The sequence below is a fragment of the Mycobacterium sp. IDUB_39 genome (assembly GCF_055419205.1).
This window is the reverse complement of record NZ_JBVAXF010000004.1, coordinates 172,409-230,079: the sequence shown is the minus strand read 5'-3', so window position 1 is coordinate 230,079 and position 57,671 is coordinate 172,409. Positions and strand designations below refer to the sequence as shown.

Below are 57,671 nucleotides of genomic sequence, written 5' to 3'. Positions count from 1 at the left end.
GCGTCGGGCAACGGGCGCGTTGTGGTGGTGAACACAAAGTCCGGCCGGTCGTCCACCAGGCTGGCCATCACCGATTCCACCCAGTCGCGGCATCCCGGGTACGGGTCATTGGACACGCTCACCCGTGGAAGCTCATCGGTGTTCAGCGGACATCCCATTTTCAGATATGTCACGACCTTGAATCCGTGCCGCTGACCGAGCTTGTTGAGTGCGGTGAGCCAGTGCTCGGAGTGCGAACCTCCGACAAGTGCGATTGTTCGCGCCGCTCGAGAGTTCCCGTACGCGCACTTGATGACAGCCGAATTGCCGAAGTCGCTGATACATCCGTCGACTATGGTCGCCGGCAAGTCATCTGAGGCCTCCAGCACAGTCGGCCGCATCGGCAGCTTCGGCACTCGCAGGCCCTCGACCAGGGCGCGTCCACCGGGATAGTCGACAGCCGAAAGGTTCAGCAGCTCCGCACCATTGGCGCGGATAGTGTTCGTGTACTGACGCCAGCCCACCGAGCCGGCGGCGACCGCGACCGTGAGAAGCATGATCACCCATGTCAGTGCCATCGCCGGTGCGTGCGAGCGCCCGACTGCCTGCGGTGCCGCGCGCAGCGGCCGCTCGACACACCTGTGCGTCAGATACGCCAGGGCCGTCGACACGACGACGATCAGTGTCCCGTCGGTGAGGCCCGCGCTGTCGTTCTCGGCGTGGGTGAGCCAGAAGATCAACACCGGCCAGTGCCAGAGATAGAGCGCGTAGGCCATCGTGCCGAGCGCGACCAGAGATGTCGCGGACAGCACGCGACTCGGCCACGGGAACCCATCGATCCGGTTCAGGTTCGCTGCGCTGCAGATGATCAGGACGGTCGCAACGACGGGGATCGAGGCCAGCGGGCCCGGATACTGCTCTGCACCGTCGACGTAGAAACCGACCGACACGATCGCCGCGAGACCTATCGTCGCCGCACCGGCTCGCAGCCACCCCGGCCAGCGCACGTGCGCGACGATCGCGGCCAGGGCGAACCCGGTCAATGGCTCCCAGGCGCGCGCGAGGCTGTCGTAGTACGCCATCGCCGGATCGGCCTGGTGGGTGATGACGGCGTAGGAGAAGGATGCGATCGTCGCCACGATCACCACAGCGACAAGGGTGGCGCGCCTGCGATGGTGCGGTACCGCGACGGTGATCAGCCACACGACGAGAAGACTCGCGAGGAAGAACTGACCGAGCACCGATACCGCCCACAGGTGCTGTAGCGGGCTGACGACCTCTCCGGCGCGTGCGTACCCGCCTGCCGAGTGGGCCAGCTGCCAGTTCTGGATGAAACCGAACGTCGACAGGCTCTGGTCCGCGAAGGTCTCCCACCGCGTGCGTGGCTGGAGCCACAACGTCATCGCGCCGCTCGCCGCCACCACCACGACGAGCGCGGGCAACATGCGACGCGCGAACCTCGCGAGCTCGCTCCGAAGGAGGGCCGTCGGGCTGCCTTGCGTTGCGATGTGCAGGAGTCGGCCACCCCAGAGGAACCCTAGGAGAACCAGGAGCACATCGACGCCGCCGGACACGGGGCCAGACCACACACCGAACACGACGACCAGCACGATCGCCAGCCCACCGAGGCCGTTGAGGTCCTCACGCACTCTCGGGGCCGAGAGCTGCGTCGCGGCGGATATCGATTGTTCGGTCTGCACGCTCACTGTCCAGGATTGTGGGTCATATCGGGATGACTAGTCGGCGCGGTCCTGCCCGCTGGGCCTATGCTCCCAAAAGTGTTCCAGGGCCATAGAGAACGGCCCCCGGAGAAATCTCCGAGGGCCGTTCTACCTAGTAGCGGGGACAGGATTCGAACCTGCGACCTCTGGGTTATGAGCCCAGCGAGCTACCGAGCTGCTCCACCCCGCGTCGGGTAAATACAAGGTTACAGAAGACGCAGGGCCACACCAAATCGGGTGCTCAGGCCAGTATTCCGGCCGGATCGTAGAGCCTGGCGAGCGCGGCCAACCAGTGCAGTGTGTCCGGGCCGTAGCAGCGGGCCGCCCGGTCCGGATCGCTCGACGGCGCGAAGTTCGGCATCTGCCCACCGGTGGACCACTGCGCGACGTCGGCCACCAGGGCCGCGGCGTGCGCGGGCACGCTGTCGGCCACCGGCGGAGCCAGCACGCCGATCACGGACAGCGAGTAGGCCGCGTCGCGGTGGCAGAACGCACTGCGGTGGTCCGGTTCGCGGGCGAACGCCCCGCCCAGCAGGCGCAGTTCCACAAACGTCTGCGGCGACCCCGACGCCGGGCCGGCCGCGGACAGGATGGCGTCCACCGCGTCGGCCGTCAGCTCGCGCAGCAGGGCCTGGTCCTCGTTGCTCGGCATCGGGTCCACCGGGTCGGCGTGCACCATGCCGATCGCCGCGTACGGCAGGACGCCGACGGTGTCCATCACCGGGGTGGCCAGCTCGCGCATCGGCTGCAGCAGTCGCTGGGCCTCCGCCGGGTCACCGAGTGCGGTGTAGCGCAGCGCAACGGTGTACTTGCCCGCCAACGGTTCTGGAATCCCAGGGAGCGGCGGTAGCTGTTGCAGAGCGATCGACGTGTTCACCGTCTCGGGTAGGTCGATACACCACTGCCGCCACCCGTGCAGCACGGCAGCCGTGTCCGCTGCGTCGAAATACAGTGCGCCACCGTAGAACTCGGTGATCGGTAGCAACGCGAACTCGATGGACGTCACGATGCCCAGCATCGCTTTGGCGCCGCGCACACCCCAGAACAGGTCGGCGTGCTCATGGGGCGTAACCCACAGCACCTCCCCCGCGCCGGTGACCAGTTCGAACGCCCGCACGTGATCAGATGACAGCCCGACGGTGCGCACCAGCGGCCCGATCCCGCCGCCGGTGAGGTAGCCGACCACACCGACCCCCGGTGCCGATCCGCACGGCGGCGCCAACCCCTGCGGGACCGCCGCGTCGATCACCTGCTGCCAGATGACCCCGGCCCCGACGCGTGCCGTGCGCTCGACAACATCCACGACGCAGCCCGACAGCCCCGAGGTCAGCACCAGGATGGTGTCGGCACCGATCGCCACGGCGCCGTGCCCGGTGGCCTGCACTGCCACGCGGAAGCCCCGCGCCGCCGCGAACCGCATGACGGCGGCCACGTCGGTCGCCGAACTGGCCAGCACCACCGCAGCCGGGTGCACGGGCACAGCGAGATTCCAGGGCGTGGCCCGCTCGTACACCCGCTCACCGGGTAACGCGACGGGTGCGGCGACCCACTCCCGCAGCCCGTCCAGGGAGCCGTACAGGGCCTCCTTCACACTGGGTTCGGAGTCGATCTGTGCTGCGGTGGCCTGTTCTGTGGTGGCCTGTTCTGTGTTTGTCACGGTCGTCGAGAGCCCTCTCACCAAGTCGGTTGACATTGGCGGCAAGCATCACCGAGCGCACTTGGTGAAAACTTGGCGTCGGCAGGCTCGCCCGGCATCGTCCGGCCAAGGAATGCCCAAGTCGGCGTCAGACCAGGTTGTCGGCGGCCTCAGCCATCCCGACCATGCCGAGGCGACGTGCCTCGGCGGCGACCTCCGCAGCCGCCGCACGCCGCTGCGCGTCATCCTCGATCAGTTCTGCCGACAGCAGCGCACACCGCACCAGCGTCGGCGCCCCACCTGTGCGCTTCGCGATACCTACCGCGCGCTCGAGGTCATCCCGGGCGCCCTCGCGATCCCCGGCCATCGCACGCAGCCGCGCGGTGGCCAACGCGACCGGCCCTGCGGTGCCGACCTGACCGATCACCGCGATGCGGTCACCAAACGGCTCCAGTTCCTCGAGTAGCGGTGCGCAGAACCCGGCCAGTCCCCGGTCCGCGGCGAGATGGGCCAGCAGTACCGCGTGGCCCAACGTCGTCCACGCGTGCGGGCGGCCGCGGTCGGCGACCCAGGCCTCCAGCATCGCCACCGCCGCGTCGTCGGCGCGGGGGCCGTCCCGGTTCACCGTCATCAACGCCGTCTTGACCAGTCCCACGATGCCCTGGCCGCCGCTCTCGGCGGGTGCGCCGACAGTCGGCCAGGCCGGGTCAACCGGCCCACCCTTGTCCCGGAGCAGCGACACCGCCGCCAACAGACCGCTCCCGGCCTCGTAGAGCTCGGTCTGCTCGTGCACGTGCGCGGCTATGCCGTGATGACGCTCGGCCTCGGCGAAGTCGCCGCGCCACCCGGCCAACACCGCCTCCATCCACCGCAGCTGGGCGCGCAGCACGGGCAGCTGCAGATCCTCGCTGCCCTCGATGCCCGCCGCCAGCCGCCGTGCCGCCGCGTCGACGTCCCCGAGGCTCATCTCCGCCATGGTGCTGACCGAGTTGGCGATCACACCATCCTCACGGAACCTGCTGTGACGCAGCGCATTCAGACGGTCAGCCCAGACCAGCGTCTGTTGGCTGAGAGTGGCCACCCCGGAGTAGGTGATGAGGCGACCCATCAGGACGTCGGCCAGCACCTCGGCATCACCCGCCGACCCCGCCAACTCCTCGGCCCGCTGCAGGTATCCCGCGGCCACCGCCGGGTCGGGGTGATAGCAGTGCCCGACGGCCAACGTCGCGAGCACCCGCGCGCCCGCACCGGCGTCGAGATCGGCGACCACGGCCGCACGCTCCAGCAGCACCAGCAGATTGCCCGGGTCGTGCCCGGGCGCCAACCACGGCCAGCCCCCACTGGCGCGCAACAACGCACTAGCCACCCGGCCCACCGTCACGGCCCGCTCGGCGCGCAACGCCTCAACCAGGTAGCGCTCGACAGCGGCCAGCACCAACCGACCCCGGCCAGCACGCGCGTAGGCATCGAGCATCGCCACCGTCATGGCGTCGCGCTCACCGTCGTCCCGCGCCGAGACAGGCAGCCTGTCATAGGCGTCCAGCGCCGCCTGCCACCACTTCCCGGCGATGTCCGAACTCCAGCGTTGGGTTGCCTCCTCGGCCGCCCGACGGCATGCGTCGACCACCACAACCGGCTCGACCAAAGGTTGCGCGGACACCAGGTGCTGGGCGCGCCGTGTGACGGCTCCGTCCTCGGCACTGTCCGCCAGTACCTCGGCGACCTTGGCGTGCAGGCGTTGTCGGCGCAGCGCGGGCATGCTGTCCACCAACTGCTGGCGCAGCAGACCGTGCGCGAACGCGTAACCGTCACCGGCGTGCGAGGACACCACGATGCGCTCGTCGGCGGCCTCGTCGAGGTAGTCGGCGAGGGTGTCGATGTCCAAGCGCGTGGACGCCGCCAGTACCGGCACATCGACCGCGTCGCCGATCACCGCCGCGGTTCGCAGCACCTGCAACACCGCCGGGTCCAGGCTGGCCAGCCGCCGATCCAGTACCGACTTCACGGCCATGGGAATCTCACTGCCCGCCCGCTCGTCACGCGGCAGGCGGGCGTACTCGCAGACGAAGAACGGGTTGCCTGCCGTGCGTTCGGCCAGCATCGCCGACTCGGCATCAGTGACGACCTCGTCGGCGATCTGGGCGGCCAGCGCCGCGACCTCGCGCGAGGACAGCGCCGGCACCTCCACATGGCGGTTGCGCGCGCCGCGGGCCACCGTCCCCAACAGCCGCCCCAGTTCGGGGGTCGGCTCGCCGTCTCGCATCGTCAGAATCATCGCGATGGGGTGATCGCGCAGCGCGCCAGCGACATAGGCCAGACAGCTCACCGAGGCCGAGTCCGCCCACTGCACGTCGTCGACCACGATGGCGCGCAACCCCGGTGATGACTCCACCAGCCGCTGAATCCGCTCGTACACCTGGAATCTCGCCGTGTCCGGGTCGGCGTGCGCGGCGATCTCCAGCACCTCGTCAACGTCGGCTCCCAGCGCACGCACCAGTTGGCGCATCGGCCACCACGGCGGGGTGGCGCGCTCATCGGGGCAGCTGACCCACACCGTCTGTCCACCGCCGGCCGCCGCGAGCGCCACCGCCTCCTCAGCCAGTCGGGTCTTACCGATACCGGGCGGACCGGACAACACCAGCCAGCGCGTGTCCCCGCCCGCCGCATCGGCGAGAACCTCTGCCACCGTGGCCAGTTCACGATGTCGGCCGATAAGCGTCAACTGCGGCTGGGCACTCGCCGCCACCTGTGTCGAGGGCACGGCGGGGGTTGGGGTGGCGTTGAGCTCGACAGCACCCGTCCACTCCGGTGACCGCGGCCAGGCGGCGAGCTCGGGTGCCTGACGCAGCACGGCGGTCTGCAGATCGCGCAGCTCCACCCCGGGCTCCAGGCCCAGTTCGTCGTCGAGCACGCGGGCGTGACGCGTGTAGGCCCCGAGGGCATCCGAGGTGCGGCCCGACCGGTACAGGGCCAGCACGTGCAGCCAGCATGCGCGGTCCGACAATGGATGGGCCGCACTGAGTTCCGCTGCCGCCGCCAGTGCGGCAGGCGCCCGCCCGAGCGCCAGCAGCGCCGTGATCCGGCTGTCCAGACAGTCTGTGTGCAACTCGTCGATGCGGGCCGCCTCACGGCCCACCCATTCCTCGTCCCGCAGATCCGCCAGAAACGGGCCGCGCCAGAGCGCGATCGCGGTGTCGGCCTGCGATAGCGCGTCGTCCCAGCGCGCCTCGTCGATCGCCGCAGCAGCCCGGGCACAGCGGGTGGTGAACTCCGCGACGTCGACGTCCTCGGGCGCGACGTCGAGGTAGTACCCCGGCGACTGCCGCACGATCGGCGACGCCACGTCGGAGGCTTCGGCACCACCGCGCAGCGCCCTGCGCAGGTTGGAGACATACGCCTGCAGGCTCGCTGTCGCGCTGCCCGGGACGTCCTCGCCCCACACCGCATCGATCAGACGATCGACCGACACGACGCGCCCCTGCGCCAGCAGCAGCACCGCGAGCACGGCCCGTTGCTTGGGCGGGCCGATGTCCACCGGCACGTCACCACGCGTTACGCGCAGCGGCCCCAGCAAGCGATAACGCACTCGCGCAGCTTAAAGCGCGCCAATCCGCAAGCTACAGCTACTTGGCGTCCCGATACTTCGCCATCGCGTCATCCAGCCGCTGCAGCGCCTCACCGTACTCGGAGAAGGTGCCATCGTGCTGCGCCTGCTGCACGCCGTCCAACGCGGCATTGACCTCTTGCAGCGCCGCGGCTTTCGCACCGGAGAGCTGCACCGGACCACCCGGCGGAACGGCAGCGGCCGGTACCGGCGCCTCGGGGCGGCCCTGCTGCCCCGGCGGCGTCGCGGCCGGCGGCGCGGCGTTGCCCTGCTGCGCGGCCGGCGGCGGAGCGCTACCCGGCTGCCCGACCGTGGGGGCGGGTCCGGTGGCCGTGGCGCCCGCACCGGGACCGAAGATCTCGTCGAGTGCGTCGCGAACCGTGGGCCCGTAACCGACCTTGTCGTTGTACATCATCGCCACACGGATGAGGCGCGGGTACGACGAGGCGGCGTCACTTGCGCCCGGCGAGGCGTAGATCGGCGCGACGTACAGCAGGCCACCGGCACCCACCGGCAGGGTCAACAGGTTGCCCCAACGGATGCGGTTCTGGTTGTCCCGGCCGATGACGCCGAGGTCCTGGCTGACCGCTGTGTCGGTGCTGATCGCGTTGAACGCCAGCTTGGGACCGTTGACCTGTCCCGGGATGGTCAACACGGTGAGCTTGCCGTAGTTCTTGGGATCCGAGCTGGCGCTGATATAGGCGGCCAGGAAGTCACGCCGGAACCGGTTCATCGCACTGGTCAGCTGGAATGCCGCCGAATTGTCGTTCGCGGCAACGTCCTTGGCGACGATGTAGTACGGCGGCTGGTAGCTGCTCGCGGTCGGGTTCGGATCCAACGGGACATCCCAGAAGTCAGATGTCGAGAAGAACGTCACCGGATCGTCGACGTGGTACTTGGCCAGCAATGCCCGCTGCACCTTGAACAGGTCCTCGGGGTAACGCAGGTGCTCCTGTAGTTCGGGGGTCATGTCGGCCTTGGGCTGCACCGTGCCCGGGAAGACCTGCATCCACGCCTGCAGCACCGGATCCGTCTCGTCCTGGGCGTACAACGTCACGGTGCCGTCGTAGGCGTCGACGGTGGCCTTCACCGAGTTTCGGATGTAGGACACCTGCTTGTCGGGAACCAGCCGGTTGAACGCCACCTCATTGGAGTCCGCGGTCGCGCTCGACAGCGACGTCAGCTCCGAGTACGGGTAGTTGTCCAACGTGGTGTAGCCGTCGACGATCCACACCATCCGCTTGTTGACGATCGCGGGGTACATGCTGGTGTCGGTGGTGAGCCACGGGGCCACCGCCTCGACGCGCTTGGCCGGGTCCCGATTGAACAGGATCTTGCTGCTCTCGTTGATCACATTGGAGAACAGGAAGTTGCGCTCGGCGTACTTCGCAGCGAAAACGCTGCGCGTCATCCAGTTGCCGATCGGGACACCGCCCGAGCCACCGTAGGTGTAGTTCTTGGTCTCGGTGTTGGTCTCGTAGTCGTACTCGCGGTCGATGCCGTTCTTACCGACGATCGCGTAGTCCTCGGCGGCGTTGGCGATCACCGGACCGAAGTAGATCCGCGGCTGATCCAGCGGAGCCGGCCCAGGCGAGACCACACTGCCGTTCGCCCCGACCACGCTGGCCAGGAACTCCGGGTAGCCGCCGTTCTGGTTGGGATCGTTGGCGATACCGCGCACCGTGTTGGCCGGCGAGGCGATGAAGCCGTTGCCGTGGGTGTAGACGGTGTGGCGGTTGATCCAGTCGCGCTGGTTGTCGATGAGGCGGTCGGGGTTCAGCTCGCGCGCGGCGACCACGTAGTCGCGCAGGTTTCCGTCCGGGCCCACATAGCGGTCCATGGCCAGCTGATCGGGGAAGAAGTAGAAGTTCTTGCCCTGCTGGAACTGTGTGAACGCGGGGCTCACGATGGTCGGATCGAGCAACCGGATGTTGGACGTCGTCGCCCGGTCGGCCGCCACCTGTTCGGCGGAGGTGTTGGAGACGCCGCTGTAATCGCGGTAGGTCACCGTTTCATCGGTCAGACCGTAGGCCTGCCGGGTGGCCGTGATACTGCGGCTGATGTACTCCGATTCCTTCTGCGCAGCATTGGGTTTGACGCTGAACTGCTCGACGATCAGCGGCCAGCCCGCACCGATGATCAACGACGACAGCAGCAGCAGCACCACGCCGATCGCCGGGATGCGCAAGTCCCGCAGGAAGATCGCGGAGAACACCGCGACCGCACAGATCACGGCGATGGCCAGCAGGATGAGCTTGGCCGGCAGCACCGCGTTGATGTCGGTGTAACCGGCACCCGTGAACGGTTTGCCGCCGCGGGTGTGGCTCAGGAGCTCGTAGCGGTCGAGCCAGTAGGCGAAGGCCTTGAGCAGGATCAGCGTGCCGCCCAGCGAGATCAGCTGGATACGGGCGGCCCGGCTCAGTGCACCGGTGCGGCCAGCCAGCCGGATACCGCCGAACAGGTAGTGCCCGAGCAGGTTGGCGATGAGCGCCAGGAACGTCACGACGAACAGGTAGCTCAGGACCAGGCGGTAGAACGGCAGGTCGAAAGCGTAGAAGCCGAGGTCGAGACCGAACTGCGGATCCGCGACGCCGAAGGCGGTGCCGTGCAGGAACAGCTGCACCCGGACCCAGTACGTCTGCGCGACGACACCGGCGAGCAGACCGATGAACGCCGGCAAGCCGATCGTGTACAGCCGCATCCGCGACATCACCGCGGTGCGGTACCGGGCGACGGGGTCATTGGGTCCTGCGGCCGGCACGAACACGGGCCGCGTGCGGTAGGCCAGGGTCAGCGCGCCGTACACGACGAGTCCGACGACCAGCGCCGCCACCACGAAGACGATCAACCGGGTGACCAGCACGGTGGTGAACACCGAGCGGTAGCCGAGTTCGCCGAACCACAGCCAGTCGACGTACGCGTCGATGAAGCGCGGCCCGATCAACAGCAGCACGACAGCGATCAGCGCTGCGCCAATCAGAATCCGGCTACGTTGCGTCAGCTTGGGCATCCTTGCCGCGGGCCGCATCCCCACTCGTCAACTCCAGTCTCAGTGATCGTGCTTTATGGCGTCGACCAGTCGACGTGCCCCAACTCTACGCACTGGGTTCCAAGAGACTTCTCAGCATGCGGGGGGTTCGCCACCAGCGGAATAGGTCTTCAACGCGTCGACTGCAGTGCTGAGGGTGTCCACCTTGATCAGTCGAAGACCATCCTGGTGCGCGGTACGGGCCTCGGCGCAGTTGTCGGCGGGCACCAGAAACACCGTTGCGCCCGCCTCGCGGGCCGCCAGCATCTTGTGGGTGATGCCGCCGATCGAGCCGACCTTGCCGTCATCGCTGATGGTGCCGGTGCCTGCGACGAAGTTGCCGCCGTTGAGCTCTCCGGTGGTCAGCTTGTCGATGACGGCGAGGCTGAACATCAGCCCCGCGGATGGTCCGCCGATGTTGGCGAGGTTGAAGTCGATCTTGAACTCGGCCCACGGCGCGTCGAGCACGCCGACGCCCAGGTAGCCGTAGTCCCGGTCGGGATTGTCACCGAGGGTGATGGTGGTGGTGCCCGCCGGCTCGTTCTTGCGCCGGTAGTCGACGATCAACTGATCACCGGGCTTGGTGGTCTTCAGCATCGTGGTGAACTCCTCGACGTTGGCCACGTTCTTGTTGTTGACCATGTCGATGGCATCCCCGGCCTGCAGCTTCCCCATTGACGGTCCCGGGTCGGTGACCGACTCCACGGTGACGGCCGACGGGTACTTCAGGTAGGACAGCGCGGCGTACTCGGCGCTGTCCTCGGAGCGCTTGAAGTCCTTGTTGTTGGCGTCGTCGATCTCGTCCTTCGACTTGTCCGGCGGGTAGACCAGGGCCCTGGGCACGAGCTGATCGCGGCCCGAGATCCACAACGCCAGCGCCTGCCCGAGCGTGATGCCGTCGCTCTGGGACACCGTCGTCATGTTGAGGTGCCCGGTGGTGTCGTGGACCATCGTGCCCTCGATGTCGACGACCTCCTTGCCCTCGACCTCACCGAGGGTGTCGAACGTCGGCCCGGGACCCAACCCGACGAAGGGAACCGTCACAGCGGACAGCAGCAAGCCGAACGCCACAATCGGCACCAGCGCCACCACCAGGGTCAGAATCCGCCTGTTCACGCTGCCCACATTAGGGCTCGGTGGTCGGTTCACTCTCAGCGTGACCCGCCTACCCGCGTGGTGTGGTCACGGTGAGTACGGTTGAAGGCATGGCTGACCTGCCCTTCGGGTTCAACTCCGGAGACGACCCCGACCGTGATAAGCCCAAGAAGGACCCCGATTCTGCTGCGGGGGCGGATCCGTTCGGGTTCGGCGGCGCCGGATTCGACATGTCCGACCTGGGCCAGATCTTCTCCAAGCTCGGCGAGATGTTCAGTGGCGCAGGCGGGATGGCCGGCGGCCAGCAGTCGGGTCCCGTGAACTACGACCTGGCCCGCCAGTTGGCGTCCAGTTCGATCGGCTTCGTCAAGCCGATACCCGAGCAGACCACCAGCGCGATCTCCGATGCCGTCCGTCTCGCCGAGACCTGGCTGGACGGCGCGACCCCGCTCCCGGCAGGCACCACCAGGGCGGTGGCCTGGACGCCGAGCGACTGGATCGACAACACCCTCGACACCTGGAAGCGGCTGTGCGATCCCGTCGCCCAACAGATGGCGTCGGTGTGGGCGTCCACACTGCCCGAGGAGGCCAGGGCGATGGCCGGCCCGCTGATGGCGATGATGTCGCAGATGGGCGGGATGGCCTTCGGGTCGCAGCTCGGACAGGCTCTCGGCACGCTGTCCAAGGAGGTGTTGACCTCCACCGACATCGGACTACCACTGGGACCGAAGGGCGTCGCCGCGCTCATGCCCGATGCCATCGAGGCGCTCGCCGAGGGACTCGAGCAGCCACGCAGCGAGATCATGACGTTCCTGGCGGCGCGCGAGGCCGCCCACCATCGCCTGTTCAGTCACGTGCCGTGGCTGTCGAGCCAGCTGCTCAGCGCCGTCGAGGCGTTCGCCAAGGGCATGAAGGTGGACACCAGCGCCATCGAGGACCTCGCCCGCGGCATCGACCCCTCGGCACTGACCGACCCGTCGAAGATGGAGGAACTGCTCAGCCAGGGCATGTTCGAGCCCAAGGCAACACCCGAGCAGGTCGTCGCCCTCGAACGGCTCGAGACGATGCTGGCCCTGATCGAGGGCTGGGTGCAGACCGTCGTCACCGCGGCCCTGGGTGACCGCATCCCGGGCACGGCGGCACTGTCGGAGGTGCTGCGTCGACGCCGCGGCACCGGCGGCCCCGCCGAGCAGACCTTCGCGACGCTGGTCGGGCTGGAGCTGCGGCCCCGCAAGCTGCGCGAGGCAGCCACACTCTGGGCGCGACTGACCGACGCCGTTGGCGCCGACGCGCGCGACGCGGTGTGGCAGCACCCCGACCTGCTACCCGGCGCCGATGACCTCGACGAACCCGCCGCGTTCATCGACCGGATCATCGGCGGTGACACCGACGCGATCGACCAGGCGATCGCCGACCTGGGCAAGGACAGTGACACCGACAAGGGCACCGGCCAGCCGCCTGTGGATAACTAAAGCGGCTCTACCGCCGACCGTGACACAGTCGGCGGGTGCAGCGCTACACGCTCAATCCGGTCATGCCGGTGTTGATGCGGCCCGACGGCGGCGTCCAGGTCGGATGGGATCCGCGTCGCGCAATCCTGGTCCGCCCACCGGACGGTCTGTCTGCCGCCGCGCTGGCCGATCTGCTGCGCGCCATGCAGTCCGGCATCGGGTTGCCCGACCTGATGTCGCTGGCCCGCAACCGCGGAGCCGTCGACGATGACGTGGTCGCCGACCTCCTCACGTCGCTGACACAGTCGGGAATTGTGACGGTCGACACACCCCAGACTCGCTCGGCATCCATCCGCATCCACGGTCGCGGGCCACTGTCGGACCTGCTGGCCGGGGCGTTGCGATGCTCTGGGACGCGCGTGCGGCGCAGCAACCTCAGTCACGCCGGCGTGCGGCCCGGAAGCACCGATCTGGTCGTTCTGTCGGACTATCTGGTCACCGACCCGCAGGTCGTGCGGGATCTGCACGACGCGCGGGTGCCGCACCTGCCGGTCCGGATCCGCGACGGCTCGGGGCTGGTGGGGCCGCTCGTAATCCCGGGGCTGACAAGCTGTCTGCACTGCGCCGACCTGCACCGTAGCGATCGCGACGCCGCATGGCCCGCGGTGGCCGCGCAGTTGCGGCACGCCGTCGGCAGCGCCGATCGGGCGACCATGCTGGCCACCGCCGCGCTCGCACTCAACGAGGTCAACCGCGTCATCGACGCCGTCCACCGCAACGCGGGCGACACACGCCTGGCAGGCGACCCACCACCGACGCTGGACACCACCCTGGAACTCGACGTTCGCACCGGATCGACCGTCAGCCGCCGGTGGTCTCGGCATCCGCAGTGCGAATGTTGACATCAAGCGTTGCCACTTTCATCCGATGTTCGGCACGCCCGAGTGGCAACTCGGCGTCGTCATGGATGATGGTCGGGTGTCAGAGATCAAGCGCGGGCGGGCGGCCCGCAACGCCAAGCTGGCTTCGCTTCCCGTCGGTTTCGCCGGCCGGGCCGCTCTGGGCCTCGGCAGACGACTCACCGGCTCATCCAAGGACGAGGTCACAGCTGAGCTGATGGAGAAGGCAGCCGATCAGCTGTTCACCGTCCTGGGCGAGCTCAAGGGCGGGGCCATGAAGGTCGGCCAGGCACTGTCGGTCATCGAGGCCGCGGTCCCCGAGCAGTTCGCCGCGCCCTACCGCGAGGCCCTGACCAAGCTGCAGCGCGAGGCTCCCCCGCTGCCCGCCGACAAGGTGCACCGGGTGCTGGACTCCCAGCTCGGCACCAAGTGGCGTGAGCGCTTCACATCGTTTGACGACGACCCCGTCGCGTCGGCCAGCATCGGCCAGGTGCACAAGGCCGTGTGGTCCGACGGCCGCGAGGTCGCCGTCAAGATTCAGTACCCCGGCGCCGACGGGGCGCTACGCGCCGACCTGAAGACCATGAAGCGGATGGTCTCGGTGTTCAAGCAGTTGGCCCCCGGCGTCGACATCCAGGGTGTGGTCGACGAACTCATCGAACGCACCGAGATGGAACTCGACTACCGGCTCGAGGCCGACAACCAGCGTGCCTTCGCCAAGGCCTACCGCGATGACCCGCACTTCGTGGTGCCCGCGATCATCGCCAGCTCACCCAAGGTGGTGATCGCGGAGTGGATCGAGGGCATCCCGATGTCGCAGATCATCCGTAGTGGCACACAAGAACAACGAGATCTCTTGGGCACCAGGCTGTTCGAGCTGACCCACGACGCCCCCAGGCGGCTGGAGCTGATGCACGGCGACCCGCATCCGGGCAACTTCATGCTGATGCCGGGCGGCAAGATGGGCGTGATCGACTTCGGCGCGGTGGCGCCGCTACCCGGTGGGCTGCCGATCGAACTGGGTTACGCCCTGCGCTATGGCGCGGCCAAGGACTACGACAATCTGCTGACGACCATGGAGCGGGTCGGTTTCATCCAGAAGGGTGAGCAGGTGTCCACCCGGGAACTCGACGAGATGCTGCGCCAGTACGTCGAACCCATCTCGGTGGAGTCCTTCCACTACACCCGCAAGTGGCTGCAGAAGCTGACCGCGGCGAACATGGACCGCGCGGTGGCACAGATCAAGACCGCACGCCAGATGGACATCCCGCCCAAACTGGCGATCCCGATGCGCGTGATCGCCTCGGTGGTCGCGATGTCCTGCCAACTCGACGCGACCGTTCCCGTCCGGGCGATCGCCACCGACCTCATCCCAGGCTTCGCCGACGAGGCCGCCTAGCGCTTGAAGCGCCAGGCGGCCAACGTCTTTGGGCGGGTCAGTCTTTGGGCGGATCAGCCTTTGGGCGGATCAGCCTTTGGGCGGGTCAGGCAGCCACGGGGTGCTTGCGCGGACGGCCACGCGGACGCTTGCGCGCCACGATGGTCCCGCGCTCGATGATCTCCCCACCCCAAACGCCCCACGGCTCCTGCCGTTCCAGGGCGGCGTCGAGGCACTCCCGCCGAAGGGGGCAATCCGCGCACAACGCCTTGGCCCGCTCCAACTCGACGGGGCTCTCGGCGAACCACAGATCAGCTTCTTCCTCGTGACAAGGCACCGACAGCCTCTCGCGGCATGTTCGGTCCGACATGACTCTCCTGCTTCCTGGTCGTACTTCGGCGGTCATCTGTGTTGATGGATCCTCCGACCAGGTGATTCGGCTTCCCGAATAACTATGGCCACGGATCCGTTGAGTTCGGGTCCGTGGCCATGAGGCATGTCGTGGGCAGTCCTAGATGGAGCCCCGATTCACGGACGCGAGCGTCGCAGCGGCGTTACGGCGCTTACGCGGCGCAACCACCGCCGCAGCGGCGTGCGCCGCTGCGGGCGCATGGGAGGCCCACGAAACGCCGGAAATGCTTACGCCGCTGAACGCGTTGCTGTCAATCATGATTCGGGACCTCCTCTCGCACGTGCTCGGTAGTGCACCCCACAGGGTGCCTCTCGAGGTTAGAGGCTAGCACCGGAAACTGACAAGCGATTTTCTGACCAGCAGTTTTGGCATGATCTTTGCGAAAGCTGGCAGTAATGGGAGCACGTCTGGTGGCGAGACTGACGCAATGGCTGTTCTCGAGGCCCCGGGAGCAACCATTTCGTCGGGTCTCGGCGGGAGGGGTCTGGCTGAGGCGCCGGTCTCAGGACCGCGATCGCACCAATTCCAGAACGTCGGGACCGAACTGCTCGAGCTTGCGCGCACCGATCCCGGGGATCGCGACCAGACCCGCATCGTCGGCGGGCAACGTCTCGGCGATGGCGATCAGCGTGTTGTCGGTGAACACCACGTAGGCAGGCACGCCCATCTCCTTGGCGGTGCGCAGCCGCCAGTCCTTCAGTTCGGCCAGCAGCGCCTCATCGATATCCGACGGGCAGTCCTCGCAGCGGCGCAGCATGATCGACGCCGGCGTGGTCAACGCGGAATTGCAGACGCGGCACCGTGGTGCCGGGCCGCGCTGGCGGCGCGGCTTGCCGGGCCCGGTGTCGGCGGAGGCCTGCGGGGCAACACCGTTGAGGAACCGCGACGGCTTGCGGCCCTGCCGTCCGCCCGGTGCGCGCGCCAGCGCCCAACTCAACGCCAGGTGAACCCTGGCTCTGGTGATGCCGACGTAGAACAGGCGGCGCTCCTCCTCGACGGCCTCGCTGTCCGCGCCCTTCGACAGTGCATGCGAGATGGGCAGCGTGCCGTCGGCGAGGCCAACCAGGAACACCGCGTCCCACTCCAGGCCCTTCGCGGCGTGCAGCGACGCCAATGTCACGCCCTGAACCACCGGGGCGTGGCGTGCGTCGGCGCGCTGCCGCAGCTCGACCACCAGCCCGCGCAGATCCAGCGCCGGCCGCTGCGCCACTTCCTCGTCGACGAGTTCGGCGAGCGCCGTGAGCGCCTCCCAGCGTTCCCGCGCCTTGGTGCCCGGTGGCGGTTCGGCGGTGAGGCCGAGCGGTTCGAGGAGTTCGCGCACGACCGGCGGGAGGTCGGCGCCGCTCACGTCGACACCCCGCTCGCCGGCCCTGTGCAACGCCAGCAGCGACTGCCGGATCTCCTGCCTGCTGAAGAAGCCCTCGCCGCCGCGGACCTGGAAGGCCACACCCGCCTCGGTGAGCGCCTCCTCGTAAACCTCCGACTGCGCGTTGATCCGATACAGCACGGCGATCTCTGAAGGCGCCGTACCGGATTCGATGAGTTTCTTGATCTTCTTGGCGACGGCGGTGGCCTCGGCGACCTCGTCGGAATGCTCGCTGAACGACGGCTCCGGGCCCGCGTCGCGCTGCCCGATCAGGTGCAGCCGACTGCCCGCCATCCGGCCTCGCGCCCCCGCGATGACCCGGTTGGCCAACGACACCACCTGGGGCGTGGACCGGTAGTCGCGTTCCAGCCGCACGACGGTGGCGTCCGGGAAGCGCCGGGAGAAGTCGAGAAGGTAATTCGGGGTGGCACCGGTGAACGAGTAGATGGTCTGGTTGGCATCGCCCACCACGGTCAGGTCATCGCGCTCCCCCAGCCACGCGTCGAGCACCCGCTGCTGCAGCGGCGTGACATCCTGGTACTCGTCCACGACGAAGCAGCGGTAGCGGTCCCGGAACTCCTGCGCCACGGCGGCGTCGTTCTCGATGGCGGCCGCGGTGTGCAGCAGCAGGTCGTCGAAGTCGAGCAACGTGGTGCCCTCGCGGCGCGCCTTGGCCGTCTCGTAGCCGGCGTAGACGGTGGCGACCTTGGCGGCATCGAACGGGATGTCGCGGCTGACCTTGGCGACCGCGGCCGGGTAGCCCTCCGGGCTGATCAACGATGCCTTCGCCCACTCGATCTCACCCGCAAGGTCGCGGACGTCATCGGTGCTGACGTGCATGCCCGCCCGGTTTGCGGCCTGGGCGACCACGGCGAACTTGCTGTCGAGCAGCTCCCAGCCGGTGTCACCGACGAGGCGCGGCCAGAAGTACTGCAGCTGCCGGCGCGCGGCGGCGTGAAACGTCATGGCCTGCACCGCCCCGGTCCCCACACCGCCCGCCTCGGTGTCCAGCGCACGCAACCGGACGCGCATCTCACCCGCGGCACGCGAGGTGAACGTGACGGCCAGCACCTGGCTCGGCGCCACGTGACCCGCCGCGACCAGATGGGCGATACGCCGGGTGATGGTGCGGGTCTTGCCCGTACCTGCACCCGCCAACACGCAGACGGGACCGCGCGGCGCCTGGACCGCCTCGCGCTGTTCGTCGTCGAGGTCGCTTAGGGGAACCGCACCCGCCGTCGCCGAGGGATCAGTCGCCGAGGCATCGGGGGACGCCGCTGGGACCTCACTGGGCATGCCGACCATCTTGGCAGGGTCCTGCGACACATCTCGCCCGGCACCGGCCATGTCGGGCATGTTCGCGGCCTCCGATATGTTGAACGTCCTATGAGCGCTGAACTGACCATGTACACCACGAGTTGGTGTGGCTTCTGCTCCCGCCTCAAGATGGCCCTGAAGTCCGAGGGAATCCGCTGGACCGAGGTCGACATCGAGGCCGACCCCGCAGCAGCGGAGTTCGTGGGCTCAGTGAACGGTGGCAATCACGTGGTGCCGACGGTGAAGTTCGCCGACGGTTCGACGCTGACCAACCCGAGCGCGCGCGAAGTCAAGGCCAAGCTCTCCGCATAAGACGTCGGTCACGGCGGCCGGCTCAGTCCAGCGCCGCCCAGGACTCGATGATCTCCCGGGCGATCGAGATCGACCCAGGCAGCAACAGTCGTGACGGCGAGTCGCCGCGCACGTGAGGAGCAGAGAGTCCTGAGCTCCAGTCGCCGTCCGCCAGTGCGGCGCGGACCTCGGCGCGGGTGAACCAGCCGGCCTCGGCGATCTCGCCGTCGTTGAACGAGAACTCCTGCTCCGGATCGCCGATCGCATGGAATCCGACCATGAGGGATCGTGGGAAGGGCCAGGGCTGGCTGCCCAGGTAGCGCACGTCGCGCACGGAAAGCCCGACCTCCTCGGCGATTTCGCGCACCACGCAGGACTCGAAGGACTCCCCCGCCTCGACGAACCCGGCGAGCAACGAGAACAACCGCTCGGGCCACATCGTCTGGCGGGCCAGCACCGCTCGGTCGTGACCGTCGTGCACCAGACAGATGACGGCGGGGTCGATCCGCGGGAACTCCTCGTGTCCGTTGACCGGATTGACTCTCGACCAGCCGCTCTTGGTCGACTTGGTGGCCGACCCGTCGACGGCGCTGAACCGGGCCTGGTCATGCCAGTTCAGCAGCGCGGTCGCGGTCGACACCAACTGGGCACTGACGTCATCGAATACGGTGCCCGCCCGGCGCAGATCAAGTACCTCGGATTCGGCGTCGGGATCCTCGGGCGCCTCCAGTGCCGCCCGCACCGCCCACACGTGCCTGCCGTCCTCGAGACGCCCCAGAAACACCGCGTGATCATCCGGTTTCGCGGCGTACTTCGCGGCCTGCCCCAGCACCACACGGCCACCCGAGATGAGCACCTGGCTGCGGTGGTCGACACGCAGCAACAACGCGTCGGACCATCCCGCCACCGCGGCGTCGACGTCGGTGCGCAACACGTCGGCGCGGTCTGCCCCGACCCGCGACAGCAGCGGGACGTTACGCAGTTTGAAGTCGGTCATCGCTTTGTCTTCGTCATAGCGAGCTTTGTCCCCGTCATGGCCGCTCAGTGGTCCGAGTCCGCGGTCTTGACCACCAGGAGCCGATCACCGAATTCGACGGCGTCGACCTTCGGATCGTCGACGTGGATCAGCTTGCCGTCGCGCACCACTCCCAACACGATGTCGCGCATGTGTCGCGGCGACGCCCCAACGTCCTTCGCTTCGACGGGGCGCTCGCTGATCGCGAAGCCCGCCTCCGGCGTCAGCAGGTCCTCCATGACCTCGACGACACTCGGGGTCTTCTTGGCGATACCCAACAGGCGGCCCGCGGTCTCGGAGGTGACCACGGTGGTGTCGGCGCCGGACTGCTGCAGCAGATGCTGGTTCTCCGCCTCGCGCACGGCGGCGATGATCTTGGCCTTCGGCGCCAGTTCACGCGCGGTCAGCGTGACGAGGACCGCCGTGTCGTCCCGGTTGGCGGCCACGATGATGGTCTCGGCGTGCTGGGCACTGGCCAGCCGCAGCACGTCGCTGTCGGTGGCGCTGCCGCGCACGGTCACCAGGCCGGCGCTCTTGGCCCGTTCAAGTACGGCGGGGTTCTCGTCGACGACGACTATGTCGCCCGGTGCCACTCCATCACTGACCATCGCGGCGACCGCGGTCCTGCCCTTGGTGCCGTAGCCGACGACGACGGTGTGATTGCGCACGGATTTCCTCCAACGCTGAATTTTGAGTGCTTGACGCGACTGCGTGGTCAGCGTCTCGACGGTGGTGCCAATGAGCACGATCAGGAACGCCACTCGTAGCGGCGTGATCACCAGGACGTTGATCAGCCGCGCAGACGGGGTGAACGGCGTGATGTCGCCGTAGCCGGTGGTCGACAGTGACACCGTCGCGTAGTACAGGCAGTCAAGAAATGACAGATCGTCACCTTGAGCGTCTCGATAACCGTCGCGGTCCACGTAGACGATGAGCACCGCGGCGAACAACGCCCCAAGCGCGTACAGGACGCGCATGGCGATCCTGCGCGCAGGGCTGACAAACGGTTCGGGGATGTTGAGGACCTCGACGAGATCGGCGTCCGGCCGATCCGCCAGGTTCTGGTCGATCCTCGCCAGTCGGCGACGCAACCTACCCTTGGCCACGAGGGCCCACCATCGCGCTGTGGCTTAGCACAGCACAATGTAACCATGGCCTCACTCACACCATCGCTCGGCGACACCCCCAGCCAGCTTCCCGCCCAACGCATGGGCGCAATGCTCATCGGCATGGGGGCGCTGCACTTCGTCGCGCCGAAGCCGTTCGACACCATCGTTCCCGCCGAATTGCCCGGCGGGGCGCGGTTCTACACCCATGCATCGGGCGTCGCCGAGGTGGCGACCGGCGCCCTGCTGCTCGTACCGCGCACACGTCGCATCGGTGCGGCCGCGGCCGTGGCGCTGTTTCTCGCCGTCTACCCGGCGAACATCAACAGCATCCGGGTGTTCTGGAACAAGGGGTGGCCGGCCCGCATCGCGATGATCGCGCGGTTACCCCTGCAGTTCCCGATGATCACCCAGGCGCTCAAGGCCTACCGCAACGCACCTCGCTAGGCGCCTGCGCAGTGGCAGGACGCTAGGGGACGACGAGCAGCGCGGCGAGTTCGTCGGCATCGGGCAGCGCCTCGGGTTCCACCGTCCTGCCACTGCGCACGTAGTGGAACGCCGCGCGCACCGACTCTGGCGCCACGCCGTGCGTGGCGGCCCAGGCGAGCCGGTACACAGCGAGCTGAACGGCGTTGTGCCGTAGCTCCTCCTCGGATCCAGGCGGGTCACCTGTCTTCCAGTCGACCACCGTGAAGCCACCGTCCTCGTCGAGGAACACCGCGTCGATGCGACCCCGCACCACCGTCGCGCCGATCACCATGTCGAAGGGAACCTCGACGTCCGTCGGTGTGCGTGCGGCCCACGCCGACAGTGTGAACGCGGCCTGCAGTTCGGCCAGCTGCTCCGCCTCGGCGCGGCCCAGTTCGCCGTCCACCGCACCGGGCAGATCCTCGAGGTCGAACAACCGCTCGGCGCGGAAGAACCGCTGCACCCAGTCGTGGAACGCCGTGCCCAGCAAGGCATGTGGATCGGGCCGACTGGGTACCCGACGCTGCAGCCGGCGCAGGGCCCCGTCCTGATCACGTCCGACGTCCACCAGCGCACTGACGGAGAGTTGAGCGGGCAGCGCCGGCGGTGGTCGATGCGCCGCTCTCTCACGCTCGGCGAGCAGTGCGTCGACATCGGCCGCCCAACCGTCAATGTCATCGACCTGCGCGGACTCGACCGCCGCGGCCTCCTCACGCGCGACGTCCGGGAGGTCACCCGATAGGGCGCGGTCGACCAGGCCCGCACCGATCTCGAGCCCATCCGATCCGGCGGGTCCGGCCGGCCACTGCCGTTCGACGACCTGGTCGCGCAACGGGTTCGGCTCGCCATCGGCGGGCTGCGGTTCCCAGTGCTCGATGACACCGCAGGGGGTGCCGTCGCGGTCCGCCGCCTCGATGACGCCCTTGATCTCGAGCAGGAAGTCCGACGGGCCCCGCGGCTTGGACTCGGTGGCGCCCCAGTGGTGACCGGACAGCAGCAGGGTGTCCTCGGCACGTGTCAGCGCCACGTAGAGCAGGCGACGCTCCTCATCGGTGCGCCGCTGGTCGAGGGTGCGCTTGTGGCTGGTGATGGTGTCCGACAACGCCTTCCGATCGTTGACGTCAGTGGTGTCCAAGACGGGCACACCGTGCTCGGAAAGCGTCGCCCGGTCCCCTCTCAGCAGTGGCGGAAGGTCACCGGCGTCGCTCAGCCAGGTCCTGGCCAGAGCCGTCGAGGGGAACACCCGGGCGCTCAGATGCGGCACGGCGACGACCTGCCACTCCAGCCCCTTCGCGGCATGCACCGTGAGAATCTGCACCCGGTCCCGGGCGACGACGATATCCGCGGGCGCCAGACCGTTCTCCACATCCATCGCGACATCGAGGTAGGCCAACAGCGCGCCGACCGTCGTCGCGGACCCCGCCCCGAATCCGGCTACCACGTCCGCGAACGCGTCGAGGTGCTCAGCGCCCGTCCACCCTGCCGAGATGGGCTGCACGGCACGAACTTCCGCGTCAACTCCCAGGATCCTGCGGACCTCGGCGATGAGATCGGGAAGCGGATGGTGCAGTTGCCCTCGCAGCACCGTCAGCTCGCGGCTGAGCGCGACGATGCGCCGAAACCCCTCGGCCGAGTAACGCTCGGCGCGACCCGGGTCGCTGATGGCGTCTGCCAGGCTTGCCCGGTCCGCGTCGGGAGCGGCCTCCGCGACGATCTGCTCCACTGACCCAATCTGGGCGCCATGGTCGGCACCGTCGAGTTCAACCGCGCGCCGCCACAGCGCAGCCAGGTCCGCGGCACCCAGTCGCCACCGCGGCCCGGTCAGCACCCGCACCGCGGCGGGGCCCGCGGTGGGATCGGCGGTCAGTCGCAGCATCGCCACCACGTCGGCCACCTCGGGCACGGCGAGCAGGCCGGCCAGACCGACCACCTCGACGGGTACGCCACGCGCGGTCAACGCATCGGCCATGGGCACGGCATCGGCGTTGCGGCGCACCAGCACAGCTGCGGTGGGAGCGTCGTCGCCGGTGTCCCTGGCATCGTGGTAGACCCTCGCCAATTGGTCTGCCACCCAATCGCGTTCGACGGACACATCGGCGTGCAGGGCGCACCGGATGGCACCCGTCGGCGCGTCGGGCCGCGGCAGCAGTTCGCGAACCGACACCGAGCGCCGGCGGGCCTCGGCGGAGACCGCGTTGGCCAGGTGCAGCGCGCCGGGCGGATTGCGCCAACTGGTGCGCAGCTCCAGGGTGGGCGCGGGCGTGCCGTCGGAGCGCGGGAAGTCGGTGGTGAACCGCGGCAGGTTGGTGGCCGAGGCGCCGCGCCAGCCGTAGATGGACTGGATCGGATCACCGACCGAGGTGAGCGCCAGCTGATCGTCCACACCGCCACCGAACAGCGCCGAGAGCGCGACGCGTTGAGCGTGTCCGGTGTCCTGGTACTCGTCGAGTAGCACGACCCGGTAGCGCGCCCGCAGTTCGGTCCCGACCTGGGGGAACCCGGCCGCGAGGCGCGCCGCGGCGGCCATCTGCATGCCGAAGTCCATGACGTTGTCGGCGCGCATCCGTGCGTGCAGTGCGTCGATGAGCGGGATCAGATCGGTGCGCTCGGTCTGGGTCGCCAGCATCTTGAGCAGCGACTGGTTGGGGCCGGTGTCGCGCTGCCGCGGACCCGGCGGCAGGGTGTGCACAAGCCGTTCGAGTTCCAGGTGGGTGTCGCGCAGCTGGGCGGTGTCAACGAGGTGTTCGGCCAGCTGTCCCGACAGTCGCAGGACCATCGCGGTGATGGCCGCGGGCGACTTCTCCGTCTCCAGCTCACCGGGATGCTCGCACACCACCCGAAACGCCAACTGCCACAGCTCAGTTTCACTGATCAGGCGGGTGCTCGGCTCGACCGGCAGCAGCAGTCCGTGCTCGCGCAGCAGGGTGCCCGCGAAGGCGTGATAGGTGCTCACGGTCGCGTGCTCGTCGGCGCCCGTCCCACCGGGAACCAGACCCGCGCCCGCCAGCCGGGCCAGGCGAGTCCGCACCCGCCTCAGCAGCTGACTGGCGGCCTTTCGGGTGAAGGTCAGGCCGAGCACCTCACCCGGCGTGGCGTAACCGTTGGCCACCAGCCAGACGACCCGCGCCGCCATGGTCTCGGTCTTGCCGGCGCCCGCACCGGCGATCACGACGAGTGGCCCGGGTGGTGCGGCGATGACGGCCGCCTGCTCCTCGGTGGGTGCGAATATGCCCAGTGCGTCGGCGAGTTCGAACGGGCTGAAGCGCGGCGTCACTCCCGACCCTCCACCGCGGCGCGGGCCGGGCACATCGCCCGCGCCGGGCAGTGCGCGCAGCCGTCGTTCACGCGGGCGACGAAGTGCGGCCCCTTGGTCGCGGCGGCGGCATCCTGCACGGACTCCTGCCACTGTGCACGGCCGTCATCGGACATCGGATCCTGGTCGCGCTCGGCGGGCCCCGACGCACCGATCTTGCCGAGGTAGACCAGGCGTCCACCACCGGCCTGATCACCTTCCGGCAGCAAGCCTTCCGCGATGGCCAGCTGATAGGTCGCCAGCTGCGCATGACGTTGCGCATCGTCCTTGCTGACCGGGGACTTGCCGGTCTTGACGTCGACGACGACGAGCCGGTCCTCGGCGTCGCGTTCCAGCCGATCGACGCGGCCACGCACCCGCACCGCCGGCCCGGACCCGTCGGCATCGGCGATGACGCCGTCGACGGCGACCTCGGTGCCAACCTCGGTGAGCTCACCGCGGGTGCGGGCGTGCCACTGCGTGAACGCTGAAAGCATCTCGCGGTGCCGCCCGAGTTCGTTGTCGGAGTACCACTGCGCCTCGAACGGCAGCGACGACCACAGGGTCTCCAACTCGGTGAGCATCTGGTCCTCGCTCCTGGTGGTGTCGGACACCAGGGCGTGCACCACCGACCCGAGCGCCGACCGCACGTCGCGCCCGTCCTGCCCGCCGTGTCGTTCCAGCAGCCAGCGTAGTGGGCAGTCGGTGAGGGTCTGCAGCGTCGACGGTGACAGCGTCACGACGTGATCCTCGCCGTCCCACAGTGGGGCGTCGGTCGACAGTGAGGTGGCGGCCTGCCACTGCGCGGGGCCCGCTCCCGGCAGGCCGGCCTCCGCGAGGCGAGCCAGTTGCGTTGCGGCACAGGCACGGGAGTGCGGGTCCACGGCGTCGGCCGGTGCGCACGTCACGGCGCGTAGCCTGCCGATGAGCGCCGCGGGAGCCAGCACCCGGGGTGCGCGCACCGGTTCGGCGTCGACCTCCGGGCGTTCGGTGGCCAGCGCGGTGAGTTCGTCGCAGAACGACGACGGCAGCATCGCCTCATCGCCCTCGTCGCTGTCGACCGCGGTGACCAGGACGTGGCTGCGGGCGCGTCCCAAGGCGGCCACCAGCAGTCGGCGTTCCTCGGCGAGCAGTGGTGCGGTGGCCGACACGCGGGTCGCGGGCCGCTCATCGCCTGCGTCGAGCACACCGTCGAGGATGTCGACCAGCCGCTGGGTCCCAAGCACCCCGCCGCGCGGAACGGTGTTGGGCCACAGTCCCTCCTGAAGTCCGGCGATGACCACGAACTCCCACTCGCGGCCCAGCGCCGAGTGCGCGCTCAACATCGCGACCGTTTCACCCGAGCCGCTGTCGTCACGGACCGGGGCGGGCAGCGACATCGCTCGGACGTGATCGACCAGGCCCGTGACCGAGGCTCCCGTGGTGCGCGTGACGTACTGCTCGGCAACGTCGAACAGTGCCGTGACGACATCAAGGTCGCGGCCGGCCTGCGCGCCCGCGGCGGTGCGGCGTTCGACGGCGGTGAGCCACCGGCGCTGCAGACCACAGTGATGCCAGGCCTGCCACAGCACGAACCGCGGATCCTGCCCCGCGCGGTCACTGCGCCTGGCCGCGGCCAGGACTGCGCGCACCCGCTGTACCGGACGGGCGAGTTGATCGGGCAGATCGGGAGCGTGCTGGTCGAGGGCGGCCACCAGCAGCTCGCCGAAGTTGCGGGGCGGCGTGTGGTTGTCGGCGCGGCGCAGCGTACGGCGCAGCTGTCGCAGCGACACCGGATCGACGCGGCCGATCGGGCCGGTCAGCAGGGCCTGTGCCGCATCGCCGTCGAGCCCGCCCGCGACGGTGTCGAGCACCGTCAGGAGCGCGGCCACCGTCGGGTTCTCAGACAGCGGAACGGAGGTGGTTACCTGCTCCACGGGTACTCCAGCAGCGGTCAGGGCCCGCGCCAGCGCTGCCCCTGCCCGCGGAACCGACCGCACGATCACCGCCATCTGTGACCACGGCACGCCGTCGACCAGATGCGCGCGACGGAGAGCATCGGCGACGAGGCCGGACTCGGCGTGTGCGGTCGCCGCGATGCGCACCGCGACCGAGCCGTTGCGGTCCTGGGCTGCGGTGAGCTGTCTGCCCTCGTCAACGCCGGGCAGGCGAGCGGCGATACCCGTCACCGCCCGGGCGATCGCGGGTGCGCAGCGATGCGACTCGGTGAGCACGATGGCGGGATCGGCACCGACGTCGAGCAGCGCGGGATCGGCACCGCGGTAGCCGAACACCGCCTGGTTGGGATCACCTGCGATGACGGTGAGTTCGGCGCCCGCAGCCAGGACGCGCACCAGCAGGGCTGCCTGCGGGTCGAGGTGCTGCGCATCATCGACGAGCAGTAGCCGGATCCTGCCCCGCTCGGTGGCGAGCAGCTCAGCGTCGGCCGCGAAGGCGTCCAGAGCCGCACCGACGAGTTCGGCCGCACCGAGCGCCGGAACCGTGGCCTGCGGCGCCGCCATGCCGACGGCCGAGCGCAGGAGCATGATCTGCTCGTAGGTCTGGGCGAACCGACCTGCGGCCACCCACTCGGGACGGCCGACCCGCTTGCCCAGGCGCTGCAGCGCAATGGGATCGACACCGCGCTCGGTGCACCGTGACAGCAGGTCGCGCAGTTCGGTGGCGAAGCCCAGGGTGCTCAGCGCGGGGCGCAATGTCGCGGGCCAGTCGACGGAGGCCGACTCACCGTCCTCGACATCGCCTGCCAGCATCTCTCGGATCACGCCGTCCTGCTCGGCGCTGGTGATGAGCCGCGGCGGTGGATCGCCGTTGCGCTGCGCGGCCAGCCGAAGCACCGCGAACGCGTAGGAGTGCACGGTACGTACCAGCGGCTCACGCACCGCCGCTCGACCGCCGCCACCCAGCAGCGCGGCCGTCACCGCGGCGCGGGCGGTGGCGCTGAGCCTGGCCGAACCCGTCAGCAGCAGAACACCTTCCGGTTCGGTGCCCGCACCGATGTGTGTCGCCGCCGTGCCGACCAGCAGCGAACTCTTACCGGTGCCGGGGCCGCCGAGGATCCGCACGGTGCCACGCAGACCGGGGTCGGCCAACGCGTCGGGCGTCAGGGCGGTGTGGGAGGCGTGCACGAGGAAATGACACCACGGGGGTCCGACAATCTCGCTTCGGTGCAGGCTGGCAGCATCGAGGGGTGACCACGCCCCTGCACGCCTACCACTTCGGACCCGCCGACGAGGTCCGGGTGCTTCTCATCCACGGCCTGACAGGCCACGGGCGGCGCTGGGAGAGCCTGGCCGACACGCATCTGCCGGACGTCGGCGTGCTGGCCCCCGACCTGCTGGGCCACGGTCGCTCGTCATGGGACGCGCCGTGGACGATCGACGCCAACGTCGCCGGGTTGGCTGCCCTCCTCGAGAGCCGGGCATCAGGTCCGGTGGTGGTGGTCGGGCACTCCTTCGGCGGGGCCATAGCGCTGAATCTCGCTGCCACACGACCCGATCTGGTCGGCGCCGTGGTGCTGCTGGACCCTGCTGTGGGCCTGGACGGCCGGTGGATGCGCGAGATCGCGGATGACATGTACTCCTCCCCCGACTACGCCGACCGCGATGAGGCACGCGCCGAGAAGGTCGACGGCTCATGGGGTGAGGTCGCGCAGACAGAACTCGAACGCGAACTCGACGAACACCTGATCGACCTTCCGAACGGACGCGTCGGCTGGCGCCTCAGCGTGCCCGCGATGCTGTCCTACTGGAGTGAGCTGACCCGACCGGCCATGCTGCCGCGGCACGGCACTCCGATGACTCTCGTGCGGGCGAAGCGCACCGCACCGCCATATGCAGGAGACGAGTTGATCGCAACGCTGGACGGGGCTGTGGGCTCGGGTTTCACACTGCTGGAATGGGATTGCGACCACATGGTCCCGCTGGCACTGCCTGCCGAGACTGCGACGCTGATCCGCGAGCACTTGGGCTGATATGGCCGCGATCACAGACGAGCAGATCGAGGCGGTCCGCGGGCTGGTCGCGTCGATCCCGGCGGGCCAGGTGTCGACATACGGTGACATCGCGGACGCGGCAGGGCTTTCCAGTCCGCGGATCGTCGGGTGGATCATGCGCACCGACTCCTCGGATCTGCCGTGGCACCGGGTCATCACCGCGTCGGGCAGACCGGCGCCACATCTGAGCACCCGGCAGCTGGAGCTGCTGCGCGCCGAGGGCGTGCTCGCACACGATGGCCGGGTGCCGTTGCGCGACGTCCGCCACGAGTTCTGACGGTCGCGCTACAACACCAATCGGACGAGTGCCGCGGTGCGCGCGAGCCCCGGGAACGCCGCCGCCGTGGACCGCGGGTGCAGCGCATGAACAGCGAGTCGGAACATCAACGCACGCAACAACATCTGCGGCCACTCCGGCAGTGGTGACCACCGCTCCACCAGACCGTCGTCGGCCTCACCCCAAGCCAGTGCGTCGACCACGACGACACCGGCCGCCCAGGATGCCGGCCGCCAGTACGGCGTGATGTCGGTGATGCCGGGAGCCGCGGTGCCGGCGAAGAGCACCGTGCCGTAAAGGTCCCCGTGCACGAGCTGACTCGGCGCGCGGGTGGGCTTGCGCAGCGCGGCGAGCGCCTTGATGAGTTCGACGGATCGCTGCCCGTCCGCCGATCCCGGTGCCACCTGCGCACCGGGGGGCAGCGCGTGCAGCGGACGGTCCTCCCATGCGGCGCGATCGGCGGCGATGAACACGTCGACCTCGGTCCACGGCACCGCAGGCGGCTGGGTCAGGAACCGTGGGCGCTCGAGTTTCGCCGTCGCCTCGTGCAGACGCACCGCGGCCGAGACGACCTCGTCGTGGCGGGGTTCGGGGCTGCCGGTCACGAACGTGTCGGCTCGCCATCCGGCGACGACGTACCGGCCGTCGGTGGAGCGGACCGGCCGCGCCAGCCGCACCCCGTCAACGAACAGGGTTTCGCGGACCTTGGCCGACCATGCGGCGCGCGCAGGCTCGGCGACCATGGACAGCACAACCTCGCCGCAGCGCCAGCCCCCCTCCCAACTCATACCGAGTGGGACCGGCCGAAGCCCGGTTAGGCCAAACGCCGTCAGCACATGATCGGGCGGGCCGTCGACAGTCACAGGGGTCAGCCTAGGCCGTTGACCGGCTAACTCGCGGTCAGTACATCACCATGTCGGGTTCGAGTTGCCGCGCCCATGCCACGATTCCGCCCTGCAGGTGCAGCGCATCGGTGAAACCGGCCTTCTTGACGGCAGCTAGCGCCTCGGCCGATCGGATGCCCGTCTTGCAGTAGAGGACTGGGACTCGATCGTGTGGCAGCCGAGCCAGGCCTTCGCCAGCCTCGATCGCCGACTTCGGAATGAGTTCGGCGCCCTCGATGTGATTGATGTCCCATTCGACGCGCTCACGCACGTCGATGAGCGCCACCTTCTTGCCCGAGTCCATCAGATCGCGCAACTCGTGCGGGGTGATGGTGGAGTCGGAGGCGGCTTCGGCGGCCGCATCCGAGACCACCCCGCAGAACGCCTCATAGTCGATGAGTTCGGTGATCTTGGGCGTCGCCGGATCCTTGCGGATGTTGATCGTGCGGTACGTCATGTCCAGCGCGTCATAGACCATCAACCGGCCCAGCAATGGTTCGCCGATACCGGTGATCAGCTTGATGGCCTCGGTGCCCATCACCGACGCGATCGAGGCGCACAGGATGCCCAGCACCCCGCCCTCGGCGCACGAGGGCACCATGCCCGGCGGTGGCGGCTCGGGATAGAGGTCGCGGTAGTTGAGGCCCTGCTTCTCTCCGGTGGGTCCGTCGGGGGCGTCCTCCCAGAACACCGAGACCTGGCCCTCGAACCGGTAGATCGAGCCCCACACATACGGTTTGCCCGCCAGTACCGCGGCATCGTTGACCAGATAGCGCGTCGCGAAGTTGTCGGTGCCGTCCAGGATCAGGTCGTACTGGGAGAACAGTTCGACGGCGTTCTCAGGCTCCAGTCGGACCTCGTGCAGCCGCACGTCGACCAGCGGGTTGATCTCCTTGACGGAGTCGCGGGCACTCTGGGCCTTGGACCGGCCGATATCGGACTGGCCGTGGATGATCTGGCGCTGCAAATTGGATTCGTCGACCACGTCGAAGTCGACGATGCCGATGGTGCCGACACCGGCCGCGGCCAGGTACAGCAGGGTGGGCGACCCGAGGCCGCCCGCGCCGATCACCAGAACGCGAGCGTTCTTCAGCCGTTTCTGCCCGTCCACGCCGAGGTCGGGAATGATCAGGTGACGGCTGTAGCGCGCGACCTCTTCGCGGGTCAGCTCTGCCGCGGGTTGCACCAGCGGCGGCAGCGATGTGGACACCGGAAACTCCTTGTATCGAAGTCACAAACCTGATGACCATCACACCAGGCATTGACCTTCAACGGTAATCGCATGGCAGACCTTCCCGGGGGGTCGGGTCAATCAGGCGATGGGATAGGGCCACGGGTTGAAACGGCACGTCTTGCCGTCGGCCTGGACCGAGCCCGGGTCGAACTTGGCACCGTCATCGTTGCTGGTGGAGAACGTCTGCTGCATCATCACCGGGGCCAGCCCGCCGTCGGCACCACAGGGTTCGTGCTGCTGATATCCGATGGCGTGGCCGACCTCGTGGTTGATCAGGTACTGCCGGTAGGAGCCGATGTCACCCTGGAACGGCACGGCGCCGCGCACCCAGCGCGCCTCGTTGAGGAAGACGCGAGGTTGTGACTGCAGGTAGGCCGGGTTGTAGCACGACGCCTCCAGCGGAATGTCGTACCCGCAGCCCTCCCGCACGGTGATCGGCGAGGTCAGTGAGACGCGGAAGTCCGGCTCGCCCGGGTGACTCGCATCCACTCGCTCGAAGGAGAACTGGGGGTTGTGCGTCCAGCTCTTGGGGTTGGCCAACGTCTCGCTGACCATTCGCGCGACCGCCTCGTCGCCACCGATCGAAGCCGTGTCGATACCGTCCTCGACCTCGACTGTGTAGGTGAAGGCCCGTGTCGTGCCCTCGCCCACCCGAGGCGAGGTACCCGGCACGACATGCCAGCTCTTGGCGCCGGCCTCGGTGAACGGCCCTCCGTCGGGCAGGATGCCGGTCGGCAGATTGGCGTCGAACTGGGTCAGCCCCTTAGGCGGTGCGCCGACGATTGCGGTGCTGGCCGTGTCGAACGTCGGCGGCCCCTGCAGCGGACCCTCCGCCTCAGCGTTCTCGACCGCCGGTGGAGCAGTGATGGTCTGGTAGAGGACCACGACGGTCAGCAGCGCGAGAACCGGCAACGCATAGGCACGCCAGCCGTAGGTGGAGATGAAGCGGCCCAGCCACGTCTGCTTGCGCAGCTGCTGATGCTCGTCGCGGTTGGAGCGAACGCGTCCGGAGTCGCCGGCGACCGGGTCGCGCTGGGCGCGCAGCGGCTCTCGCCACTCGTTACGCACGGCGGGGGCGCGACCGCCCCCGCGACGCCCCGGGTCGTAGGTCACCGAACCAGAATGGCACAGACCAGGACACTGACGGCTTCGGCGCGCCACCCGGTGGCGCCACGGTGGTAGTTCACGCGATGGTCCGCGCGGGGGTAGTAGTGTCGGAGCGATGATCGGGCAGGCCTAGGGCCCACCGATCACGGACCAACCAAACCAACCACGGGCACGTCCAGTGGCCGCAGATTGAGGACGTGATGAGCGATCTCGCCAACACCGCCGAGAGGAGATCCTCGCAACCCGGCAACGGTGACGGTGCGAGCCGACCCCCGAGCGGTAATCGGCGCGGCAACCGGCTGCCGCGCGACGAACGGCGCGGTCAGCTGCTCATCGCCGCCAGCGAGGTCTTCGTGGACCGCGGCTATCACGCCGCGGGTATGGACGAAATCGCCGATCGCGCCGGCGTCAGCAAACCGGTTCTCTACCAACACTTCTCGTCGAAGCTCGAGCTGTACCTCGCGGTGTTGCAGCGCCACGTCGACAACCTGGTGTCCGGCGTCCGGCAGGCGCTGCGCACCACCACCGACAACCGCCAACGCCTCCACGCGGCGGTTGGCGCGTTCTTCGACTTCATCGAGCACGACGGTCAGGGCTACCGGCTGATCTTCGAGAACGACTACGTCACCGAACCGCAGGTCGCCGCGCAGGTCCGCACGGCCACTGAGTCCTGCACGGATGCGGTATTCGACTTGATCAGCAGCGATTCGGGTCTCGAGGCCCATCGCGCCAGGATGATCGCCGTCGGACTGGTCTCAATCAGCGTCGACTGCGCCCGCTACTGGCTCAACAGCGACCGGCCGATCTCCAAGAACGCCGCGGTCGAGGGCACGGTGCAGTTCGCCTGGGGCGGACTGTCACACGTGCCACTCACCCGCTCTTGAGCGCTACTCGCCCTTGACGGCCTCGGCGCCAACCACGCCGACACCAAAGCCGACCCGGCGCGAGTCCGCGACACCGATCTCGACGTAGTTGATCTTCGAGGTCTGGACGAGAAAACGCCGACCCTTGTCATCGGTCAGGCTCAACACGCCGGAGTCCTTGCCCAGCGCATCAGTGATCGCCGTCTCCACCTCACTGGGTGTCTGCGCGCTGCTGAATACCAGCTCGCGCGCACTGTCGGCAACACCGATCTTTACCTCCACCGCTGAACCCTTCCGTTCGAATGCGTTGTCTGCCGAGAAGGCTAGTGGACGAACGGGATCCTCGGCGCCCCGGTGGCTTCGCGCTCCGCGAACACCCCGTCATCCGCCGATCCGGGGCCCGACCCGCGGCCCGTCCGGCACCCCGATCCAACTGAGGCCGGACCGTGACCTCGGCTCAGGCGCGTCAGCCTCAGGCGTCACTTCTGTCTCGTTAGCATCAGACAAAGCAACGAACCCACCAGGACGAGCCAACCCCGGGAAGGGCCATGAGCAGGTCATATCCACCGCGCACACGCCGTTCGACCACCGCGTCACGCTCGAAGTCACACGCGTCCTCACGGTCGACGCCCCAGCAGCTCGACCAAAGGTATGGCGACTACGGCAGCGCGCCCAGCAGCTCAGGTGACAGCGAGTACGGGTCGTATGGCTCGTACGGGTCCTACAGCTCGCGATACGGCCGTTCCGAGCAGACCACACAGCTGATCGACGAGAGCCGCTACGCAGGGCCCGGCGCCGACCCCGCCTACGACGATCGCCGCGGTGCCTCATACGACGGCACGTATGACGACGGCTACGACGATTCCGAGATCTACGAGTACTACGAGCCCATCGACCGCCGGTGGATCTGGGTGGCCGGGGTGGCCGGCGCCATTCTGCTCATCGCGGTGATCTGCACAGTGGTCATCCTCGGTGGGGGCGACAGCGGCGCAGTGTCAGCGACGGTCAATCCGCCGGCGGCCACCACCAGCGCGCCTGCGACATCGACCGGACTCCCGGAGCCCTCGTTCTCGACCGCGCGCCCGGCGCCCAGCGCCTCGCTACCGCTCGAGACCATCACCACCGTCGCACCGACACCTTCGGCGACCCTGGCACCGACACCGGCACCCGCTCCGGCTCCGGCCATCGCAGCGCCGGTGCCCAACGCCGTGACCTACTCGGTCACCGGGAATCGCTCGCTGATCGACTTGGTCACGGTGATCTACACCGACCAGCAGGGCGCGTTGCAGACCGACCTCAACGTGGCGCTGCCGTGGCACAAGACCGTGATCCTCGATCCCGGCGTCACCCTGAGCTCGGTGACCGCGACCAGCATCACCGGTCAGTTGAACTGCTCGATCGCCGACGGGGCGGGCGCGGTGATCGCGGCGCAGAACAACAACTCGATGATCGCCACCTGCACCAGGTAGCGGGCATCAGCGCGTTGTTATCACGCTAAGCGTTTGTGATCACGCCAAGCCGAGTTCGCGGACCCGGGTGTTGTGGGTGTTCTGCAACCGATCGAAGAACTCGCTCATTTGGCCGAGACCCTCGCCACTGGACACGACGAGGTCGACCAGTTCGTCGTGGTCGGCGAGGACGAACTGCGCCTGCGTGATCGCCTCACCGAGAAGGCGGCGTGACCACAGCGCCAGCCGGTGCCGTTGCTTGTCGCTGGCGGTCACCGCTGCCTTCACCTCGGCGACCACGAACTGCGAATGCCCGGTCTCCGCGAGCACCATGCGCACGACGTCAGCCACCTCGGCGGGCAGCGTGTCGGCGATCTCGAGGTAGAAGTCAGCGGCGAGCGCATCGCCGATATAGGTCTTGACCAACGCCTCGAGCCACGTGCTCGGGGTGGTCAACCGGTGGTAATTCTCAAGCGCCGGTGCATATTTCGTCATCTCGCGCACCACGTCGACACCGCGGCGCGCGAGGGCGTCGCGTAGCACCTCGTAGTGGTTCATCTCCGCGGCGGCCATGCTCGCCATGTTGATGCGGCCCGCAAGATTCGGCGCCATCCGCGCCTCATCGGTCAACCGGTAGAACGCCGCCACCTCGCCGTAGGCGAGCAGCGCGAAGAGTTCGGTGACGCCCGGATGCAGGGCCGAAACACCCGAATCAGTGGAGTCTGCCGCCTGCTCTGGTGTCGCCGCGGGCTGCGTCGGAGTCATGCGCCAACTGTAGACGGCGACGCCGGAGGGGATGGATCGCGAACGCGACCAGCTATGATGTAGGCGGAAGCGACCTGCGAAGCGCGGGATGCGACCAAAGAAATGTGCGTGCACGCAGTTGGCCCGCCTCCCTCAGGCCAGGGCCCCGGTGCTCCTTCGTCGAAGCTCGTGCGCGCGTGAACACCCCGCGAGGACTTACGAGTTTTGACCCCGAAAGGCTCTGTCGAACACCCATGACTGAAACCACACCGGAAACACCGGAAACCACGCCCGAAACCACACCCGAATCCAAAGCGTCCTTTGCCGACCTCGGCGTCCGCGAGGAGATTGTCCGGGCCCTGGCCGAAGACGGCAAGGAACATCCCTTTGCCATCCAGGAACTCACCATGCCCATGGCGCTCGCGGGCGATGACCTCATCGGTCAGGCCCGCACCGGTATGGGCAAGACCCTTGCGTTCGGTGTGCCGATGCTGCAGCGCATCACCACCGACACCAACCGCGAACTGAGCGGAATCCCGCGAGCGCTGGTCGTCGTTCCCACCCGTGAACTCTGTTTGCAGGTCTACGAGGACATCGCCGGCGCCGCCAAGTACCTCCGCGCCGGTGATCGCAAGCTGTCCGTCACCTCCATCTACGGCGGGCGCCCCTACGAGGCCCAGATCGAGGCCCTGCAGAGGGGCGTCGACGTCGTCATCGGCACCCCCGGCCGCCTGCTCGACCTGGCCCAGCAGGGCCACCTGCAGCTCGGCGGGCTGAGCATGCTGGTGCTCGACGAGGCCGACGAGATGCTGGACCTGGGCTTCCTGCCCGACATCGAGCGGATCCTCAAGCAGATCCCCGCCGAGCGTCAGGCCATGCTGTTCTCGGCGACGATGCCCGACCCGATCATCACGCTGGCACGCACCTTCATGAATCAGCCGACGCACATTCGTGCCGAGGCACCGCACTCGGCGGCCACGCACGACAGCACCGAGCAGTTCGCCTACCGCGCCCACGCGCTGGACAAGGTCGAGATGGTCACCCGCATCCTGCAGGCCGAGGGCCGTGGCGCGACCATGATCTTCACCCGCACCAAGCGCACCGCCCAGAAGGTCGCCGACGAGCTCGCCGAGCGCGGGTTCAAGGTCGGCGCGGTGCACGGTGACCTCGGCCAGGGCGCCCGCGAGAAGGCACTCAAGTCGTTCCGCACCGGTGAGGTCGATGTGCTCGTCGCCACCGACGTCGCCGCCCGCGGTATCGATATCGACGACATCACGCACGTCATCAACTACCAGATTCCCGAGGACGAGCAGGCCTATGTGCACCGCATCGGCCGCACCGGGCGCGCCGGCAAGACCGGTATCGCGGTCACACTGGTCGACTGGGACGAGCTGCCCCGCTGGACGATGATCGACAAGGCACTGGGCCTGAACAACCCCGACCCCGTCGAGACCTACTCCAGCTCGGAGCACTTGTACGCCGAGCTCAAGATTCCCGCCGACGCGACCGGATCGATCGGCAAGGCGACGCGCGCGACCGACAGGCCCAAGCGCGAACCCCGCGAGCGCGACGCAGCCGCCGAGAGGCCCGCACGCAACCGCGACCGCACCCGTCAGCGCACCCGCGCGGGCAAGACCGCGTCGGGTCACGTCGAGCAGGCGGAGGCCTCCGGTGACGGAGCACCCGCAGCCGAGTCGTCCGACGAGTCGGCAGCCGGTGCAGGCCGCAGCAATGGCCGCCGCCGGCGTCGCCGTCGCAGCAACGCCGCCGCGCCAAGCGCCGGCTAGCGACCGCACTGACCGATGGTCAAACCGGAACGACGCACGAGAGGTGACGTGCTGGCCGCCGTCGCGATTGCCGCGGTGATCGCCATCGCCGCGGGAATGATCTGGTGGACCAGCGACGCGCGGGCCACCGAGAGCCGCCCGGCCGCCTCCGCGGTTCCCGCGCTCAAGTCAGCCCGCGACGTACCGACCACCCTGCGCCAGGCCTGGGCTGCGGCCAGCCCACAGACAACCCAGCCCGTGTTGGCGGGCGGGTCGGTGGTGACCGGTGACGGACGCCAGGTGGACGGGCGCGATCCGGCCACCGGCGACGTGCTGTGGAGTTACTCCCGTGGCGCCGACCTGTGCGGCGTGACGTCGGTTTACCAGAACGCGGTGGCGGTCTACCCCGACGACCGCGGCTGCGGTCAGGTCACCACCATCAACGGCAAGACCGGCCGCCGCGATGCCACCCGCACCGCCTACGCGGACCCCGAGGTCAGGCTGTCATCGGACGGCACCACCGTGCTGTCGGCCGGCGACAACCGACTTGAGCTGTGGCGGTCCGACATGGTCCGGATGATCAGCTACGGCGAGCTCGACGCCCGCATCAAACCCAACGTGCCGGCCCAGCCCCTCTGCCGTCTGGCCTCGGCGGCAGCCAGTTCCTCTGCCGTATCGGTGATCGAGGACTGCCCCCGGGAGACCGACATGCGACTGACGCTGTTACGGCCCGCTGACGAGGAAGACCAGCCCGAGACGAAGACCGTGCCGTTGCCCGGTGTCCCGGTCGACTCCAACGCCCAGGTGATCGCCGTGTCGGAGACGCTGACGGCCGTCTACCTGCCGACGCCGAAGCCGACGGTCAATGTCATTGACGAGACCGGCACGACCATCGCGAGCACGCTGCTGCCGAAGCCGGCCTCCCCACAGGCCACCACCACCCGCACCGGTGACCTGATCACCTGGTGGACCGGTGACAGCGTGATGGTGTTCAACGCCAACGCCCTGCGGTACAAGTTCACCGTCAACGCCGTCGACGGACAGGCTCCCGTGGGACCGGCGACGATGATGGCAGGCAAGCTGCTGGTGCCCGTGACCCGCGGCTACGACGTCTTCGACCCGCAGACCGGGCAGGGCGAACGTCACATCGAGCTCATCCGCCAACCACAGCAGGATCCCGTGGTGCCCGACGTCGCGGGTGCAACGCTGCTCGAACAGCGCGGCGGCACGCTGGTGGCCCTCGTCGGCTGACCCCCGTCCGCTACACCTCCGGTGTGTACGCCGGCAGCGCCTTGCCCGTCTTCCAGTGCTTGAGCAGCGCCGCGGCGAGTTCCCGATACGCATCGGAGCCCTTGTTGCGCCGCCCCGTCAACACTGACGCGCCCGAGGCGCTGGCCTCGGCGAACCGCACCGTGCGCGGGATCGGCGGACTCAAGACCACGAGGCCGTAGCGGTCGGCGACGTCGAGCAACACATCACGACTGTGGGTGGTGCGCGAGTCGTACAGCGTGGGCAGCGCACCGAGCATCTTGAGGTCGGCGTTGGTGATCTGCTGGACGTCGTCGACGGTCCGCAGGAACTGCCCGACACCCCGGTGCGCCAACGTCTCGCACTGCAGCGGAACGATGACGTCGTCGGCGGCGGTCAACCCGTTGAGCGTGAGCACGCCCAGCGACGGCGGGCAGTCGATGATCACCACGTCGAAGTCGGACGCGACCTTGGCCAGGGCCCGTTTGAGCGCGTACTCGCGTCCGGCCCGCATCAGCAGCATGGCCTCGGCGCCGGCCAGGTCGATGTTGGCGGGTAGCAGCGTCATACCCTCGGCCGTCGGCACCAGGGCCGCGCCTGGCTCGACCTCCCCGAGCAGCACCTCGTGGATCGACACGGCGAGCTTGTCGGGGTCCTGGCCCAGCGAGAACGTCAGACAGCCCTGCGGGTCGAGGTCGACGAGCAACACCCGTCGACCACTCTGCGCCATTGCCGCACCCAACGACGCCACCGTCGTTGTCTTGGCAACCCCACCCTTTTGATTGGCGACTGCAAGTACCCGAGTCACGTCGTCCATCCAAGCACGCAAACCCCCGGGACGGGCGTGCGGCACAATCGCGGGTGTGACTGTTGAACGGCATCGCCTGCTGCTACTGCGTCATGGCGAGACCGAATGGTCGCTCTCGGGCCGCCACACCGGCCGCACCGACCTGGAGCTGACTGACGTCGGCCGCGATCAGGCCAGGCTCGCCGCCGACGCTCTGGCCGATCTGCGCCTGCGCGATCCCCTGGTGATCTGCAGCCCACGCCACCGCGCGCTGGTCACCGCCGAACTCGCAGGACTCACGGTCGACGAGGTCACCCCGCTGCTCGCCGAGTGGGACTACGGCGACTACGAGGGCCTGACCACCGCGCAGATCCGCGAGCAGGTACCCGACTGGCTGGTGTGGACACACGGCTGCCCGGGTGGCGAGGGCGTCGAGGAGATCACCGTGCGCGCCGACCGTGCCATCGGGCTGGCACGCGAGCACATGGTCTCCCGTGACGTCATCTTCGTCGGCCACGGCCACTTCTCCCGGTCCATGCTGGCCAGATGGGTGGAACTACCAGTGCCCCAAGGCATCCGGGTGTCAATGGTGCCCGCATCGATCGCGGTGTGTGGACACGAGCACGGCATCCGCCAGATCAGCGCACTCGGCCTGACCGGTCACACCAATCCGTGTCTGCCCGCGTGATGGGTGAGCCGTCGTTCGTCCTCGCGGGCCCCGACGGCGCTGTCATCGCCGACGGCGTACAAAACTCGTACCCGCGGCTCGCCGACGCCAGGGCCGCGCTGGCCTCCGGCGATGCTCCGATCGTGTTGGGCGCCTTGCCATTCGACCTGAACCATCCCGCAGCCCTGATGCGGCCGGAGTCGGTGCGGTTCACCGCCGCGCTGCCCGACGAGTCTCACGACGAGCTGCCCACGATCCGAATCACCGGGCAGCGTCCACCTCCCGAGGTGCACCGGGCCCGGATCGCCGAGGCCTTGCGCCGCCTCGTCGATCCGGCCGACGAACTGCACAAGGTGGTGTTGGCGCGGGCGCTCGCACTCGAGGCCGACGCCCCCATCGACGTCGGTGTCCTACTGCGACGACTGGCCCGGGACCACACCGCCAGTGCGTATCTCGTCGATCTGACGGCCGCCGGTGCGCCGTTCGCGGGTAGCGCGTTGATCGGCGCCAGCCCGGAACTGCTGGTGGCCCGGCGCGGCGAGGTAGTCACGTGCCGACCGTTCGCGGGATCGGCGCCGCGCTCCCCCGACCCCACGACCGATGCCGCCAACGGTGCCGCGCTGGCGGCATCGGCGAAGAACCTGCACGAGCACCAACTCGTCGTCGACCAGATGCGTGAGGCGCTGGAACCGCTGTGTGTCGACCTGCGCATCGCACCGCGGCCCGAACTCAGCAGCACGTCGGCGGTGTGGCACCTGAGCACACCGATCAGCGGACGGATCCGCGAGAAGTCCTTCACCGCATTGGATCTCGCGCTCGCCCTGCACCCGACACCCGCCGTAGGCGGGGTGCCCCCGGCTGCCGCGGCCGCGTTGATCAACCAGCTGGAGGGCGATCGGGGTTTCTACGCCGGAGCGGTAGGTTGGTGCGATGCGGGCGGTGACGGCAAGTGGGTGGTGTCGATCCGGTGCGCCGAACTGTCGGCCGACCGGTGCACGGCCATCGCGCGCGCCGGCGGAGGCATCGTCGCCGAGTCCGATCCCGACGACGAGGTCGCCGAGACCATCACGAAGTTCAAGACCATATTGACGGCGTTGGGAGTCGAGAGATGACGACCCGAAGACGATCACGAGTGAGGATCGCAGCGAGGGACGAGCGAGGACCGGAGCGAGTGGGAGTCGAGAAATGACACTGACCATCCGGCCCGCACGGCCCGGGGACGAGAGCGAGCTGTTCTCGATGATCCACGCGCTGGCCGAGTTCGAGAAGGCCGCCGACCAGTGCACGGTGACCGAAGCTCAGCTGACCACAGCGTTGTTCGGCGACCAGCCGAGCGCGTCGGCGCACATCGCCGAGGTCGACGGCGCGCCCGCCGGATGCGCGCTGTGGTACCGCACGTTCTCCACATGGGATGGTGTCGCGGGCATCTACCTGGAGGACCTTTTCGTGAGCCCGGAGTTCCGGCGCCACGGCGTGGCGCGAGGACTGCTGGCGACACTGGCCCGCGAATGCGCGTCGGCGGGATACACCCGACTGGAGTGGGCGGTGCTCGACTGGAACGTCAACGCCATTGCGCTGTACGACGCCGTCGGCGGCAAGCAGCAGAGCGAGTGGATCACCTATCGCGTGTCGGGCCCGGAGTTGTCGGCACTCGCCGAATCCTGACCCAGCCACTCCAGCGCCGACGGGCTGAACAGCAGCCCCAGGGTGACCACGGCGGCCAGCGCGACGGGCACCGCCAGCACCCACTGCCCCGACCCGACGCCCATGTACCACGCCACCGGCAAGAGCAGTAGCTGGGCGAACACCGCGATTCCGCGACCCCAGCGGCGCCCCGTCCACAGGGCCCACCCTGCCGCGAGCACGGCCGAACCCATGATGACGAACCAACCCGCGGTACCCAGCGGGTTGAACCCCGCGATCGAGCCCGATCCGCGGAAGTACCCCACCGCTTCGACCACCGCTATCACCATCGCGGCGACGCCCTCGAGCGTCACAATCGCAGCAGCCTGACGCACCGTTGTCGGGGAGGGAACAATCACGGTGGCCAGCGTAGAGGGCTTCATCGGCGCGACTTGGATAGGCTCAGACCCCGTGCGCGCCGTCTTGATCGTCAATCCGAATGCGACTTCGACAACGCCTGCCGGGCGCGATCTGCTGGCTCACGCGCTGGAGAGCAGGGTCACCCTGACCGTCGCCCACACCGATCACCGCGGCCATGCCGTCGAGATCGCCCAACAGGCGGCCCGTGACCGCTTCGACGTCGTGATCGTGCACGGTGGCGACGGCACGGTGAACGAGGTCGTCAACGGCCTGCTCGGCGAGTGTGGCGGCCCCTGGCCAGACCCGGCCGCACCCGCGCCCGCCGTCGGAGTCGTGCCCGGTGGCTCGGCCAACGTCTTCGCTCGCGCCCTTGGCATCAGCCCCGACCCCATCGAGGCGACCAACCAGCTCGTCGACCTCCTCACGGCGCGACGCAGCGGTGCGCCGTGGCGACGGATCGGGCTGATGGACTGCGGTGAGCGGTGGGCGGTGTTCACCGCCGGCATGGGCGTGGACGGCGACGTCGTGGCCGCCGTGGAGGCGCAACGCGAGAAGGGGCGCAAGGTGACCGCTGCGCGCTACATCCGCGTCGCGGTCCGCGAGTTCTTCACCAGCGCCCGCAAGGACCCCACCCTGACGCTGCACCTGCCGGACCGTGCGCCCGTGACGGGCGTGCACTTCGCCTTCGTGTCCAACTCCAGCCCGTGGACGTACGCCAACACCCGGCCGGTGTGGACGAATCCCACGACGACCTTTGAGACCGGCCTCGGGGTGTTCGCGACGACCAGCATGAACATCTGGACCAATCTGCGCCTGGTCGGACGGATGGTGTCCCGCAAGCCACGCATCGAAGCACCGCATCTGGTGCGTGACGACGACCTGCCGTGGATCGAGGTGACGGCCGACACTCCTGCGGCATGTCAGATCGACGGTGATTACGTCGGACTGCGCGAAAGGATGCGATTCGTGTCGGTACCTGATGCGCTGGCCGTCGTCGCCCCACCGACGAAAAGCCCATGACCTGCAGATTCACTCTCAAAGGAACCGATTCAGGGCGTACCTGAGTGTGAGTGTAGTACAACGGAGTGATGGTCCCGGTAACCCGGGGTCGCAGTGACATTGACCACGTGTTAACGCGCCTCTATTGACATCTGTTCAGCCTGTGAAACGATCGATTGCAACAGTGCAGAAACATTCAGTTGCACGAGTTAACAGCCGAACAACAAATCTAGTGCGCTTTGCCGCGCACACGGTAAGGAGTAAGAGCATGGATTGGCGGCATAATGCGGTCTGTCGTGACGAGGATCCGGAACTGTTCTTCCCCGTGGGGAACAGCGGCCCGGCACTCGCACAGATCGCCGACGCGAAGCTCGTCTGCAACCGCTGCCCAGTGACGACCGAGTGCCTGACCTGGGCATTGGACTCCGGCCAGGACGCCGGCGTTTGGGGCGCCATGAGCGAGGACGAGCGCCGCGCACTCAAGCGGCGCAATGCGCGGACGAAGACCCGCACGAGCGTCTAAGAACGCATACGCAGACGACACACAGACTTACGGCCCCGGTGAAAACCGGGGCCGTAAGTCTGTGTGGAATGTGTTCGAATTCACGCAATTCCTATTGTTGAAGTCTTGTCCTTCGCCCGATCGGCACGCGTAACACGACGTCCGTTCCACCATCGGGAGCCTGGTGCATACCCAGAGAGCCATCGAGCTCGGCGGACACCAGCGTCCGGACTATCTGCAACCCCAGTCGGTCGGACTTCTCCAGGCTGAAACCATCCGGCAGACCGCGCCCGTCGTCGTGCACCACGACATCGAGCCACCGGGCCGACCGTTCCGCCCTGATCGTCACCGATCCCTCGCCGGCGTTCGAGTCATAGGCGTGTTCGATCGCGTTCTGCACCAGTTCGGTGATCACCATGACCATCGCGGTGGCCCGATCGGCGTCGAGCACGCCGAGGTCGCCCTCCCGCACGATCCGGATCGGGGTGTCAACGGTCGCGACGTCGTTCATGATCGGCACAATCCGGTCCACCACCTGGTCCAGGTTGACCTCCTCGTCCACCGACATGGACAGGGCGTCGTGCACCAGCGCGATTGACGACACGCGACGCACCGACTCGATCAGGGCCTCACGCCCCTCGGCGTTGTTCGTGCGTCTCGCCTGCAGCCGCAGCAGGGCCGCAACGGTCTGCAGGTTGTTCTTCACGCGGTGATGGATCTCACGGATGGTGGCGTCCTTGGACAGCAGGGCGCGGTCGCGCCGCTTCACCTCGGTGACATCTCGAATCAGCACCGCAGCACCCGCCGCCGAACCGTGCACCACCAGTGGCAGCGTCCGAAACAGAACCGTCGCGCCGCCTGCGTCGACCTCCATCCGCATGCTCGAGCCACCGTCTAGCGAGTCCCGCACGTGGTCGGCCAGTTCCTGCGCCTCGAACGGGTCACCGATCAGCGGTCGCGTCACGGCGACGAGGTTGTGCGCCTCGAGTTCGGCCGCCAGGCCCATCCGGTGGTACGCCGAGATCGCGTTGGGGCTGGCGAAGGCGACGTTGCCGTTCACGTCGAGGCGGATGAATCCGTCGCCGACGCGCGGGCTGGACCGCGACGTCGCCAGGTCTCCCACATTGGGGAAGGTGCCCTCCGACAGCATGTGCAGCAGGTTGCGCGCGCAGTCCTGGTAGGCCCGTTCCAGCGGGCTGGCCTTGCGGCGGTCGGCCAAGGCCGTTTGGTGCGTGAGGACGGCGACCACCTGGTTGCCGTGCTGGACGGGTACGGCCTCCACGTTGAGCCAGCTACCGTCGTGCGAAACCCCTTGTGTGACATCGCTCTCGCGACCGATGTGACCCGATCTGAAGGCTGCCGCGACGACGGGCATGACGTCGGCATCGCTCTCCGTGCCCACGGCGTCGGCGAGCAGCACGGTGGGCGCCGTGTTGGGCCGCACCTGAGCCACGCACACCAGCACGCCGTCATCGCGGCGCACCCACATCAGATAGTCGGCGAACGACAGGTCGGCCAGGAGTTGCCACTCGCTCACCACAGCGTGGAGGTGATCGACGGCGGTGCCGGGCAGAATTGTGTGTTCGGCGAGCAGGTCACCGAGAGTGGACACGCTATGCCCTTCGCGACGGCGGGGCCGGCTGGATCGGGGCCTAGCCGATCACGGCGATGAGGTCGCCGGCCTGGATGACATCGCCCACCGAGACACTGACAGACGTCACCGTGCCCGCAACCTCGGCGAGCACCGGGATCTCCATTTTCATGGACTCCAGGAGCACCAGCGTGTCTCCCTCGCCGATCTGATCGCCCTCGCTCACCACGACCTCAAGCACACTGGCCACGATCTCCGCGCGAACGTCCTCGGCCATCTTCACTCCGCTCGTCTGGGGCGTGTCCGGGGACTACGCACTGCCTGGGGGTCCATCGAACCACAACACCGGGTTTGTAATGCACTACCGGTGCCATGACACAATGTCAGTAAGCAAACTCAGTCAATGGAGGACCATCATGGCCAAGCGAGGCCGCAAGAAGCGTGACCGTAAGCATTCGAAGGCCAACCACGGCAAGCGTCCCAACGCTTGATGGCCAGGCGCCAGGGCTTGCCCTGGCGCCTAACCTCGAATGATCGTGGTCCGGCTGATCTCGATGCGCAGCCGTTGACGTAGACCCTCCGGCGCCCTCTCACCACTGCACTTGTTGGCGATCAGAGTCTTGACCCGTTCCTCCACGCCGTAGTGGCGCAGGCAGGCCGGGCATTCCTCGAGATGGTGGCGCAGTTTGTCGCGCGTCTCGGCGGTGCACTCACCGTCCAGCAGCGTCCAGACCTCGGCGATCACCGATGCACACTCGGGATGCTCGGGATCCACGGGTCCGACCGGCGGTCGGAAGGTCTGATCCTCGGGGCGACTGAAATCCTCGCTCACGACGACACCTCCTCAGTCGCTGTGTCGAGCCGTTCTCCGCGCAGGAACCCGCGATCTCGTGCGACATCGGCGAGCAGCTCACGAAGCTGCTTGCGACCACGATGCAGCCGGGACATGACCGTTCCGATCGGGGTGTCCATGATCTCTGCGATCTCCTTATACGGGAAGCCCTCGACGTCGGCGTAGTAGACCGCCATCCGGAAATCCTCCGGAAGCGCCTGCAGGGCAGCCTTTATCTCCGTGTCTGGTAGCGACTCGAGAGCCTCCACCTCGGCAGACCGCAAGCCAGTCGACGTGTGCTCGGCGTTGGCTGCCAGCTGCCAGTCCGTGATCTCGTCAGTCGGGTACTCCGCAGGCTGACGCTGCTTCTTGCGGTAGCTGTTGATGTAGGTGTTCGTCAGGATCCGGTACAGCCAGGCCTTGAGGTTGGTTCCCGCACGGAACGACCGGAAGCCGGCATACGCCTTGACCATGGTCTCCTGCAGCAGATCCTCGGCATCCGCGGGATTGCGGGTCATCCGCAAGGCGCCGCCGTACAGCTGATCGAGCAGCGGTATGGCGTCGCGCTCGAACCGCGCAGTCAGCTCTGCGTCCGTCTCCTCGACGGCGGGCCCCGCCCCGTCGACATCGGTCATCGCGATGGAAACCGTCCCTTCTCTCGCGGCACCGAACAGCTCGACCATCCCCACCGGTCGTTCGAGGCAAGCAATGGCCACGTTTGGCTCCTTCCGTCGATCCTAGGGCCTGGATCCGAGGGCGTGCCGGACTGTGTCGGCCACATCGAGATAACAGCAGGTGCCGGGGTGCTTGTTCCCGCGCCCCGATTAGGGTGGACCACGTGGCACGGGCAGCGACACCGGCGATCTCGGCACTGGTCGCGGCGGGTGCCGCGCACGAGGTGCTGCGATACGAGCACGACCCGCGGAGTACGTCGTTCGGCGACGAGGCGGTCGCCGAACTGGCGACCATGGCCGGGGTGTCGGCCGATCAGATCCTCAAGACGCTGATCATCGACCTGCCGACCGGGCTCGCGGTGGCGGTGTTGCCCGTACCGGCGAAACTGTCGCTCAAGGCCGCCGCTGCCGCGCTCGGGGCACCCAGGGCGACGATGGCGCAACCCGCCGCCGCGCAGCGGTCCAGCGGATACGTCGTCGGCGGTATTTCACCGCTGGGCCAGCGCAAACCGCTACCCACGGTGATAGACGCGTCGGCGCTGCAGTGGGACCGCGTGCTGTGCAGTGCGGGTAAGCGCGGCTGGGACGTCGCGCTTGCGCCGCAGGATCTCGTTCGCCTTACCGAAGCTGTGACGGCAGACATCAGGGCGTAGCTGACGTCGGCTTAGAGTGTGAGCCATGTCGCTCTCCGGGAAGACCATGTTCATCTCTGGCGCCAGCCGGGGAATCGGCTTGGCGATCGCCAAGCGTGCCGCGGCCGACGGTGCCAACATCGCGCTGGTCGCCAAGACCGCCGAACCACACCCCAAGCTGGAGGGCACCGTCTACACGGCCGCCAAGGAGATCGAGCAGGCCGGCGGTCAGGCGCTGCCGATCGTGGGCGACGTGCGTGACGGCGACTCGGTGGCCGATGCAGTGGCGCAGGCCGTCGCGCAGTTCGGCGGCATCGACATCTGCGTCAACAACGCCTCGGCGATCAACCTCGGCTCCATCGAGGAGGTACCGCTCAAGCGCTTCGACCTGATGAACGGCATCCAGGTCCGCGGCACGTACGCCGTGTCGCAGGCGTGCATCCCGCATATGAAGGGTCGGGACAATCCACACATTCTGACGCTCTCGCCGCCGCTACGGCTGGAATCCGAATGGCTCAAACCGACGGCATACATGATGGCCAAGTTCGGGATGACCCTGTGCGCCTTGGGTATTGCCGAGGAAATGCGGGAGGCGGGCATCGCGTCGAACACCCTGTGGCCCCGCACGCTGGTGGCCACCGCGGCCGTGCAGAACCTGCTCGGCGGCGACGAGGCGATGGCCCGGGCCCGCAAGCCGCAGGTGTACTCCGACGCCGCGTACGCCGTCATCACCAGGCCGGCCCGCGAGTACACCGGCCAGAGCCTGCTGTGCGAGGACGTGCTGCTGGACTCCGGTGTCACCGACTTGTCGGTGTATGACTGCGTGCCCGGCTCCGACCTCGGTGTCGACCTGTGGGTGGACACGCCCAACCCTCCCGGTTACACCGGGGCCTGACGCCTTAGAGCAGCGTCGGCTGCTCCGGCTCGGCCGGCTCGGCGGGTTCGATCAGTTCCGGGCCGTTGTTGCGGACGCTGTTGACCAGCCGCGACACCTCACGGATCTCGATGCGGTCGAGGTCGCCGTGACCGCGCAGTAGCCCCTCGTCAACGGGTGCGTCGGGGTCCAGCCAGCGGTCCCAGTCGGCCTCGCTGATGGTCAGCGGCATGCGGTCGTGGATCTCGGCCAGCGGTCCCGCGGCATCGGTGGTGATGATGGTGCAGCTCAGTAGGGGCGGCACATTGGACGGCGCGCCTGTGCTCTCACGGGGTCGCCACGTGGTCCACAGTCCCGCCATGAACAGCGGCTCACCGTCGCCGGCGTACATGTAGAACGGCGTCTTCGCCGCCTTCTTCCCAGAAGTTGACTCCCCGTTGGGCCGCCACTCGTACCAGCCGTCCATGGGCACCAGGCAGCGCTTGGACTTCGCCGAAGTGCGAAACGCCGGCGACGTGGTGATCTTCTCCGAGCGGGCGTTGATCAGCAGTGGGCCCTTGGTGTCGGGGCCGCCGTCGTCGGCGGTCTTGGCCCACGGCGGGATGAGTCCCCACCGCATCAGCCGGATCCGCCGCGTCGACTCGTCGTCGGGGTCGGTGTGGCGTTTGACCACGGTGCTGATGGTCGTCGTGGGAGCCACGTTGTAGTTGGCACTGGAGTTGGCGCTGTTGTCGCCGCTCTTGTCCTTGTTCTTCTCGTTGGCCGCCGCCGTCGCCTCGTCAATCGCCTTGATCTTCTCGGCAAGCAACGCCGGGTCGGTCGTCACCGCGAATCGCCCACACATGTATCCCATGGTGGCAGAGAACGCCGACAGGGCAGGATGGTCACCGTGACGAACTGGCCTGCACCGACCGCCCCGGCCCCCGTGCGGGCGACAGTCACCGTCCCGGGATCGAAGTCCCAGACCAATCGCGCGCTGGTACTCGCCGCTCTGGCCACCCCCCAGGGCGCCTCGACCATCGCCGGCGCACTGCGCAGTCGGGACACGGACCTGATGATCGGGGCCCTGCGCGCGCTCGGGGTGAGCGTCGACGGTCCCGGCGCCGATTTGACGGTCAGCGGCACCATCAGCCCGCCTTCGGGCGCGCAGATCGACTGCGGCCTGGCCGGCACGGTGCTGCGCTTCGTCCCCCCTCTCGCCGCACTCGGGTCTGGCGACGTCACCTTCGACGGTGATGAGCAGGCCCGCTCCCGGCCCATCGCTCCCCTGCTGGACGCGCTGCGCCTGCTGGGCGTCCAGCTCGACGGCGACGCCCTGCCGTTCGCCGTGCGCGGCACCGGGGCCGTACCGGGTGGCACCGTGGAGATCGACGCGTCCGCGTCATCACAGTTCGTGTCGGGTCTGCTGCTCTCGGGCGCCACGTTCACCGACGGACTCACCGTGGTGCACACCGGCGACCGGGTGCCCTCCGCGCCGCACGTCGCGATGACAGTGTCGATGCTGCGCGCCGCGGGTGTCGATGTGGATGACAGCCAGGGCAACCGTTGGCGTGTCGCGCCCGGCCCCATCGCCGCACGGCACTGGGCCATTGAGCCCGACCTGTCCAACGCCATACCGTTCTTGGCCGCCGCGATGGTGACCGGTGGCGCGGTGCGGGTGACGGGATGGCCCGGTGTCAGCGTGCAGCCCGCGGCGGCCATCATCGAACTGCTCGAGAAGATCGGTTCGACCGTGCGCCGCACGGATGCCCACCTCGAGGTGACGGGCCCCGACGTCTTCGGCGGCTTCGACGCGGACCTGCACGAGGTCGGCGAACTGGCGCCCTCGGTTGCGGCCATCGCGACACTGGCCACCCCGGGATCGGAGTCACGACTGCGCGGTATCGCGCACCTGCGCGGCCACGAGACCGATCGGCTGGCGGCGCTCACGGCCGAGATCAACCGCCTGGGCGGGCACTGCGAGGAGACCGACGACGGGCTGGCGATCGTGTCCCGGCCGATGCACGGCGGCGTGTGGCACTCCTACGCCGACCACCGGATGGCCACCGCAGGCGCCATTGTCGGGCTGCGCACGCCCGGCGTCGAGGTCGAGGACATCGCCACCACCGCCAAGACACTGCCCGACTTCCCCCGAATGTGGGCGGACATGTTGACCGGCCAGATTCGCGAGACTCCTTGAGAGGCCGCGACTACGACGAGTCAGACGTCCGGGTGCGCTCGGGACGGGGCTCACGGCCGCGCACCAAGACACGACCCGATCACGCCGACGCCGAAGCGGCGATGGTCGTCACCGTCGACCGCGGCCGGTGGGGGTGCGCGCTCGGCGGTGATCCCGAGCACGTCGTCACCACGATGCGGGCCCGCGAACTCGGCCGTACGCCGATAGTCGTCGGGGACGAGGTCGACATCGTCGGGGACCTGTCGGGGCGGCCCGACACCCTGGCGCGCATCGTGCGGCGCGGAGAACGGCGAACTGTGTTGCGCCGCACCGCCGATGACACCGATCCCACCGAGCGCGTCGTCGTGGCCAACGCCGATCAGCTGCTGATCGTCGTGGCGCTCGTCGATCCTCCCCCGCGGACGGGTTTCGTCGAACGCTCCCTCATCGCGGCCTACGCAGGAGGCCTGACACCGGTGCTGTGCCTCACCAAGAGCGACCTGACCGACCCGGAGCCGTTCGCGGCACAGTTTCGGGGCCTGGACCTGACAGTGGTCACGACGGGGCACGGTGATGGGATCGACAATGTCGCAGAACTGCTCGCCGGGAAGGTCACCGTCTTCCTCGGCCACTCCGGTGTCGGCAAGTCGACCCTGGTGAATCGCCTGATTCCCGGGGCGGGCCGCGCCGTTGGTGTGGTGTCCGGCGTCGGCAAGGGCAAGCACACCTCGACGCAGTCGGTGGCACTGCCGTTGCCACCGTCGGGCTGGGTGGTGGACACCCCCGGCGTGCGGTCCTTCGGCCTGGCCCACGTCAAGCCCGACGATGTCATGCTGGCGTTCTCCGATCTGGCCGAGGCCATCGAGAACTGCCCGCGCGGATGCGGGCACTCCGGCCCGCCCGCCGACCCGGAGTGTGCGCTCGACGCGCTCACCGGACCGGCCGCAGACCGCGTGATCGCCGCGCGCCGGCTCCTCGCCGTGCTGAGGACGCCTGAGTGGACCACCTGAACGCCGGGAAACCCGGCTGACCCGTTTGTAGTCGCGCGCGATGGGGCAGGCTGGACGTGTGAGCAACGTAGGAATGATCGAACTCAACGACGGCGCCAACATCCCCCAACTCGGATTTGGCGTCTACCAGATCGAGCCCGACGCGACCGCCGGCCTGGTGCGGACGGCGCTGGAGGTCGGGTACCGGCACGTCGACACCGCCCAGATGTACGGCAACGAAGCCGGTGTCGGCCAGGGCATCCGCGACGTGGGCCTGGACCGCGGCGACGTATTCGTCACCAGCAAGCTCAACAATGGATCCCACGAACCCGACGCCGCTCGGCGCGCATTCGACGCCACGTTGGCAGCGCTCGGATCCGACTACGTCGACCTGTTCCTGATTCACTGGCCGCTGCCCACCCGGTACGGCGGCGATTTCGTCTCCACCTGGCGCACACTCGAGGAGTTCAAGCGCGACGGCCGGGCCCGCAGCATCGGGGTGTCGAACTTCCAGACCGCACATCTGGAACGCCTCGCCAGCGAGACCGACACTGTGCCTGTGGTCAACCAGATCGAGCTGCATCCGTACTTCGGCAACGCCGAGGTGCGTCGCTACGGCGCGTCGCACAACATCATCACCGAGGCATGGTCACCGATCGCGCGGGGCAAGGTCCTCGACGACCCGGTGGTGGATGGGATCGCCAGGGCGACCGGTAAGACACCGGCTCAGGTGGTGCTTCGCTGGCATATCGAGCGGGGTGACGTGGTGTTCCCGAAATCAGTTTCTGCGCAACGCATCAAGGAGAACTTCGACCTGTTCGACTTCGAGCTGAGCCCCGATGACGCCCATGCGATCACCACGCTGGACCGGGGCGAGAAGGGTCGTCAGGGCCCGAACCCGGACACCTTCGACTACGTCTCGGACTGACCCGAGCGGGGCCCGGCCGCTGGGGTCAGGACTTGGCGGTCGCGGCCTGCTGCTTCGCCGCAGCGGCAGCGGCGTCCTGCTTCGCCTTGGCGATCGCCGCGCGGCCCTCCGGTGAGGCGGCCGAGTTTCCAGATTTGGTCGCACTCGCGACATCGGCGTTGCAGTTCAAGAACAGCAGGACCGTGTCCGTGACGGGTGCGAAGGAATCTCCCTTGAGCCACGGCGCCTTCTCGGAATGCGTGACAACACAGTCGCTGTCGGCCTCCTCGCCACCGGAGCGCGTCGCGATGACGCCGGTCTGGCCCGCCTTGCTGAGCGCCGCCGACACGTCACTGTACTTCTGTCCCGCGTAGTCGTCCGCGTACGCGGTGCCGGCTCCGAACGTCGCCATCGACACCGCCGATGCACACAGCGCGCCCAGCGCGAGGACGCCAGTCCTGTTCATTGGCCAAACGTAGAACCTGAGCCTGAAAGAACCCTGACCCCTTCGATCCGGGATGCTGGGAATCTCCCCCGAACTGGATCCTCCCCCATAAACGAAACTGCGGGGAGATCGTCGATTCGTTCAGAATCGCGATCTCCCCGCAGTCTCGAGGGTGAATCGTCTCCTGGGTGACTAGGCAGCCACGTGCGGATCCTGCTGCGCGGACCGCTTGTCCCGGCGACGCGCGCGCACCGCGGCGATCGCCGACTTGAGCCCACGCCGCTGCCCGTTGTCCACCGGCTCCAGCTCGGCGAACATCCGCTCGCTGCGGGTCTCCGGCGCATCGTCGGCGGTGTCCCGCAGGAACCTGTCCGGCAACGAGAGCTTGGCGATGGTGCGCCAGGTCTTTGCATACTGAACCAGGAAAGGTCCTGTGGTGTACGGCAAGTCGTACTTGTCGCACACCTCGCGCACCCGGATGGAGATCTCGTGCAGCCGGTTGCTGGGCAGGTCCGGATAAAGGTGATGCTCGATCTGATTGCTCAGGTTGCCACTCATGAAGCGCAGCGCAGGACCGCCGTCGAAGTTGGCACTGCCGAGCATCTGCCGCAGGTACCACTGCCCCTTGGACTCGCCCACCATGTCGGTCTTGGTGAACTTGTCTGCGCCATCGGGGAAGTGACCGCAGAAGATCACGGCGTTCGCCCACACGTTGCGGATCACGTTGGCGACCGCATTGGCCTTCAATGTGGACATGAACGTGGCCCCTGGCGATAACGACGTCAGCGCCGGGTAGAACACGTAGTCCTTGGCGACCTGCTGACCGGCCTTGACACCAAACTCGCGCACGCGCTTGAGCGTGGCCGCGCGATCGTCTCGGCCCTTGGAGATCTTGCCGAGCTCCAAGTGCTGCAACCCGACTCCCCATTCGAACCCGATGGCGAGCAGCGTGTTGAACAGCAGGTTGCCGTAGAGATTGAACGGCCTCCACCGCTGATCGCGCGTGACCCGGATGACTCCGTAGCCCACGTCGTCGTCCATCCCGAGGATGTTCGTGTACTTGTGATGCATGAAGTTGTGAGTGAACCGCCAGTGCTTGGAGGCCCCACTCATATCCCACTCCCACGTCGAGGAGTGGATCTCGGGATCGTTCATCCAATCCCATTGGCCGTGCATGACGTTGTGGCCGATCTCCATGTTCTCGATGATCTTGGCCACACCCAGGGTCACGGTCCCCGCCCACCACGCCGAGCGCTTCGAACTCGCGGCCAGCGTCAGCCGGCCCGCGACCTCCAGCGCCCGCTGGGCGGCGATGGTGCGGCGAATGTAACGCGAGTCGCGCTCACCGCGGGAGTCCTCAATGTCCTGGCGGATCGCATCGAGCTCGACACCAAGACTCTCAATGTCGGCGTCGGTCAGATGCGTAAATTCCGGCACATCAGTGATTGCCATTCGGCACCTCCTTCCAATTACCTACGATAGCGTAACCTACGGCTCCGTAGGTTACTAGCCAGTAAACCCTAGACATCCAGCGTGCAATCCCCAGAAGCTGCGGAAACACAGGTCTGCACCCGGGTGCCGGGTTCGTGCTCGGCACCGGTGCGAAGGTCACGGACGTGCCCGTCGACCAGGCTCACGACACACGATTGGCAGATCCCCATGCGGCAGCCGAACGGCATCCGGATCCCGACGTCCTCGCCGGCGTCCATCAGCGATGTCGCCCCATCAGCGTTGACGGTCTTGCCGCTGCGCTCGAAGGTGACCACACCGCCGGCGCCGTGTGCGGCCGCCCTCGATGCGGCGAACCGCTCGAGGTGCAGGTTCACCTCGACCCCCTCAGCGGCCCACGTCTGCGAGGCGTCGTTCAACATGGCCTCCGGGCCGCACGCCCAGGTCTGGCGCTGCCGCCAGTCAGGCACCACGTCGTCGAGCCTGGACAGATCCAGTCGGCCCTCGGTCCGCGTCGTGCGCACCTGCAGCCGGTAGCCCGGGTGCGCATCGTGCAGCGCGGCCAGCTCGGCGCCGAACATCACGTCGGATTCCGTTGGCGCCGAGTGCACGTGGACAATATCGCCGAGCTGATCCCGTTTGGCGAGGGTGCGCAGCATCGACATCACCGGTGTGATGCCAGACCCTGCCGTGAGGAACAGCACCGATGCCGGTGCGGGATCGGGCATGACGAAGTTGCCCTGTGGGGCGGCCAGCCGCACGACCGTGCCGGGCTCAACCCCGCCGACCAGATGAGTCGACAGGAAGCCCTCCGGCATGGCCTTGACCGTGATGGTGATGGTGCGCCCGGCCCACTTGGATGCCGCTGCCGGGTCGGCTCCGTGCACGGGGCTGGAAGTCAGCGAGTAGGACCTCCACCGCCAGCGTCCGTCGACAAGCACGCCGATGCCAACGTACTGGCCCGGTTCGTAGTTGAAGGAGAAACCCCACCCTGGCTTGATGACGAGCGTCGCGGAGTCGACCGTCTCGCGACGCACCTCGAGCACGCGACCGCGCAGCTCCCGCGCCGACCACAACGGGTTGGCGAGTTTGAGGTAGTCATCGGGGAGCAGCGGCGTGGTGATACGCGCGGCGATGGTCCGCAGAGCGTGCCATCCCGGCCGCTCCTTCGCGCCGGCCACGCTGGGCCGGGCGGTGTCGACCACATTGGCCGAGATCTTGATGGTGTTCTTGGCCATTTCGGCTCCATGCTCACGATTGCGATGTGCGGAGTTCCGGGACCAAGCCCTCGGCTCCCGCACGGTTAACCTACGGTACCGTAACTTACGGTCCCGTAGCTAGGTGTCAAAGCAATTCGAGCAGGAATGCCAGCTCCTGGGTGGCGTACCAGGCCAGGTCATGGTCCTGGGCATCCCCGACAGTCAGCTCAGCATCCTCGTCGCCCAGATCTGCGTCGTCAATGACCTCGACCGCCTCCGCGACCGCCGGTTCCGCCGTCGAGTTGTCGACATAGGCCGCGACGACATCGGACATGCCCACCGGACCGGCCAGCCGAACCACCGCGTCATCGAGATCGGGTCGGTCGGTGGCATCGGCGACGTCGGCGACGAGCACCGCGCGGCGCACCGGGAACCCGGACTCGGTGCCCTCGATGGCGATCAGACGCAACGACGCCAGCGCCGCCTCTCGCAGTGCGACCTCGGCGAGTTCGTCGTCGTCACCCTCGGCGTAGGACTCCCGCAGCGTCGGGGTCACCGCGAAGGCCGTCCCGCTGCGCGCGTGCAACGTCCCGTCTGCGACCAGTCCCTGCAGCATGGCCAGAGTCACCGGAATGTAGACGCGCACCTCGTGAGGGTAGACGTGCCGGCCCACTCACACGAGTTCAGTGGTCGCCTGGGTCCTTCTCGACCGCGATGCGGAAGTCGTCGCCGTGCTCGATGACACCCGCGACGACCGCACTGTCGACGGCCTCCGACGCGTATCGCCTGCGCACCATCATCGGGTCAACCCGCAGGTCCTTGACCAGCGCGGCCGCCAGACCCACCATCACCAACACGAACGGCACCGCCGCGATGATGGTGATGGTCTGCAGGCCGTTGAGCGCGTCGGAGCCTCCGACCAACAGCATGACCGCGGCCACCGCGCCGGTGGCCACACCCCAGAACACCACGGTGCGGCGCGACGGTTCGATGGAGCCACGCTCGGAGAGCGAACCCATCACTATCGACGCGGCGTCCGCACCGGACACGAAGAAGATCGCCACCAGGACCATCACCAGGATGCTGGTGACGGTGGCCAGCGGATACTGCTCCAGCAGACTGAACAGCTGACCCTCAATGGTGCCCTGACCGGCCAGGTCAACACCGGACTGCTGCTCGCGAATCGCCGCTCCGCCGAAGACGCAGAACCAGATGAGCGACACCACGCTCGGGACCAGGAGCACGCCGGCGACGAACTGACGGATGGTGCGGCCGCGGGAGATCCGGGCAATGAACATACCGACGAATGGCGTCCACGACAGCCACCATGCCCAGTAGAAGATCGTCCAGCTCTGCAGCCAGGTGTCGACGTCGCCACCCTCGGCGCCGGTGCGGGCCGACATCATCGCGAGATCTTGGAAGTAGCTGCCCACCGACGTGGGAATCAGGTTGAGGATGAACACCGTCGGACCGACGACGAAGACGAACAGCGCCAGCGTCAGCGCCAGCACCATGTTGATGTTGGACAGCCACTGGATGCCCTTGGCCACGCCCGACACCGCCGACAACACGAACGCCGCGGTGAGGATGGTGATGATTCCGATGAGGACGGCGTTGCCGGTCTCGCCGATACCGGCGACGATCTGCAGACCACTGCTGATCTGCAGCGCGCCCAGCCCGAGGGACGCCGCCGAGCCGAACAGCGTGGCGAAGATCGCCAGCATGTCGATGACCTTGCCCCACCCACCGTTGACGCGGGGCCCGAGCAGTGGCTCGAAGGCCGCGCTGATCAGCTGAAGGCGGCCCTTGCGATAGACGCCGTAGGCGATCGCGAGCCCGACGACGGCGTAGATCGCCCACGGGTGCAACGTCCAGTGGAACAGGGTGGTGGCCATCGCGGTCTGCGCGGCGTCCTCGTTTCCGGGCGCTCCGGTGCCCGGCGGCGGGGTGACGTAGTGCGTCAGCGGCTCGGCGACGCCGTAGAACATCAGGCCGATGCCCATACCCGCGCTGAACATCATGGCGATCCACGACACCGTCCGGAACTCCGGCTCCTCGTCGTCGCGGCCCAGCGGGATGTTGCCGAACCGGCTGAGCGCCAGCCACAGCACGAACAGCACGAAACCGGATGCGGTCAGGACGAACAGCCAGCCGATGTTGTTCATCACCCAGTCCAGCGCGCCACCCGATGCCGAGGCCAGCGATGCTGTGCTGATCCCGCCCCACACGAGGAACCCGACGGCAAGGACCGCGGTGACACCGAATACCACCCAGTCGACGCCGCGGCGCCGGTTCTGCGCCTCCTCGTCGACCTCGATGTCGAGAATCGGGTGCGGGATCGTCTCACCAGTCGCTGTCTTCACACTCGCGGCGATGGGATTGTCTGCGGATTTCGGGGCGTTCTTTTCAGTAGCCACTAAGCCAGTTGATCACAACGGGCTTATGTCATCGCGATGACTCCAGCAATTCGTCGAGTGACTCGCGCAGCAGATCCGGGAGAACATCGACGTCGCTCATGGCGTCGCGGTCGGCGTTGATGCCGAAGTAGAGCATGCCGTTATAGGACGTCACGCCGATCGCCAGTCCCTGGTTGTGCAGCAGCGGCGGCACGGCGTAGGTCTCCAGCAGTTTGGTGCCCGCGACGTACATCTGTTTCTGCGCACCAGGCACATTGGTGATCAACAGGTTGAACTGGCGCGCCGAGAAACTGGTGGCAACCCGAATGCCCATGGCGTGCAACGTCGGCGGGGCGAACCCAGAGAGCGTGACGATGGTCCTCGCGTCGACCAGGCTGGCGGCCGTCGAGTGCGATTCGGTGGCGTGGGAGATCTGCGACAGCCGGACCACCGCGTTACCCTCGCCGACCGGCAGGTCCACCAGGAACGGCGCCACCTCGCTGATGGCCTGACCTGGACCTACCGCGTCGATCTCGGCGTCGGGGTACACCGAGGTCGGCGCCATGGCGCGGACCGTCAGCGCCGATGTCACGGGCTCGCCCCGCGACATCAGCCAGCTGCGCAGTGCACCCGCCACCACGGCGAGCACGACGTCGTTGACATCGCAGTCGTAGCGCGCCCGTAGCTGGCGATAGTCCTCGAGTTGGTGACTGGCCACGGTGTAGCGGCGGTTGCGTGAGACGGTGGCGTTCAACGGGCTGCTCGGCGCGGTACCGCGGGCAAATGTGCGCGCCACGTCGGCGAATCGCCGACCCGCCTGAACCAGCGCGCCGCTGTTGGTGACGACGTCGGTGACCGCGGAGCGCACCGCGGCCATCTGGGCGGTCGGCCGGGTGATCCACTCCCC

The 57,671-nt window shown here is 68.0% G+C and carries 52 protein-coding genes and 1 tRNA gene (2 of these 53 running past the window's edge); 22 read left to right on the top strand and 31 right to left on the bottom strand.

Annotated elements, in window-relative coordinates; translation table 11 throughout:
• The 6 genes from ACZY0X_RS16425 to ACZY0X_RS16400 all read right to left on the bottom strand — a co-directional run.
• A protein-coding gene (locus ACZY0X_RS16425; protein ID WP_463771888.1) for an acyltransferase family protein crosses the window boundary here: on the bottom strand, positions 1-1,685 show its 5' portion. 400 nt of this gene lie to the left of the window's left edge; only the first 1,685 of its 2,085 coding nucleotides appear in the window; it begins with the start codon at positions 1,683-1,685; its stop codon lies off the left edge, out of view.
• Positions 1,686-1,816: 131 nt separating this feature from the next.
• Positions 1,817-1,890: transfer RNA gene (locus ACZY0X_RS16420), tRNA-Met, on the bottom strand.
• A gap of 51 nt (positions 1,891-1,941) precedes the next feature.
• Positions 1,942-3,291 carry an FAD-binding oxidoreductase gene (locus ACZY0X_RS16415; RefSeq protein ID WP_463772465.1) on the bottom strand — a complete coding sequence of 450 codons (1,350 nt, stop codon included), beginning with the start codon at positions 3,289-3,291 and terminating at the stop codon, positions 1,942-1,944.
• A gap of 193 nt (positions 3,292-3,484) precedes the next feature.
• Entirely contained in the window at positions 3,485-6,922 is a 3,438-nt protein-coding gene (locus tag ACZY0X_RS16410) for a BTAD domain-containing putative transcriptional regulator (RefSeq protein WP_463771887.1), read from the bottom strand.
• A 37-nt stretch (positions 6,923-6,959) separates the two neighbouring features.
• A complete protein-coding gene (locus ACZY0X_RS16405; RefSeq protein ID WP_463771885.1) occupies positions 6,960-9,974 on the bottom strand; it encodes a UPF0182 family protein in 3,015 nt (1,004 codons plus the stop codon).
• Positions 9,975-10,061: 87 nt separating this feature from the next.
• Positions 10,062-11,084 carry a YlbL family protein gene (locus tag ACZY0X_RS16400; RefSeq protein WP_463771883.1) on the bottom strand — a complete coding sequence of 341 codons (1,023 nt, stop codon included), beginning with the start codon at positions 11,082-11,084 and terminating at the stop codon, positions 10,062-10,064.
• Positions 11,085-11,173: 89 nt separating this feature from the next.
• Between ACZY0X_RS16400 and ACZY0X_RS16395 the strand changes: the two genes are divergently transcribed.
• The 3 genes from ACZY0X_RS16395 to ACZY0X_RS16385 all read left to right on the top strand — a co-directional run bounded on the left by ACZY0X_RS16395 (position 11,174) and on the right by ACZY0X_RS16385 (position 14,812).
• A complete protein-coding gene (locus ACZY0X_RS16395) occupies positions 11,174-12,535 on the top strand; it encodes a zinc-dependent metalloprotease (RefSeq protein ID WP_463771881.1) in 1,362 nt (453 codons plus the stop codon).
• A gap of 35 nt (positions 12,536-12,570) precedes the next feature.
• Entirely contained in the window at positions 12,571-13,416 is an 846-nt protein-coding gene (locus ACZY0X_RS16390; RefSeq protein WP_463771880.1) for a TOMM precursor leader peptide-binding protein, read from the top strand.
• A gap of 61 nt (positions 13,417-13,477) precedes the next feature.
• Positions 13,478-14,812 (top strand): macrolide-binding ATPase MABP-1, encoded by a 1,335-nt coding sequence (locus ACZY0X_RS16385; protein WP_463772463.1) that lies wholly within the window; start codon positions 13,478-13,480, stop codon positions 14,810-14,812.
• Between the two features lie 85 nt (positions 14,813-14,897).
• On the opposite strand, the gene ACZY0X_RS16380 is transcribed toward ACZY0X_RS16385, so the two are convergent.
• From ACZY0X_RS16380 to ACZY0X_RS16370, 3 genes are all read right to left on the bottom strand, one after another.
• On the bottom strand, positions 14,898-15,161 hold the full coding sequence (locus tag ACZY0X_RS16380) for a WhiB family transcriptional regulator (protein WP_463771878.1): 264 nt from the start codon (positions 15,159-15,161) through the stop codon (positions 14,898-14,900).
• Positions 15,162-15,302: 141 nt separating this feature from the next.
• Positions 15,303-15,461, bottom strand: a complete 159-nt coding sequence (locus tag ACZY0X_RS16375; RefSeq protein WP_463771877.1) for a hypothetical protein — start codon at positions 15,459-15,461, stop codon at positions 15,303-15,305.
• Positions 15,462-15,705: 244 nt separating this feature from the next.
• Positions 15,706-17,925: an ATP-dependent DNA helicase UvrD2 gene (locus tag ACZY0X_RS16370; protein ID WP_463771876.1), complete on the bottom strand. Its 2,220-nt coding sequence runs from the start codon at positions 17,923-17,925 to the stop codon at positions 15,706-15,708.
• A gap of 30 nt (positions 17,926-17,955) precedes the next feature.
• Here ACZY0X_RS16370 and mrx1 point away from each other — a divergent pair, with 30 nt between their 5' ends.
• Entirely contained in the window at positions 17,956-18,198 is a 243-nt protein-coding gene (gene mrx1, locus ACZY0X_RS16365; protein ID WP_463771875.1) for a mycoredoxin Mrx1, read from the top strand.
• Positions 18,199-18,220: 22 nt separating this feature from the next.
• Here mrx1 and nudC read toward each other — a convergent pair whose 3' ends face one another.
• Positions 18,221-19,174, bottom strand: a complete 954-nt coding sequence (nudC, locus tag ACZY0X_RS16360) for an NAD(+) diphosphatase (protein WP_463771873.1) — start codon at positions 19,172-19,174, stop codon at positions 18,221-18,223.
• A 44-nt stretch (positions 19,175-19,218) separates the two neighbouring features.
• Positions 19,219-20,298, bottom strand: coding sequence for a potassium channel family protein (locus ACZY0X_RS16355; RefSeq protein WP_463771871.1), 1,080 nt, complete (start codon positions 20,296-20,298; stop codon positions 19,219-19,221).
• A gap of 45 nt (positions 20,299-20,343) precedes the next feature.
• Here ACZY0X_RS16355 and ACZY0X_RS16350 point away from each other — a divergent pair, with 45 nt between their 5' ends.
• Positions 20,344-20,745: a DoxX family protein gene (locus ACZY0X_RS16350; protein WP_463771870.1), complete on the top strand. Its 402-nt coding sequence runs from the start codon at positions 20,344-20,346 to the stop codon at positions 20,743-20,745.
• 22 nt (positions 20,746-20,767) lie between these two features.
• On the opposite strand, the gene ACZY0X_RS16345 is transcribed toward ACZY0X_RS16350, so the two are convergent.
• Both ACZY0X_RS16345 and ACZY0X_RS16340 read right to left on the bottom strand, forming a co-directional pair.
• Complete coding sequence (locus ACZY0X_RS16345; protein ID WP_463771868.1) at positions 20,768-24,040, bottom strand: ATP-dependent helicase; 3,273 nt, start codon at positions 24,038-24,040, stop codon at positions 20,768-20,770.
• Positions 24,037-27,183 carry a PD-(D/E)XK nuclease family protein gene (locus ACZY0X_RS16340; protein WP_463771867.1) on the bottom strand — a complete coding sequence of 1,049 codons (3,147 nt, stop codon included), beginning with the start codon at positions 27,181-27,183 and terminating at the stop codon, positions 24,037-24,039. Before ACZY0X_RS16340 ends, ACZY0X_RS16345 begins: the two co-directional genes overlap by 4 nt.
• 62 nt (positions 27,184-27,245) lie before the next feature.
• Here ACZY0X_RS16340 and ACZY0X_RS16335 point away from each other — a divergent pair, with 62 nt between their 5' ends.
• Positions 27,246-28,028, top strand: coding sequence for an alpha/beta fold hydrolase (locus tag ACZY0X_RS16335; protein ID WP_463771866.1), 783 nt, complete (start codon positions 27,246-27,248; stop codon positions 28,026-28,028).
• Position 28,029: 1 nt separating this feature from the next.
• Entirely contained in the window at positions 28,030-28,326 is a 297-nt protein-coding gene (locus tag ACZY0X_RS16330; RefSeq protein ID WP_463771865.1) for an MGMT family protein, read from the top strand.
• 8 nt (positions 28,327-28,334) lie between these two features.
• On the opposite strand, the gene ACZY0X_RS16325 is transcribed toward ACZY0X_RS16330, so the two are convergent.
• The 3 genes from ACZY0X_RS16325 to ACZY0X_RS16315 all read right to left on the bottom strand — a co-directional run bounded on the left by ACZY0X_RS16325 (position 28,335) and on the right by ACZY0X_RS16315 (position 31,557).
• Positions 28,335-29,189 carry a TIGR02569 family protein gene (locus ACZY0X_RS16325; protein ID WP_241400377.1) on the bottom strand — a complete coding sequence of 285 codons (855 nt, stop codon included), beginning with the start codon at positions 29,187-29,189 and terminating at the stop codon, positions 28,335-28,337.
• A gap of 37 nt (positions 29,190-29,226) precedes the next feature.
• Positions 29,227-30,420 carry an adenylyltransferase/sulfurtransferase MoeZ gene (gene moeZ / locus ACZY0X_RS16320; protein ID WP_463771863.1) on the bottom strand — a complete coding sequence of 398 codons (1,194 nt, stop codon included), beginning with the start codon at positions 30,418-30,420 and terminating at the stop codon, positions 29,227-29,229.
• A 102-nt stretch (positions 30,421-30,522) separates the two neighbouring features.
• Positions 30,523-31,557, bottom strand: coding sequence for a DUF3152 domain-containing protein (locus ACZY0X_RS16315; protein WP_463771862.1), 1,035 nt, complete (start codon positions 31,555-31,557; stop codon positions 30,523-30,525).
• Between the two features lie 194 nt (positions 31,558-31,751).
• On the opposite strand from ACZY0X_RS16315, the gene ACZY0X_RS16310 reads away from it, so the two are divergent.
• Entirely contained in the window at positions 31,752-32,435 is a 684-nt protein-coding gene (locus ACZY0X_RS16310) for a TetR/AcrR family transcriptional regulator (RefSeq protein ID WP_241400379.1), read from the top strand.
• A 3-nt stretch (positions 32,436-32,438) separates the two neighbouring features.
• Here the strand turns inward: ACZY0X_RS16310 and ACZY0X_RS16305 are convergent, their stop codons facing one another.
• On the bottom strand, positions 32,439-32,696 hold the full coding sequence (locus ACZY0X_RS16305; protein WP_241400380.1) for a DUF3107 domain-containing protein: 258 nt from the start codon (positions 32,694-32,696) through the stop codon (positions 32,439-32,441).
• Between the two features lie 266 nt (positions 32,697-32,962).
• On the opposite strand from ACZY0X_RS16305, the gene ACZY0X_RS16300 reads away from it, so the two are divergent.
• Positions 32,963-33,883, top strand: coding sequence for a hypothetical protein (locus ACZY0X_RS16300; RefSeq protein ID WP_463771860.1), 921 nt, complete (start codon positions 32,963-32,965; stop codon positions 33,881-33,883).
• Between the two features lie 39 nt (positions 33,884-33,922).
• Here the strand turns inward: ACZY0X_RS16300 and ACZY0X_RS16295 are convergent, their stop codons facing one another.
• A complete protein-coding gene (locus ACZY0X_RS16295) occupies positions 33,923-34,627 on the bottom strand; it encodes a ferritin-like fold-containing protein (protein ID WP_463771859.1) in 705 nt (234 codons plus the stop codon).
• 233 nt (positions 34,628-34,860) lie between these two features.
• On the opposite strand from ACZY0X_RS16295, the gene ACZY0X_RS16290 reads away from it, so the two are divergent.
• Both ACZY0X_RS16290 and ACZY0X_RS16285 read left to right on the top strand, forming a co-directional pair.
• Entirely contained in the window at positions 34,861-36,393 is a 1,533-nt protein-coding gene (locus ACZY0X_RS16290) for a DEAD/DEAH box helicase (RefSeq protein ID WP_463771857.1), read from the top strand.
• Between the two features lie 15 nt (positions 36,394-36,408).
• Positions 36,409-37,623 carry an Rv3212 family protein gene (locus tag ACZY0X_RS16285; RefSeq protein WP_463771856.1) on the top strand — a complete coding sequence of 405 codons (1,215 nt, stop codon included), beginning with the start codon at positions 36,409-36,411 and terminating at the stop codon, positions 37,621-37,623.
• Positions 37,624-37,633: 10 nt separating this feature from the next.
• Here the strand turns inward: ACZY0X_RS16285 and ACZY0X_RS16280 are convergent, their stop codons facing one another.
• Positions 37,634-38,437: a ParA family protein gene (locus ACZY0X_RS16280; RefSeq protein ID WP_463771854.1), complete on the bottom strand. Its 804-nt coding sequence runs from the start codon at positions 38,435-38,437 to the stop codon at positions 37,634-37,636.
• A 46-nt stretch (positions 38,438-38,483) separates the two neighbouring features.
• On the opposite strand from ACZY0X_RS16280, the gene ACZY0X_RS16275 reads away from it, so the two are divergent.
• From ACZY0X_RS16275 to ACZY0X_RS16265, 3 genes are all read left to right on the top strand, one after another.
• Positions 38,484-39,095 carry an acid phosphatase gene (locus tag ACZY0X_RS16275; RefSeq protein WP_463771853.1) on the top strand — a complete coding sequence of 204 codons (612 nt, stop codon included), beginning with the start codon at positions 38,484-38,486 and terminating at the stop codon, positions 39,093-39,095.
• A complete protein-coding gene (locus tag ACZY0X_RS16270) occupies positions 39,095-40,186 on the top strand; it encodes an isochorismate synthase (RefSeq protein WP_463772462.1) in 1,092 nt (363 codons plus the stop codon). The genes ACZY0X_RS16275 and ACZY0X_RS16270 overlap by 1 nt, the downstream gene beginning before the upstream one ends.
• Before the next feature lie 73 nt (positions 40,187-40,259).
• On the top strand, positions 40,260-40,739 hold the full coding sequence (locus ACZY0X_RS16265) for an N-acetyltransferase family protein (RefSeq protein ID WP_463771851.1): 480 nt from the start codon (positions 40,260-40,262) through the stop codon (positions 40,737-40,739).
• Here ACZY0X_RS16265 and ACZY0X_RS16260 read toward each other — a convergent pair.
• Complete coding sequence (locus ACZY0X_RS16260) at positions 40,694-41,116, bottom strand: hypothetical protein (protein ID WP_463771850.1); 423 nt, start codon at positions 41,114-41,116, stop codon at positions 40,694-40,696. The genes ACZY0X_RS16265 and ACZY0X_RS16260 overlap by 46 nt on opposite strands.
• A 52-nt stretch (positions 41,117-41,168) precedes the next feature.
• Between ACZY0X_RS16260 and ACZY0X_RS16255 the strand changes: the two genes are divergently transcribed.
• Positions 41,169-42,137 carry a diacylglycerol/lipid kinase family protein gene (locus tag ACZY0X_RS16255; protein WP_463771848.1) on the top strand — a complete coding sequence of 323 codons (969 nt, stop codon included), beginning with the start codon at positions 41,169-41,171 and terminating at the stop codon, positions 42,135-42,137.
• Between the two features lie 247 nt (positions 42,138-42,384).
• Positions 42,385-42,639: a WhiB family transcriptional regulator gene (locus tag ACZY0X_RS16250; RefSeq protein WP_241400390.1), complete on the top strand. Its 255-nt coding sequence runs from the start codon at positions 42,385-42,387 to the stop codon at positions 42,637-42,639.
• A gap of 91 nt (positions 42,640-42,730) precedes the next feature.
• Here the strand turns inward: ACZY0X_RS16250 and ACZY0X_RS16245 are convergent, their stop codons facing one another.
• Both ACZY0X_RS16245 and ACZY0X_RS16240 read right to left on the bottom strand, forming a co-directional pair.
• A complete protein-coding gene (locus tag ACZY0X_RS16245) occupies positions 42,731-44,230 on the bottom strand; it encodes a sensor histidine kinase (protein ID WP_463771846.1) in 1,500 nt (499 codons plus the stop codon).
• 40 nt (positions 44,231-44,270) lie between these two features.
• Positions 44,271-44,486: a biotin/lipoyl-binding carrier protein gene (locus ACZY0X_RS16240; protein ID WP_241400392.1), complete on the bottom strand. Its 216-nt coding sequence runs from the start codon at positions 44,484-44,486 to the stop codon at positions 44,271-44,273.
• 139 nt (positions 44,487-44,625) lie between these two features.
• On the opposite strand from ACZY0X_RS16240, the gene ACZY0X_RS16235 reads away from it, so the two are divergent.
• Positions 44,626-44,700 (top strand): 50S ribosomal protein bL37, encoded by a 75-nt coding sequence (locus ACZY0X_RS16235; RefSeq protein ID WP_011728008.1) that lies wholly within the window; start codon positions 44,626-44,628, stop codon positions 44,698-44,700.
• Between the two features lie 29 nt (positions 44,701-44,729).
• On the opposite strand, the gene rsrA is transcribed toward ACZY0X_RS16235, so the two are convergent.
• Both rsrA and ACZY0X_RS16225 read right to left on the bottom strand, forming a co-directional pair.
• Complete coding sequence (rsrA, locus tag ACZY0X_RS16230; RefSeq protein WP_463772459.1) at positions 44,730-44,984, bottom strand: mycothiol system anti-sigma-R factor; 255 nt, start codon at positions 44,982-44,984, stop codon at positions 44,730-44,732.
• Between the two features lie 53 nt (positions 44,985-45,037).
• A complete protein-coding gene (locus ACZY0X_RS16225) occupies positions 45,038-45,676 on the bottom strand; it encodes a sigma-70 family RNA polymerase sigma factor (RefSeq protein ID WP_241405785.1) in 639 nt (212 codons plus the stop codon).
• A gap of 203 nt (positions 45,677-45,879) precedes the next feature.
• On the opposite strand from ACZY0X_RS16225, the gene ACZY0X_RS16220 reads away from it, so the two are divergent.
• Both ACZY0X_RS16220 and ACZY0X_RS16215 read left to right on the top strand, forming a co-directional pair.
• On the top strand, positions 45,880-46,368 hold the full coding sequence (locus tag ACZY0X_RS16220) for an aminoacyl-tRNA deacylase (RefSeq protein WP_463771845.1): 489 nt from the start codon (positions 45,880-45,882) through the stop codon (positions 46,366-46,368).
• Positions 46,369-46,393: 25 nt separating this feature from the next.
• Positions 46,394-47,242 carry an SDR family oxidoreductase gene (locus ACZY0X_RS16215; RefSeq protein ID WP_463771843.1) on the top strand — a complete coding sequence of 283 codons (849 nt, stop codon included), beginning with the start codon at positions 46,394-46,396 and terminating at the stop codon, positions 47,240-47,242.
• Between the two features lie 4 nt (positions 47,243-47,246).
• Here the strand turns inward: ACZY0X_RS16215 and ACZY0X_RS16210 are convergent, their stop codons facing one another.
• Positions 47,247-48,065 carry an SOS response-associated peptidase gene (locus ACZY0X_RS16210; protein WP_463771842.1) on the bottom strand — a complete coding sequence of 273 codons (819 nt, stop codon included), beginning with the start codon at positions 48,063-48,065 and terminating at the stop codon, positions 47,247-47,249.
• Positions 48,066-48,101: 36 nt separating this feature from the next.
• On the opposite strand from ACZY0X_RS16210, the gene aroA reads away from it, so the two are divergent.
• Genes aroA through ACZY0X_RS16195 form a run of 3 tightly spaced genes read left to right on the top strand, consistent with a single transcriptional unit; the run spans position 48,102 to position 51,296 of the window.
• A complete protein-coding gene (aroA, locus tag ACZY0X_RS16205; protein WP_463771841.1) occupies positions 48,102-49,400 on the top strand; it encodes a 3-phosphoshikimate 1-carboxyvinyltransferase in 1,299 nt (432 codons plus the stop codon).
• A complete protein-coding gene (rsgA, locus tag ACZY0X_RS16200) occupies positions 49,397-50,389 on the top strand; it encodes a ribosome small subunit-dependent GTPase A (RefSeq protein ID WP_463771839.1) in 993 nt (330 codons plus the stop codon). The genes aroA and rsgA overlap by 4 nt, the downstream gene beginning before the upstream one ends.
• Before the next feature lie 58 nt (positions 50,390-50,447).
• A complete protein-coding gene (locus ACZY0X_RS16195; protein WP_463771838.1) occupies positions 50,448-51,296 on the top strand; it encodes an aldo/keto reductase in 849 nt (282 codons plus the stop codon).
• Positions 51,297-51,321: 25 nt separating this feature from the next.
• On the opposite strand, the gene ACZY0X_RS16190 is transcribed toward ACZY0X_RS16195, so the two are convergent.
• The 6 genes from ACZY0X_RS16190 to ACZY0X_RS16165 all read right to left on the bottom strand — a co-directional run.
• Positions 51,322-51,741, bottom strand: a complete 420-nt coding sequence (locus tag ACZY0X_RS16190) for a hypothetical protein (protein WP_463771836.1) — start codon at positions 51,739-51,741, stop codon at positions 51,322-51,324.
• Between the two features lie 171 nt (positions 51,742-51,912).
• Entirely contained in the window at positions 51,913-53,172 is a 1,260-nt protein-coding gene (locus ACZY0X_RS16185) for a fatty acid desaturase family protein (RefSeq protein ID WP_463771834.1), read from the bottom strand.
• Positions 53,173-53,240: 68 nt separating this feature from the next.
• On the bottom strand, positions 53,241-54,407 hold the full coding sequence (locus ACZY0X_RS16180) for a ferredoxin reductase (RefSeq protein ID WP_463771833.1): 1,167 nt from the start codon (positions 54,405-54,407) through the stop codon (positions 53,241-53,243).
• A gap of 106 nt (positions 54,408-54,513) precedes the next feature.
• Positions 54,514-55,014 carry a DUF6912 family protein gene (locus ACZY0X_RS16175; protein WP_463771831.1) on the bottom strand — a complete coding sequence of 167 codons (501 nt, stop codon included), beginning with the start codon at positions 55,012-55,014 and terminating at the stop codon, positions 54,514-54,516.
• A 37-nt stretch (positions 55,015-55,051) separates the two neighbouring features.
• Complete coding sequence (locus tag ACZY0X_RS16170) at positions 55,052-56,731, bottom strand: BCCT family transporter (protein ID WP_463771830.1); 1,680 nt, start codon at positions 56,729-56,731, stop codon at positions 55,052-55,054.
• Positions 56,732-56,813: 82 nt separating this feature from the next.
• Positions 56,814-57,671, bottom strand: the 3' portion of a protein-coding gene (locus ACZY0X_RS16165) for a WS/DGAT/MGAT family O-acyltransferase (RefSeq protein ID WP_463771829.1). Its footprint extends 552 nt past the window's final position; only the last 858 of its 1,410 coding nucleotides appear in the window; its start codon lies beyond the right edge, outside the window — the gene reads right to left on this strand; the stop codon is at positions 56,814-56,816.

Excerpts from the sequence above, each read along its gene's own strand:
- mrx1 (WP_463771875.1), top strand. The coding sequence starts at position 17,956 with ATGAGCGCTGAACTGACCATGTACACCACGAGTTGGTGTGGCTTCTGC.
- ACZY0X_RS16240 (WP_241400392.1), bottom strand. The coding sequence starts at position 44,486 with ATGGCCGAGGACGTTCGCGCGGAGATCGTGGCCAGTGTGCTTGAGGTC.
- nudC (WP_463771873.1), bottom strand. The coding sequence starts at position 19,174 with ATGACCGACTTCAAACTGCGTAACGTCCCGCTGCTGTCGCGGGTCGGG.
- ACZY0X_RS16380 (WP_463771878.1), bottom strand. The coding sequence starts at position 15,161 with ATGTCGGACCGAACATGCCGCGAGAGGCTGTCGGTGCCTTGTCACGAG.
- ACZY0X_RS16330 (WP_463771865.1), top strand. The coding sequence starts at position 28,030 with ATGGCCGCGATCACAGACGAGCAGATCGAGGCGGTCCGCGGGCTGGTC.
- ACZY0X_RS16270 (WP_463772462.1), top strand. The coding sequence starts at position 39,095 with ATGGGTGAGCCGTCGTTCGTCCTCGCGGGCCCCGACGGCGCTGTCATC.
- ACZY0X_RS16215 (WP_463771843.1), top strand. The coding sequence starts at position 46,394 with ATGTCGCTCTCCGGGAAGACCATGTTCATCTCTGGCGCCAGCCGGGGA.
- ACZY0X_RS16210 (WP_463771842.1), bottom strand. The coding sequence starts at position 48,065 with ATGTGTGGGCGATTCGCGGTGACGACCGACCCGGCGTTGCTTGCCGAG.
- ACZY0X_RS16185 (WP_463771834.1), bottom strand. The coding sequence starts at position 53,172 with ATGGCAATCACTGATGTGCCGGAATTTACGCATCTGACCGACGCCGAC.
- ACZY0X_RS16180 (WP_463771833.1), bottom strand. The coding sequence starts at position 54,407 with ATGGCCAAGAACACCATCAAGATCTCGGCCAATGTGGTCGACACCGCC.
- ACZY0X_RS16300 (WP_463771860.1), top strand. The coding sequence starts at position 32,963 with ATGAGCAGGTCATATCCACCGCGCACACGCCGTTCGACCACCGCGTCA.
- ACZY0X_RS16265 (WP_463771851.1), top strand. The coding sequence starts at position 40,260 with ATGACACTGACCATCCGGCCCGCACGGCCCGGGGACGAGAGCGAGCTG.
- ACZY0X_RS16290 (WP_463771857.1), top strand. The coding sequence starts at position 34,861 with ATGACTGAAACCACACCGGAAACACCGGAAACCACGCCCGAAACCACA.
- ACZY0X_RS16375 (WP_463771877.1), bottom strand. The coding sequence starts at position 15,461 with ATGATTGACAGCAACGCGTTCAGCGGCGTAAGCATTTCCGGCGTTTCG.
- ACZY0X_RS16295 (WP_463771859.1), bottom strand. The coding sequence starts at position 34,627 with ATGACTCCGACGCAGCCCGCGGCGACACCAGAGCAGGCGGCAGACTCC.
- ACZY0X_RS16395 (WP_463771881.1), top strand. The coding sequence starts at position 11,174 with ATGGCTGACCTGCCCTTCGGGTTCAACTCCGGAGACGACCCCGACCGT.
- aroA (WP_463771841.1), top strand. The coding sequence starts at position 48,102 with ATGGTCACCGTGACGAACTGGCCTGCACCGACCGCCCCGGCCCCCGTG.
- ACZY0X_RS16350 (WP_463771870.1), top strand. The coding sequence starts at position 20,344 with ATGGCCTCACTCACACCATCGCTCGGCGACACCCCCAGCCAGCTTCCC.
- ACZY0X_RS16370 (WP_463771876.1), bottom strand. The coding sequence starts at position 17,925 with ATGCCCGACATGGCCGGTGCCGGGCGAGATGTGTCGCAGGACCCTGCC.
- ACZY0X_RS16285 (WP_463771856.1), top strand. The coding sequence starts at position 36,409 with ATGGTCAAACCGGAACGACGCACGAGAGGTGACGTGCTGGCCGCCGTC.
- ACZY0X_RS16310 (WP_241400379.1), top strand. The coding sequence starts at position 31,752 with ATGAGCGATCTCGCCAACACCGCCGAGAGGAGATCCTCGCAACCCGGC.
- ACZY0X_RS16225 (WP_241405785.1), bottom strand. The coding sequence starts at position 45,676 with ATGACCGATGTCGACGGGGCGGGGCCCGCCGTCGAGGAGACGGACGCA.
- ACZY0X_RS16250 (WP_241400390.1), top strand. The coding sequence starts at position 42,385 with ATGGATTGGCGGCATAATGCGGTCTGTCGTGACGAGGATCCGGAACTG.
- ACZY0X_RS16280 (WP_463771854.1), bottom strand. The coding sequence starts at position 38,437 with ATGGACGACGTGACTCGGGTACTTGCAGTCGCCAATCAAAAGGGTGGG.
- ACZY0X_RS16190 (WP_463771836.1), bottom strand. The coding sequence starts at position 51,741 with ATGAACAGGACTGGCGTCCTCGCGCTGGGCGCGCTGTGTGCATCGGCG.
- ACZY0X_RS16385 (WP_463772463.1), top strand. The coding sequence starts at position 13,478 with ATGGATGATGGTCGGGTGTCAGAGATCAAGCGCGGGCGGGCGGCCCGC.